Raw genomic sequence first — 41,527 nt, 5'->3', positions numbered from 1 at the left:
TCGGTACCGGTTGTGGGATCTGTGGTGGGTGACGGACGGGATGGGTGTGTCGAACTCGTTGGCGGGAACGGCCGTGGCGGGTGTGGTGGTGCAGGCGGGCAGCATCGGACAGGTGGTGCTTCCGACGCCACGGGGTCCGGTACCTCGGCAATTGCCAGCTGGCGTCCGGGACTTCACCGGCCGGGCCGTCGAGCTCGCGGCGGTGGACAGCGCGCTGGGCGGGTCGTCGGATGAGCCGAATGGTCCGTCGGTGGTGGTGTTGGAGGGGATGGGTGGGGTCGGGAAGACGTCGTTGGCGGTGCGGTGGGCGCGAGGTGCCGAGTCGCGGTTTCCCGACGGGACGTTGTTCGCCGATCTGCGGGGTTACGGGCCGAGTGCGCCGTTGGCGCCATCGGCGGTGTTGGCAGGGTTTCTTCAAGGGTTGGGGGTTTCGGCGGAGGCTGTGCCCGCGGCTGAGGAGGCGCAGGTCGGGTTGTATCGGTCGTTGACTGCGTCGCGGCGGGTGTTGGTGGTGTTGGACAACGCTGTGTCGGCGGACCAGGTGAGGCCGTTGCTGCCTGTGGGGTCATGGTGTGTGACGGTGGTGACCGGGCGTGCGGCGTTGACGGGGTTGGCGGTCTCCGACGGTGCGGTACGGCTGCCGGTGGGGGTGCTGCCCGCTCAGGATGCGGTGGCGTTGGTGGAGGGTGTGATCGGTCAGGAGCGTGCTCGGGTGGAGTCGGAGGCGATCGCGTCGTTGGTTTCGTTGTGTGGCGGGTTGCCGTTGGCGTTGCGGGTGGCGGCGTGTCGGGTCGCGGGGCGTAGGCATGGCGGTGTGGCGGGGTTGGTGGCCGAGATCGCCGGGCAGAGGGGCAGGGTGGAGGGGTTGAGCGTGTCGGGGGATGATTCGACTGCGGTGCGGGCGGTGTTCGACGCGTCGTATGCACGGTTGTCACCGGAGCAGGCTCGCCTGTTCCGGTTGCTGGGCCTGCATCCCACAGTCGAACTGAGCGAGGGTGCGGCGGCAGCCTTGTCGGACTGGCCGATGCCGCAGGCCCGTCGGCTGTTGGAGGACTTGGCCGATCTGAATCTGGTGGAGCCGGTCGGGGTGGGGCGGTACCGGCTGCACGACTTGGCGCACGCCTACGCGGCGGGGCGGGCAGATGCCGACGATTCCGGGCCGGAGCGGCGACAGGCTGTGGAACGGGTGATCGGCTGGTACGCGACAGTCGCCGATGTGGCAGACCGGGTCGTGTTTCCCGGCAATTCGCCCTTGGCGCTGCGAGGCAGGGCTCGTGGGGTGCCGGAGTTCGACCGCGCGGCGGCGATGGAGTGGTTGATCTCGGAGTTGCCTACGATGATGTCGGCGGTGCGCATCGCCCACCAGGACCGGTTGTGGGAAGAGACGATCCTGCTGGCTGGCGCGTACCGGTTCGTGACGTTGCGTCCGCAGTCGTGGTGGCCGTTGCGGCTGGAGGCGGAGACGCTGGGATTGTCGGCCGCACAGGCAACTGGCGACGATGCCTCGGAGTTGTCGTTGCTGATCCGCCGCGGCAACACCCATCATGATATGGGACTGTGGGCGCAGGCCGAAGCCGATTTTATGCAGGTGTTGGAGGTCTCGCGCCGGGTGGGCGATACGGTCCGTGAGTTGGATGCGTGGTGTGGCTTGGGCTATCTGCACAGGGCGCACGAACGCTACGGGCAGGCATTGGCCTGCTACACCGAAGCCCTACCGCTGGCGCGCCAGGCGGGGGAAGTGCGCACCGAGGCAGTGGTAGAGGGCAACCTGGGGGCGATCCACACCGCCGCCGGACGGCCACGGGAAGGACTAGTACACGCGGAGCGCGAGCTGGTATTGCGTCGCGCGGCCGATCCCGCGAGCGAGGCACACGCCCTGCAGGCGATGGCGGTCGCCTGGCAGCAATTGGGTGAACATCGCCGTGTGTTGGAGCTGTGCGAGCAGGCATTGCAGTCGTGCCGGGAGGTAGGAGGGATGGAGTACCTGGTCGCGCCACTGTGCGAGACCGCAGCCACCTCTCACGAGTACCTCCGGCAACCAGCGCAAGCCCGGCAGAAGCTGGAGGAGGCGATAGCGGTGCTGACCACTTTGATGGATCCGCAGGCGGAGCAGGTGCTGCTCCGGCTTCGCGCGCTGGAAGCCGGAGCAGCGGATCAGAGCAGCCCGTAACAGGTCGGGCAGTCGGGCCGGGGTGAATCCAACCCGACCGTGTGTTCGCGCAGGGTTATTAGGTTCAGCCCGTATTCCCGGTTGACCGACAGTGCGGGCGCGCCGGTGATCAGGCTGGTGACCGCGTGGGCCGCCAATAATCCGGTCATCCCTGCGGTCACCGCGTTCGCCGCGTGCGGAGGCGTCTGACTGCGGGCCGGTGTCCATGAGGTCAGCGGAGGCAACCTGGCATCACGCTCCAACCGGGCGGTGCGGCCGCAGTCTGCGCACGGCCCGCTTCCTGGCCGGTACAGTCCGATATGGACCTGCGGGCCAAAGTAGCCGCCGTGCACCCACGCCGTCCCGGTCACCAAACATGCCCGGTTGGCCCATGACCGGATCTCACCTGGCGTGTCCGCGGCGAGCAGCAGCACATCGCAATCCGCCGCCAGGGCCTCCAACTGCTGCGAGCCGTTGATCATCAGGTGCTCACCGGTGACCACGACCTCGCCGTTGTGCTGCCGCAGCCGTTCCACCGCAGCATCGACCTTCGACCGCCCCAGATCGTGCTCGGTGTAGAGGACCTGCCGATTGAGGTTGGACCGCTCCACTACGTCCCCGTCCACGCAGTGCACCTTCCCGACACCGGAAGCGACCAACGCCCACGCCGCCTCGGCACCGACACCACCGACCCCGACCACGGTGACCCGCGCCTGGTGCAGCAGCAACTGCGCGTCCCAGGCGCTGCGGCCGGGAGTGCGGTCCATCCACCGCAACAGCATCATTCCCCGGTCGTACCGATCCAACCCCGTGCCGATCACCCGCTCTGGTGGAGGTGCGGCGGCGTCGTAGACGTACCCTGTCGTGACCAGGTCGTCCACCGCCTGCCGCATTTGCTCCTGCGACCGGTCGGGGTAGCGGTGGACCAGGTCGGCGACGACCTGGTCCACCGTGCGCGTGCCGTCGAGGGTGTTGAGCAACGTCCACACCCACCCTTCCGGGTCACTGATCTCCGAGGCGACACCGACCACGTCGCCCCCGATCCTGATCCGGTCCTCGCCGTAGCGGACGGGCCGGTGTTCGAACTTGATTCGTGGACGAAACATCAACACCCTCCTTCTGATCAACCGCCGGACTGAGCGCCGCTGAACGACTCCTGCCACACCACATCCTCGAACTCGATCACCACAGCCACCTCCCTCCCCGCCCAAGGAGCCGGCACCACGCCGCGCACACCCTCCCGGAGTAAGACCCGGCAGTGGAATTGCTCCGCCTGGTACGCATCCGGTAGGTGATGGCCGTAGCCACCCAAGCCGCTCATGACGTCGATCTCCGATTCCGACCTCGCATCCCGTGTGCCGGGACTGGAATCAGCATCGGCGAACGCACGCGACAGATCCCCGGACGGCGTCCGCGACACCGGGACGGACATCGCTACCCCAAATGGGTGGGAATCGTGTCCGCCGTGGTGTCCGCAGTTGTCGGACACCACTCGGTTGAACCCGAAGTGTGAAACCGCCACGCACCGTCGACGGCTCCTGCCCCATCCGGGTGGACCCGCGTTACGGACGAGTGCAGCACCGTCGTATCGGCTGGACGGCGGTGCGAATCTCGACAGACTGCGCTCCCAAGAAGGGGCTACAGCCGGGGGGACGGGTGGAGATCCGGATACTGGGCAACGTCGAGATCCACAACGACCACGACGTCATCACGTTGACCAGGTCGGCGGAGCGGTGTCTGTTGGGCCTGTTGGCCGTCGACGTCGGCCGACCCGTACCCGTCACGACCCTGCTCGACCGAATCTGGAGCGAGGAAGGCCGCAGCGAGCCCAAGGCGGAAACCCTTACTCGCTACGTCACCTACATTCGCGATGCCATGGAAGAAGCGGGTGGTGAGCGGGCGTGGCTACGCCATGAGCCCGGTGCCAACGCCTACCTGCTCGACATTGACCCAGACACGATCGACTACCACCGCTTCCTCCGCGCGGCCCATGTTGCAGGTGCGCGTCGCGATCCCGACCGGCTCCACGAGGCCCTCGGGCTGTGGCGCGGGACTCCGCTGGAGGACGTGCGTCGTCGGTGGGTGGACACCTTCCGCCACCACGCCTACGCACACCGCCGCACCGCCCTGGTCACCTTTTGGGAGCTGCTGCTCGAACGCGACCGACACCAGGAGATCCCACCCCAGCTCGGTTCCCTGGAGACCGACATCGTCCACGACGAACGGCTCCTGCTCCTCGGCGCGGAGGCACTTGCCCGCACCGGACGACACATCGACATCACCATCTGGGCGGACCACATCGTCACCCGCATGCGCGAGCTTAGCGGCGGCACCGGACTTTCGGCCACCACTCAGACCCGACTCCACCACCTTGCCGCCTATCCACCCGGCCCCAGCATACCAACCCTGCACAGCACGTCCCCAGACCCCGACGACGCATCCGACGATCCCGGTACCGCAGGCAAGACCCTTGGGGTCGGTCGCGACCGTGCCGATCAGGCTGGTGATCGCAGCACGACCATCCACGGCGGGGTCAACGGTGCGGCGTGGGGTATCACCATCGGCGCCGCCACAGGCGACCACCTCACCATCCACCCACCACACACCTCACCACCGAGGGAGTCAGGAGACCCTCGGTAGCCGACCCGGATTCCGGGCACACCGCGTCGGCGCCCAGCCCACCCCACCTCGACATGGCGCCAGCCGTCGGAACCGTGATGACGACAGGAACTCACGGTGGCATCACCGCTACCGATAACGGCGCCGCCGTCGGCGTGGTGCACGGCAACGTGCACCTGCACGCCGCACCACCGCAGCTAGTTCCGGTGGTGCCGCGGCAGCTGCCTGCCGCACCGGGACTGTTCGCTGGCCGGACCACGGAACTGGCCCGGTTGGATCATGTCCTCACCCGTACCGCCGCGCCGGACGGACCGCACGCCCGCGCGGCGGGACCGGCACCCGCTGGCCGGCCAACTGGTCCCCTTGTCGCGGGGGCGACGGTGCTGGTGTCGGCGATCGGCGGGGCTGGTGGCATCGGCAAGACCTGGCTCGCGCTGGCCTGGGCACACCGCAACCTCGACCAGTTCCCTGACGGCCAGCTGTTCGTGGACCTACATGGTTTCAGTGCTGCGGGCGATCCGGTGAAGCCAGCGGCGGCGGTGCGTGGGTTCCTCAACGCTTTGGGGGTCGACCCTGGCCGTATCCCAACTGACCTCGACGCGCAGGCTGCTCTGTACCGCAGCCTGGTCGCGGGGCGTCGAATGCTGATCGTGTTGGACAACGCCGCCACCGGTGACCAGGTCGTTCCCCTGCTGCCCGGCTCACCCACCTGCACGGTGCTGGTCACCGGCCGCCACCGGCTCGCCTCGCTGATCGACCGGCACGGCGCCCGCCACCTGCCTCTCGGCGTCCTCACCTGCGGCGAGGCCCGTGCCCTGCTGGCTGATCGACTTGGCCACGACCGCGTCGCCGCCGCACCCGAGGCCGTGGACGAGTTGATCGGGCTGTGCGGTGGCCACCCGCTGGCCCTGTCGATCACCGCCCGCACCGCCGACAGCCGCCACGACACCCCGCTGGCCGAGGTCGCCGCCGAACTGCGTGAACTCGGGCTGGAGATGCTCGACCACGACACCGACCCGGCCGCGAGTCTGCCCACTGTGCTGTCCTGGTCCCTGCGCCGGCTCACCGAACAGCAGCGCACCGTGTTCGCCCTACTCGGGATCGCCCCTGGTCCCGATATCACCCCATCCGCCACCGCCGCTCTTACCGGCCTACCCGACGGCCCCGCCCGCAGGACGCTGGCGGCGCTGGAGGACGCGTCGCTGCTCGAACGGCGACCGGGCGGCAGGTACGCGATGCACGACCTAGTCCGCGCCTACGCCGCCACCACCGCTCCTAGCTACCTCCCGGAGTCCGTGCGATGGGCGGCACTGGAGCGCGCGATGGACTTCTACCTGCACACTGCCTACACGGCCCACCACCTAGTCAATCCCTATGGCGCGTCGATCCGGCCAGAGCCGCCTACCGCTGGCGTGGTGCCGCAGTCGCTGCCCGACGAGTCGGCGGCGATGGCCTGGTTGGAGGCCGAACATCTCCAACTGATCGCGGCCCAGCGCACCGCCGCCTCCTATCACCGCCACCACACCGCCTGGCACTTCGCCTGGAATGTGGCAGTCCTGCACCAGCGGCGGGCCTACTTCCACGACGACCTGACCATGTGGCGAACGGCGCTGGACGCTGCCCAACACCTATCCGACCCTGCCGCCCGCATCCGCGCACACCGCTACCTTGGCCACGCCCATGCCGCCCTAGGCCGGTTCGACGAGGCCAGCGACCACCTGCATCAGGCGCTCACCCTGGCCACGCACCACGACGACACGCTCCAACGGGCAGGCACACACCATGCCCTCGCATCAATGTGGGCACAACGCGGAGCGGACGGGAAGGCGCTGCGCCACGCCCGACACGCCCTGGACCTGTACCGCACCTGCGGTACCCCGGTATGGGTAGCTGCGGCACTCAACGCAGTGGGCTGGTTCTCCGCCCATTTGGGCGATCACGATACCGCCCGCGAGTACTGTCAGGAGGCCCTGGCCCTGCACCGACACCTCCTGGACCCCGGTGGCGAGGCTACAACTCTGGATAGCCTCGGCTACATCGACCATCGCACCGGCCGTCACCATCAAGCCGTGCATCACTACCAGTCGGCACTCACGCTCTACCGCGCTACGGAAAACCTCTATCAGGTCGCCGACACCCTCGACCGAATCGGCCACCCATGTGTCACCCTCGGACAACATGACCAGGCTCGCACGGCCTGGCTAGAGGCACTGACGCTGTACCGGGAACAAGGTCGCAGTACTGATGCTGCACGCGTTCAGCAGCAACTCGACGATCTCGATGGCGTCACCGGCGTCAATCGGGACAGCGCCTGAGCGTGTGGCAGCACACGGGTTGAACCGCCCCGGGTTCGATAGAGACTCGTTCAGTTGACTGCTCCAGCCGGGGTTGGCTGGCGTTGACGGTAGTAGACGGCCTCGATTTCAGCGGGTGCCAGGTGCCCGATGCTGCTGTGCAGCCGCCGGTTGTTGTACCAGTCGATGTATTCCAGGGTGGCGTATTCGACCTGGTCACGGGTGCGCCAGGAGCCTCGCCGGTTGATCAGTTCGGTCTTGTAGAGCCCGATGGTCGACTCGGCCAGGGCGTTGTCGTAGGCATCGCCGACGGAGCCGATCGAGGCGTCGATCCCGGCCGCGAGAAGGTGGTCGGTGAAGGCGAAAGACGTATATTGACTGCCCGCGTCGGAGTGGTGGATCAACCCCGCCGCGATCGGGTGACCTGTGTGCCCGCGGGCCCACAACGCCATCTCCAGCGCGTCGAGCACCAGCCCGGTGCGCATGGAGGTGTCGGCCTTCCAGCCCACGATCCGACGGGAGAATACGTCGATCATGAACGCGACGTAAACGGTGCCCGACCACGTCGACACGTAGGTGAAGTCCGCCACCCACAACGCGTTCGGCCGCCCGGCGGTGAAATCCCGGTCGACCAGGTCGCCGGCGCGGCGCCCGTCCCTGGCGGGGATCGTGGTGCGGCGGGGACGGCCGCGCACCACGCCGGTGATGCCCAGTTCGCGCATCAGCCGCTCCACCGTGCACCGGGCGACCGTGATTCCTTTGTGCCGCAATGCGATCCAGATCTTCTGCGCTCCGTAGACCTGGTAGTTCTCCCGCCACACGGACAGGATCTCCTCGCGCAGTTCCCCGTCGCGGACGGCCCGCGCCGAGGCGGAGCGAGTTCTGGCGGCGTAGTAGGCGGACGGGGCGATCGCCACGCCTGCCTGACGGAGGACGCGACAGATCGGCTCGACCCCGAACCGGTCCCTGTGCTCGTCGATGTAGGCGATCACCGTTGCGTGGGGCGGTCGAGCTCCGCCGCGAAGAAAGTCGCCGCCGACCGGAGAATCTCGTTGGCGCGCTTGAGTTCCGCCACCTCACGCTTGAGACGCTTGAGCTCCGCAGACTCCTCCGTCGTGGTCCCGGGACGGGTGCCGTAGTCGACCTCGGCCTGCCTGATCCACTTGCGCAGCGTCTCCGGAGTCACCCCGAACTTTGGCGCGATCGAGCACACCGCCGCCCACCACGACGGATACTCCTCCCGGTGCTCCTCCACCAGCCGCACCGCCCGCTGACGCACCTCGGCCGAGTGCCGTGACGTTCCTGCCATGACTCCATCCTCCACAAGCAATGGAGTCCCCACCAAAGCCGGGGCGGTTCAGTCCGGCCTCGTAGCTTTGTGGTGTCTTGTCGTAGCGGGTGGCCAGGCCGCGCCATGTCTTGATCTTCTGGAAGCAGCGTTCGACGGTGTTGCGCCGCCGGTAGCGCGCGGGATCGAACGACACCGGCCGCCCTCCGGCCGAGCCTTTGTTCTTGCGGTTGGCCTGCTGGTCGGTCTTCTCCGGGATCACGGCGGTGATCCGGCGGCGGCGCAGGTAGGCCCGGTTGGCCTTGGAGGAGTACGCCTTGTCGGCGGCCACCGCGTCCGGGCGGGTGCGGGGTCGGCCAGTCGGGCCGGGAACCCGGATCCGGTCCAGCACGGTCTGGAACTGTGGGCCGTCCGCGGCCTGGCCGGGTGTGAGCACGAACGCCAACGGCAGCCCGGCGGCGTCGACCGCGGTGTGGATTTTGCTGCTCAGCCCGCCTCGGGACCGGCCGAGCCCGGCCGCCGCAGCCCGCGCCTTGCGACGCCGCCGGAGGGCGGCACGGTCCCGACCGGCAGACGTGCCCGCGCCGGACGCGTCAGGCGCGGACCGCGACGCACTACCCGCAGCACGCTGTGTTGGGTGGGCAGCGGAGCCCCTTTTTCCTCGGTCAGCGCCTGCTCCAGCGCGTCGAGGGTCTCCCCGGCGACCGCGAGTCCGGCCGATTCGTGATGCGCCCGCACGATCGTGGAGTCCACGCTCACCAGTTCCAACCCGACCTGCCCGCGGGAGGCGGCCTCGGCAATCAGCGCGTCCATCAACCTCTGGAACACCCCCGCCCTGGCCCAGGCGTTGAACCGGGAGTAGACGGTCGACCAGGGCCCGTACCGTTCCGGGACGTCACGCCAACCCGACCCGGTGCGGAACCGCCACAGGATCCCGTTGAACTGATCCCGCACCCGACGCGGCAACGGCCCCGTAGCAGCCACCGGCACATGCGGCTCGATCAACGCCCACTCGGCATCGGCCAGATCAAAACGCGCCACACCCGTGTTCTACCAGCCCTACCAGCACACCACCCGGCCTGACCTAGATCCGAACCCCAAACAGCTCCTAGCCGACGCGGACCACGGGCACACCGCGTCGGCGGCCGACCCGCCTCACCCCGACACCACCCCGGACGCCAGCACCGCGGTGACAACGAGTATCCACGGTGACCTGGTCGCCACCGATCACGGTGCCGCCGTCGGTGTGGTGCACGGCAACCTGAATCTGCACCCGCCACCACCGCGGCCCGCGCCGGTCATTCCGCGGCAGTTGCCCGCCGCACCGGGACTGTTCACCGGCCGGACCGCGGAGCTGGCCCGTCTGGATCGCGCCCTGACCCACGCCGCTACACCGCAGGAACCAGGCACCGACGCGTGGGAACCGACCACCGCAGCCCTAACCACCGGCCTGGCGGGTGCGGGGCAGGGCGCGACGGTGCTGGTCTCGGCGATCGGCGGAGCCGGGGGCATCGGCAAGACCTGGCTCGCCCTGGCGTGGGCATATCGGCACCTGAAGCGGTTTCCCGACGGGCAGTTGTTCGTGGACCTGCACGGCTTCAGCCCCACAGGCGAGCCGACCGAGCTGGCAGTGGCGGTACGCGGGTTCCTCGACGCCCTGGGCGTCGACCCCGACCGCATCCCCGCCGACCTCGACGCCCAGGCCGCGTTGTACCGCAGCCTGGTGGCCGGGCGGCGGATGCTGATCGTGCTGGACAACGCCGCCACCAGCGACCAGGTCACCCCCCTGCTGCCCGGCTCGCCGTCCTGCACCGTGCTGGTTACCGGCCGTCACCGGCTGGCCTCGCTGATCGACCGGCACGGCGCCCGCCACCTGCCCTTGGACGTCCTGGACCGCGACGAGGCCCGCGGCCTGCTGGCCGCCCGCCTGGGCGCCGACCGCGTCGCAGCCGAACCCGAGGCCGTGGACGAGCTGATCGGGCTGTGCGGGGGCCACCCGCTGGCGTTGTCGATCACCGCGCGCACCGCCGGGCCCCACCCCGACGTGGCGTTGGCCGAGGTCGCCGCCGAACTGCGCGACCTCGGGCTGGAGGCGCTCGACCACGACAGCGACCCGGCCGCCAGCCTGCCCACGGTGCTGTCCTGGTCCCTGCGCCACCTCACCGACACCCAGCGCACTCTGTTCGCGCTGCTGGGCATCGCCCCCGGCCCGGACACCACCCCGCCTGCCACCGCCGCCCTCACCGGTCTGCCCGACCGCTCCGTCCGCAGGACGCTGAGCGGGCTGGAGAACGCCTCGCTGCTGGAACGACGACCCGGTGGCCGGTACGCCATGCACGACCTGGTCCGTCGCTACGCCGCGGACACCGCCCACACCGCCCTGCCCGACGACGTGCGGGACACGGCCCTGACCCGGGTGGTGGACTTCCACCTGCACACCGCCCACGCCGCCGACAGCCTCCTGGACCCCCACCGCCCTCTTGTGTCGCCCGAGCCGCCCGCGCCCGGCGTGCACCCACACCCGCTGCCCGACACCGCCACGGCGCTGGCCTGGCTGCAGGCCGAGCACGCCACCCTGCTGGCCACCCAGCGCACCGCCGCCACCCTCGGCCACCACCACACCGTCTGGCACCTGGCCTGGAACCTGCACACCTTCCACCTCCGACGAGGACACCGGCGCGACGCGGTCACCACGTGGCAGGCCGCACTGGACGCCGCCGACCACCTGCCCGACCCCACCACCCGCAGCCGCACCCACCGGCAACTCGGCCTCGCCTGCTCCCTGCTGGGCCTGCACGAACAAGCCACCACCCACCTGGAACAGGCCCTCGCCCTGGCCCTACGCCACCACGACCCCACCGAACAGGCCCTCACCCGCCAGGTGCTCGCGGTCGCCTGGGAACGACGGGGAGACGACCGGCAGGCCCTCGAGCACACCCACCACGCCCTCGACCTCTACCGCGCCCTCGACCAGCCGGTGCGGGAAGCCAACGCGCTCAACTCGGTGGGCTGGTACGCCGCGCGGCTGGGCCGGTTCGATGCCGCCCGCGAGCACTGCCAGGCCGCCCTCACCCTGCACCGACACCACCACAACCCCACAGGCGAAGCGGCCACCCTGGACAGCCTGGGCTACATCGCCCACCACACCGGCGACCACCACCAGGCCCTCGACCACTACCACCACGCCCTCACCCTGAACCGCGACCTCGGCAACACCTACGAGGTCGCGAACAACCTCGACCGCGTGGGCCACCCCCACGCCGCCCTCGGACAACACGAGCAGGCCCGCACCGTGTGGGAGGAGGCACTGGAGCTGTACCGGGACCAAGGCCGCGACGCCGACGCCGAACGCGTCCAACAGCAGCTCGACGAGCTCGACCACTTCACCAGCGCCAACCCGGACAGCGGTTGAGCAGTCGACCTGGGGTAGGTCGGCGTCGGTGCGCGAGAGACTGAAGCCGACGTCAAGCCTGCGGCAACGCGGTTCCGCGCTATCGAGCAGCGACTTGCCGTGGGTATCGACGCCACCAGGCGGTCAGATACGCGTATGCCGCAGCTGTTCAGACAAGCACAGGCGGCTCGGGCTGCTCCGATTGGGCGTATATCTGGAGTTCCTTGTCATCGTGGCGAAGGCGCCTCGTCACCTCGGCGTCCAACCCCCGTTCCGATGTCGAGGACCGCGCCATGTCGGTGTCCGCACTGTCCCGTCCGACCACGCTTGCCGAGTGGATCGCCGCCACGGTCCCGCCGGGCATCCCGGCCATGGATGCGACTCCTGTCGGCAGTTTGCGGTTTCTGTTCTACGGTCGGGCTTCCACTCGTGAGCACCAGGACCCGCGCACGTCGCGGGCGTGGCAGCTGGATGTGTCCCGTAGGCTGACCGGCGGGCACGGTGTGATCGTAGGGGAGTACTTCGAGGTCGGGTGTTCCCGTCAGGTGCCGTGGCATCTACGGCCTCGGGCGGCGGCGATGCTGCGCTACATCGCGGCCAACGCCGACCAGGTCGACGCGGTGGTGGTCGGAGAGTACGAGCGTGCGTTCCTCGACGGCGCTCAGGTGCGGGAGCTGCGGGCGGTGTTGGAGCGGTACGGGGTGCAGTTGTGGCTGCCGGAGGCCGAGGGGCCGGTGGACTTCGACAATCCCGCGCACGAGGCGCTGCTGGCGCTGCTGGCGAAGCGCTCGCTCACGGAGGTGCTGCGTTCCCGCCACAGGGTCGTCACCGCCATGCGGATGCAGACCGTCGAGCAGGGCCGCTACCTCGGCGGCAGGCCGCCCTACGGCTACTGTCTCGTCGACGCTGGCCCGCACCCGAATCGAGCGTTGGCGCGGCGCGGTGTGCGGCAGCAGCGGCTCGTGCCCAATCCGGTCACGGCGCCTGTGGTTCAGCTGATCTTCTCCTTACGTCTGTCCGGACACAGTGCCGCAGGTATCGCCCGCCACCTCAACGAGCAGGCCGTGCCCAGCCCGTCGAGCGCCGACGCGGAACGCGACCGGCCTCGAGTCGAACCCGGCTGGTCGCTGCGTACGGTGATGGAGATCCTGGGCAATCCGCGCTACACCGGTCGTCAGGTGTGGAATCGCACCAGCGCCGACCGTGCCACCCGCTCGCCGAGCGGTCGACGCACCAGCGTCCGCAACGAGCAGCACGCCTGGGCGATCTCGACGTGCATCGCCCACACCCCGCTGGTGTCCGAGCAGGACTTCGTCACCGCCCAGACCATCCAGGCCGCCAGGAACAGCACCCGGCAGGCCGACGCTGACCGAGGCGAGTGCGTCTACCTGTTGGCGGGCAGGCTCCAGTGCGGGTTCTGCGGGCGGAAGATGGACTCGCACCGTTCCCACGGTCGTGCCGCGTACCGTTGCCGTCATGGTCACACCAGCGCCCGTACCCGACCGGAGGGGGCGCCGGGCAACCTCTATTTGCGCGAGGATCACCTGCTCGGCCGCATCGCCGCACACCTCACCGCCGTGGGCATTGCCGACAACCCCGGCCCGGAGCACACCGCACGGCTGGTCGACGAACTCGGACTCGTCCTCCGCTGCGACACCGTCGGGGTCGCTCTGCTCGACCGCGGTACCACCGGGCGAGCACGCACACCACGCAGGCGCGTGGCACCGCAGCTTGTCCATGGCAGGTTCGCGACCGGAGATCGTGGAGAGGCAGGTGAACAACACCTGCTGGCCTTGAGTTGTGCGGCGGTCTCGGCGGCGGATCAACCCGACGCGCCCGCCGCGAAGGTCAATGCACCGGCTCACAGAGCTCGCCCCACACGCCAGCCTCTACAGCGACCGATCCGCCCGGCAGTGCCCCAGCGTCGGCGCCGGCAGATTGGGTTCCAATTCGCCCTCCGCACCACCCGCTCGCGGGACGCATCCCGGGCCGGGGGAGTTGAGTACCCGCCGCCGGGCGAGCACGGCGGCGACCGCGGTCGACAGGTCGTGGGACGAGCTGGCCGTAGCCCACTGCTCCTGCCATCGCGCCAGCAGACACGCTACGAGCAGCGGCCATCAGGTAAAGTCGAAGCCGCATCGGGAAGCAATTTGCCCCACGAGCATCCCAGGTGACCTGGAAATATCTCGCGGGGCAAATTATGTGTCCGAGAGGTTTGCCCGAACACGCATCCGTGGGGAATTTCCCACTCCTCTCGAAGGGGAGTGGCTCATAAGTCCAGCCTAGCAGGGGTCTGGGGCGTCTTTGCAAGAGTGGGGAATTCCCCACGTCGGTTTTCGTCCAGTGGAAGCGGCCGCTGCCCCGCTGGGTACTCTCGGTGACAGCCTATAGGTTCTGCGGCACTCCTCTTGGAGCGGTTGAGAGATGTGCAAAGCTTGGACGTCATATTCTATGACGATATTCTGTTTTCAGAACCGCTGAATAAACAATCGCCACCTAATCCAGAGTTCGCGCCTCCATCGCGGCCATAGGTGAACGCGGTTCTCCATCTCCTCCACATACTCTTCCGACTGTGCGAACACCTTCTTCGCGTCGTCGATGAGGTGTTGCAGTGCCTTGCTGCCGAGCATCTCCAGTGGTGAGACGTCGTCTGTGCTGTACAGCAGCGTCTGCATGCACAGTTCGAGGGATGCCAGCGCCCAGGTCGCCGGCTCGGCCAGGCCGGACAGCATCGGTCCGGTCTGTCTGTGGAGGACGTCTCCGCGTTCGACGACGTTGAGTTGGTCGCCTCTGGCGTCGGCGTGGATCTCGTGGCTGGCCCAGTAGTAGTGGCCGCGCAGGTGGGCGACCTTGACCAACTTCTCCAGCTGGGCGAAGTTCGGGCGCCGCAGCCCGTCCACACCCGAGGCCCAGCCGTAGGAATCCTTGTAGTCGGTGCCGAACCTGTCGAGGAGCTCCTGCCGGGCTTGCTCCAGCTCGGCGATCTCCTCGTCGGCCAGCGGCTCGCCACCGAGCACTTCACAGTGGTCCTGGTAGGTCTTGGCGTCCTTGGCGGTCAGTACTCGTTCGTGGAGGTAGAACCGCTCTGCCAGGTCCGCATGTTCCGTCGTCTCGCCGAATTCGGTCAGCACGAGCATGATCACGGCGATCTCGTGCAATGTGCGGCAGCGGGCCAGTGCCGCCATCGGGTAGCCGCCTGCGAGGGCGTGATGGATCTCCAGCGCGGTGCGACAGGCGCGGGCGTAGAGGCCGGTCAGGACCTCGAAGTGGTAGTCCTGCCGTTCTTCGGCCTCGGCGGCCAGGCGGTCGTCGAACCGTTTGCCCGCGTCGTGGGCGTTGACGCAGATGGCCAGGTAGAGGTCGAGCGGTCGACCCCAGTACATCCTGAGAGCCCGCCGGAAGGGCGTGTGGCTGCGACGGCGATGTCGCACGGTCGTCGGTGCACTGCGCCGCATCATCGACGCCACCGCGGGTGCGTGTTTGTCCGCGGCCTGCGTCCAGGCGTTGACGACGCGTTCGTGTGCTTCGTCGTCGCTGAGGCCGTCGGCCGTGAGCTTGTTGATCCGCTCGACCATCGCCGTGAACACGTTGTGGTCGAAGTCTTCGTGGACACGGCGTCCGGGGAACTTCATGGCGGGATGCTACGAGTGCGTCGCGCCTCAACGAAGTAGCCATGCCGCTGGTCGTGATGTTGTATCGCGATCTGGTCGGGCATGCCGAGTGGAACGTGCGCGAGGTGCTCGACCGACTCTGTCGGTCGAGTGCGTCCGTTTCAGGGCAGTTCGACGTAGGGCAGGCCGACTGCGGACAGCTTGGTTTGCAGGTTGATGTCGCTGGTGGCGACGTAGAGCGCAGAGCCGGGGTGCCGCGATTGCAGCAGGAGGCTGGAGGCGATGAACTGGTCGTCGGGCACGGAGAGGTCCAGCCAGGACGGCAGGTCGTCGCCGCGGGGTTCGATGTGCTCGAAGACGGCGGAGACGTCGCCGGCGACCCGGACGCCTGTGCGTGGGTCGCCGTTGGTGCGTAGTCCTTTGAGGCGCCGGTCGGCTCGTTGGGCGGCGTCGCGGAGGTCCTGGTTCCGTCCGGCACATTTGGCGTCGTCGATCTCTCGGAGCACGACCGGTAGCAGGTGCGCCATGTACTTGCCGCCGAGCGTGGGGACGTGTGCGGCCAGGTCCGGATTGTCGAGCAGCGTGTTGGTGTCGACCACGAGCCGGACGGCATAGTCGTCGCCGGTGAGGAGGCCCGTCATCGAGCGCAGCTCGGCCAGATCGAAATTGATCATGCTGGTGGCTGCGGCGACGGTGTCGGGGATGCCACAGGCGCGGCCTGGGCGGACGAGCCAGTCCTCCAGGCGGCCCAGGTGCGTGTCCAAGCGCTTGGTCACCGCGGGGGTGGGGTGGGGGAACAGCAGTCGGTAGCGGGGCTCCCAGTCGCGTATCTGGGCCAGGAGTTTCATGCGTGCCGCTTCCAGCGGGGCATCGCTGGAAGCCCAGCCCCAGCTGGCGAAACCGATAAAGACCATATCTCCGCGGCCATGCCGGTTGGGGTCGATGTTGATGATGCCGGAGGCTGCCAGGACTTCCTGGTAGGCCGTGTGGATGTTGTCCAGTTCGGCCATTAGGCGCTCGACGTAGGAAGGCGGCTTCGGCGCAGCTGATCGTTTGGCCACTGCGCTACCTCCTTCGCCCTGTGAGTTCGAAGGCGCCGAAGTGGCACTTCGAGTTCGAAGCTCTGGCCGGGCGTGAGCATAGCCAGCAGTACCTCACTGCGACCATGGCCGTCGGACGATACGGGTAATCGGTCTTGCCGAGCGTGGACGGGCGCGTTCCGGGTGCTTCAGGGTAGGGGCGCGGTCGACTCGACCTCGATGGGGAACTTGGTTCGGTTCGGCGAGCTGGTTCGTGCCGGCCAAGGCTGTGGGCGGCGCCAGGTCAGTGTTATCGGGGCGTTCATCGATCCGCTCATGGGCAAGCCGGGTCACAGCTCTCCGGGCATTCCGCCGGTGGGTTGATCGAGGTGGCCAGGATCGCGGCTTGCTCGACCCTGCGCGCTCATCACCACGGACATGTCCGGGTCGTCGTAGAGCAGGACATCGCCGGTGCGGTGTGATACGAGCTGGGTGATCGCCGCTGCCTGCGGGGCGCTGCCAAGGGCTGAGCCAGTGGGAACAGTAGGGGCCAACCTCTCGACCTTACGGCAAGCGTGCCTCACGCTTTTTCCGTGACCGACCCATTCGATGGACCCGCTGCGGCTTGGCCCAACTCGCAGGCAGATCTTCTTGCCGGTAACGACGACTGGTGGTTCGTCGCCTGCATGGATTGGCCCCGGGACCAGTGGCTTGGCTACATCGAGGGCTACCGGAAGGCGGCCGGGCTGATCCTGGCGCAGGTTGCGGTCACCGGTCACAACCAGGACTACTTGGTCTATCCCTTCCTGATGTGTTGGCGTCAGCACGTTGAGCTGCAGCTCAAAAACTTGATCATTCAATGCCTGCGTTGCAAGAGAGAGGAAGTCGACTTTCCCCATACGCACAAGCTGGAACTGCTGTGGCGACAGGCCCGGAAGCTTCTGACAGAGGTCTATCCCGATGATGATACGGCCGCGGTTGATAACGTCGAGCGGGTGTTGATGCAGTTGCAGAGCTTCGACCCGACCTCGGAGCACTTCAGGTACCCCGTCGTCAAGGACGGCTCACCCACGCTCGCAGCGCTTCCCCGGGTTCACATGCGGCTGTTCCATGAAACGATGGAAGGAGTGGCGAACTACCTCGACGGCACTGACACCGGCCTTCGCGAGAAGATCGACGCCGAAAACGAGGCCCGTGCCGCGATGTACGACATGTTCGGCCCCTGGCCGGGCTTGACCGCTTCGCCGATCTGACGCATCGCTGGAGGTAAGACGTGGCGTGGGAGTGGCTGGCCCCGGTCGGAACAGTGGTCGGCTCAATGATCACCGCTGGGGTCGGTGCCTATTTCGGCAGCAAGAAGACCCAGGAGCGGCAGCACAAGTTCGAACACGAGAACGCGGTCCTGGAACGCGGCCGAGAGAAGGCGGATCAGGCAATCGAGGCCCTACGCACGTTGCAGAAGGACTCCGAGTTGGCCGCCCTCCTGGACAGTCCGAACGAAGTCGCTGCACTACAGCCCGCTCAACGCGCCCGCGCCCTGGAGCTCGGTAGGCACCTCGATCAACTGGGGCGGGCAATCGAGTACCTCACGGACCCGATGGTGCGTGCGGAAATCGACCTTGTCCATGACGCCATTCGCGAGTCGGGCATCTTGCTCATGTTCGGGGAAGGCGAGGACACGACCGCGCAGCCTCTGGTCTGGTGCGCGTGCCGTGAAGGGCTCGCCGTGCTCGGTCGCTACGTGCGCAACGAGCCTCCGCAGCCCTCTTCGGCGTACATGAAGGCACTGCGGGTGAGGCGGGACACCGGCGAGGCTGAACTTGAGCGCCAGATCGAAGAGTCGAGGTGTCGACCCGACGAGCAGCGCCGCATCACCGCTGCCGAATGAGGCTCTCCGTCCGGTGATCGGGAAGGCGCATGATGAACGGCCAGCGAAGTCGTCGGTCACGCCGAGGCGGCGGATGCAGTCATCAGTGCAGGATACGCTCGACCACCGCCCTGTGCATCCTCATGTCGGTATTGGGCGTGACGCCAGCGAAGCGCGTAGATGCTGCAAGGGTGCTGGCAGTAGGGACAAGCTTGATCACCGTACGAAATCATTGGTGAAGAAGGGTGGCACAACATGGGTGTTGACATCGACGAGTACGCAACTGCACTTCTGGAATTCCTGTATGATTCGCCCGACGAGGGTGTCTCGTCGTACCTGTCGACCCACAGCCTCGACGCCGAGACGGGCGGGAAGCTGGTCACCTTCCTTGGCAACAGGGGTCTGGTCGACGACCTTACGACACATGAGGGCCCGGACGCGTCGATCAACGCCGAGGGGGTGGTAGCGGTCCAAAAGATTCGGCGCGAGCGCATGAAGCCTGCTCGACGGTTGGGCGTCCTACGTTCGCGTATGCTGACCTGGCTAGATGGTCACGATCGACAGACCGGATCCCGCCCGTGGTCTGAATTTCTCGCCGGTCCTGACATCGGGTATTACGGCAATAACTTCACGGAGAAAGAAGTGTTGCGCGAGGCCGATTATCTCCATGAGCGTGGCCTGATAAAGACGCTGTCCACCGCGAGCAGGAGTCCGGGGGTGGCGAGGTCGACTATCACGTCTAACGGTCGGGATTGTCTTGTCGACTTCGATGGCAACGTCTCCGAATACTTGAACCGAGGGCAACAGTCGAATACCACGACCAACATCATGATGACCGGCAGCACTGGCAACATCACCGTCGCGAGTGACAATGTCGTACAGAACGTGAACGCGGGCCTGAGCACCACCGAGGTGCTCAAGTTCGCCGGTTTCGTCCGTCAGAGTCTGCCTGTCCTCGGGGTCGAGCAGAGTGCGCACGAGGCACTCGACGCCCAGGCGGAGGAGCTGCATCAGGAAGCGAGTTCGGCTGCTCCGGACCGGGGCAGGCTGCGCGGACTGCTCGACGCAGTTCTCGACGGGTTGCGCATGGCTGCGCCCACGGTGGTTCGGTCGACCGCCATCGGGTTGGGTGAGAAGGCCCTCAAGTCAGTGACCGGCGCGTAGACGGGACCGCGCTCGGCGGCGGGCGCGAACGACCATGCGATCGTCGGTGCCGCGTCCCAGGCGCGCTTGTTCTGCCTCTGGCTGGCGACGCTATTGAGCATCGCGACCTGCGGCGTCGATGGTTGAGTTGGGCGTCCAGAGTTGCAGCCCGGTCTCGTGGGAGCGGGCTGTCAGCCGCCGAGAGCCTGAATCGCCTGCATGCCCAGACCAGTGATCATCTCCAGGGCGATGGTCGGCACGGCCGTCTGCAACGTTTGCATGATGCTGTCGGTCAAGGCTCGCATCCGACCGCGGTCCGGAGTCGCGGCACTCGCCTGCTGGTGAAGTTCCTCGGCTTGGGCGTCGGCGGCTTGCCGGGCTTCCTCGTCCAGTCCGAGCACGGGCAGAGTCTGTCGAACGGCGCCGGCGAACTTGAGCACCTCGGTGGTGTCGAGCCCGGAGTTGACGTTCTGCTGGACGTTGGAGCTGGCGTTGGTGATGTTGCCGACGCTGTCGGTCATCGTGATCGTCGTGTTGTTGTGGGTCGTGTGGCTTGTGGTGGAGCGCCCACCACGGTTGAGGTATTGGTTCACGTCTCCCTCGAAATGGATCAGACAGTCGCGGCCTGCGGTGGTGATGCCGGGGCGGAGGGTGCCATCCTCGGCCTCGTCGACGCGCGCAGCGGTGATCAGACCGTGCCCGTAGAGGTAGGCGGCCTCCTTCTCCACCTCGGCTTTGGTGAAGTCGCCGCCGGGGTAACGCATGCCGTCGCCAGCGAGAAATCCGCTCCAGTCCGACACCCCGCGGTTGTCCTCCAACCAGCGCAGCATCCTGGTCCACAGCGTGCCCAGGCGGCGGACCGGGCTGTTCCGCTCGGCGATTAACTGCTGGGCCTTGGCCAGACCACTGCCGGTGAGACGACAGTCGGGACCACCGAAGGTGGAGCAGTCTCTGGCCAATCCCGTGCCGACGAGATACTCGACGACCAAGTGACCGTTCTGGATGTCGATCTCGTTCTCTCGGAGGTAGTCGGCGACCTCGTTCTCGCCGCTCTGCCCCAGGTGCTCCAGCAGCCCTCGGGCGTGGTGCTCGATGTCGATCCTCATGTGATCAGGCCTTCGTGTGAGCGTGCAGCCACGGGGATGACGCTGTCCCTGTAGCCTGCGGAAACAGGTTGTGACCGTAGACATTATCGAACACCCGTTCCCGTTTCGTCTCGACAGGCGCGCCTGTCGTCACCAGGGTCTGCAGGCGCGGGCGGGCGGCTGGTGAGGACCTCGGAGTGGTGGCCGGGTCGTTTCTCGGCCTCGGTGGCCAAGCGGCGGTCGGACCGTTGGCTGGCCTCGCGGATGCCGATGCAGATGGCCGGGTAGTGATCCAGCGGCTGATCACATAGGCTTCGAGGTTTTCTGGAACGGCCGGTAGACGCGGTGGCGATGGCGCAGCGTCCTCGGCGCGGATCGTCGCATCGTGGCCGCCACCGCAGGCGCTTGCTGGTCCGAGGATTGAACCCAGGCGTCGACCGCGAGCACGCGCTTTGTCCTGTCGAGTCCGCCGGCGGTGAGCTGTCCATCCCCGACGGTCGTCGCGAAGGCATCGTGGTTGAAGTCGCCGTGATGCCGACGTCTTGGGGAATCTCATCGCAGCGGGAGAAGTGCACGGGAAGTTCCGGGTGACGTGTCCGCCACCCGGATCCGTCGTCGCGGCGGGTCGGTCACAACGGGCAGGTCCGCTGGTCGATGCCGAACAGGTCCCACGGCTCTACGTGCTGGGTGATCTCGTCCGGTGCGATCGTGCAGATGTCGGGTGCCCAGGCGAGGAACCGCTCGCCTTGCGGGGCGGCGATGTCGAACCGTCGTGCCTCGGGACCGTGTTCGGGTGCCGGTCCGAGGTCGCGGGTGGAAGCGCGAGGGTGCCACACGACGAAGGCGGGCATCGGGACCTCAACTCCCGCCAACGTCATCGTCTGCGGTTCGTTCCGGATGAGGCAGCTGTGTTCGCCGGTGGGCAGTTCGCCGCGGGGGTCGATTCGTGGGCCGATAGAGCGGGCGAGTTCGGCGACTCGTCCTTCGTGGAGTCGTCGCGCGACCCGAAGCAGGACGCGTTCTTGATAGCCGACAGCGGTAGGGCGGCCCAGGCTTCGGCCGGTGAGGGCTCCGATGGCCAAGACGTCTTCGAGCGTGTCGATGACCACCCGGAGTTGTTCGGTGTCCTCGGCGGTGAGGTCGGTGGTGGTGAAGGTCAAGTGCGGTTCCTCGTCGTGTTCGCCGAAGAACGCCAGGGTGTGCGCCTCGCCCGTCCGCAGTTGGAAGCGGCACAGCGCCAGATGGGCCGTGTTGCTGTCGGTTGCGCTGACCAGCTTCATCGACGGTGGACCCGGCTGTCCGTCGGCCACCGGGAACCGTAGACGGCACACCACTCCGCCGGCGATCAGGACGTCGGCGCCCTGCCGATCCTCCGCATCGGCGGGGCGGGGCACGATGGCGGTGTCGTAGGCGGCCACCAGGGTTCCGTCGGCACGGTTGAGCATCACTCGCAGTCGTGTCGCCGAGCCCTGTCGGAGTGCCTCGACGGCGGTGAGATCACGCCAGGCTTCCCCGGGTTGCTCGCCGAAGTCCGCCGTAGTCGCCCCGGTCCCGGCGGGCGCGACGCGGATGATGCCCTCCTCGACGATCTCCGAGCCCACGACGACGTCGCGTTCCCAGTCGGCGGCGTCGAGCACGACCACGCCGGCGTCGCGCAGCTTCTCCACGTAGCGCAACGTCCGTACTACCAGCTCGGCGATCCGGCAGTAGTAGCGCACCGCGGCCAGGTAGCGCTGCCGCATCGGGTAGTCCAGGGCGTTACGTCTGCGCTGGTCGGGATCGACGTGCACGAGGTCGATGTACATCCATGCCTCGGCCAGGAGCACGTTGGACACCGGGGTGAGTGTGTCGGGAACCTCGGTTCCCCTCCATTGGACCAGCCCGTAGGTCTTGCCGGTCGTGGTCGTCTTCCACGCTTCGCGCAGCTCGTTCAACTCTTCACGGTACTGCTCGACGTCAGGGGCCGGACTCGTGTCGAGCAGGCGCCTCAACGCCTTGGTGACCTTGAAGTGGTGGACCGACTCGTCCCCGAGGAGCAGCGGGCGGACCCGCGTGGCCAAGGATTCGAAGACCTCCTCGTCGGGAGGAAGGCGATGGCGGATCCGACTTGTTCCGTCCGGGCGCAGGTGTACGTCGAACCGTTCCTGGGCGAGATCGGAGAGGATGGTGGGGTCCTGGACGAGCGAGTGGGCCTGGATGCGCCGGGCGCGGACGATGAAGGCGCCGACGACTTCGTGGTGACTCGGTGACACCCGGTCCATCATGCCGTGGCCCGTCCGCGAACGATGCGGCCGCGGTGATTGGTCTCGTCGTACTGCATGGAACGACCCACGTGGCGTCCCGTCGGTAACCGGTGGGTGGTGACGACGCAGCATCCTCGGCGCCGCCTTCCGCATCGTCGATGCCACCGCGCACGTGGTGGTCCGCTGCTTGGACCCAGGCGTTGACGGCGCGCTCGCGCGCCTCGTCCTCGTCGCGTCTTGCGGTTGTGAGCTCTACAAGCACCACCGCTCGGTGGTTGACGAGCTCGCCATGACCAGGCCGATGGACGGGAACGCATCGGACCGGGCTCCATGGCACATCGACGACGAGCCGTCGATGTCGGTAACGGTCAGTCCTGGCACGGTACTGCTGGTCCAACAGCCGGTCCCGCCGCTGGATCTTCCAGACGGAACCTACCGCGAGGGTGAATACCGGCCGTGCGAGTGCGGTAGCGGGTTGAAGTGGAAATTTTGCTGCAAAGACCTTGATATACCGCAGTAGTCGTTCGCCGTGAACGATGAGGTCGTGGGCGACGTCGATGCGGGCGCTGCCCTCGAAGAACGGTCCGGCGTGACAGGCGGCGAGCTTGGTCTTGCGACGTAGGCAGGACAGGTCGTAGTGCTTTAGCGAGGCCGTGTTGGTCAGAACGTTAGCGACGAGATCCCGTCTTCGCGACAGAATGCGTTCATTGTTAGGTCGCATCCGTACCGCGACAGGAGTCGTCTGACGACAGGTGCTGCGCAGTTCGTGCGATCGGAAATCGTTCACTCCGTCGGGTGGGTGCCCGAAGGTTGGGCCTTCCACCGGCACGATGGGATGATACTGGAGCAGACCGTTGAAGTGCTGGTCGAATTGGGGACCGGCCGGCGCCGGGCGATCGCGGGATGCGCTCGGGATTAGTGGAAGCGCCGTAGACACCCGTCGGTGACGCCGCAGCACCATGCGCGGACGGTGCGGGTGATCACGGACCAGTGGTAGGACGTTTTCTTTGGCAGAGGGTTGGTTGATGCCCTCCTGCGGCTGGAGCACGCTGTCGTGGTGATTGTTGAGGCTGCGGTGCCTTCGGTGCTACCAGATCGCTTGAAGGGGTTACTGGAGTTCGGCGAGGAACGTGCTGATGGGCGGCTCGAACGCGATGGCGAGGTCCTCTGCGGTGCGGAGGTTGTCCGACATGCCGGTGGTGGCGAGTCTGCCGTGGGGCAGTGTCGCGGCTACGGCTTCGGCGATCGCCGTGGGGTGGCGTTGGTCGATGCCGGGGATCACCAGTGTCGGTGTGGTGGTGTGGGCCAGTTCGGTGAGGGAGCGGAGCAGGCGGTCGTGGCCGATGGCGGCGGCCGCGGCGACGCTGTCGGGGTCCGAGCGGGGGATGGCGTCGGCGACCAGGGTGCTGATCACGGGCGTGAGGGTGGGGAGGATCGGGGCCCATGCCGCCTGGATGCCCTCGGTGCGTACTCGTGCGGCGAAGGCGTCGAGGAACTCGACCTCCGCTGCCTTGGCGTGGTCGTCTTCGATGTCCTCGACGCTGATCAGCACGGCGGCGCGGACGCGCGAGGGGTGTCGGAGGCAGGTGCGCAGGGTGATGCTGGAACCGAGGCCGGTGCCGCCCAGGACGGTGGTCTCGACGTCGAGGTGGTCTAGCAGGGCGGTGACGTCGTCGGCGTAGTTGTTCCAGGTGTGCCTGCCGGGGTCGGTGCAGATCGATCGGCCGTAGCCGCGCACGTCGGGTAGGACCACGGTGTACCGGTCGGCCAGGGATCCGGCCAGTGGTAGGAGGCTGTGGTGGTCGGGCCCGCCGCCGTGCAGGAGTACGACGGGTGGGCCGTCACCGAGGGAGGCGGCGTGCAGTGCGCAGCCGTCCCGACCGCGGTAGGTGAAGTGTTCGGGTGGGTGGGTCATCGGCTCAGTGGTGGTAGGCGTGCACGACGGCGTGGCCGCTGCCGCGTCCGATGAGCCACTTGTTCACCGGCACGGTGACCACGAAGGCGACCGCGAGGGCGAAGGCGAGCGCTCCCCAGAACAGCCACGACGCCACGCCTGCCTCCATCACGCCGGGGACGGTGAGCATCACGGCGTTGTCGACGATCTCCATGACGGCGATGGAGATGGTGTCGGCGGCCAGGGCCACCTTCAGCGCGCGGCGGAAGCCGACACCGGCCTTGAGGACTCCGCGCATGGTCAGGGCGTAGCCGAAGACGAACGCCAGTCCGACCGCCAGTACGACGGTGGCGAGGTTGTTCCAGCCCAGCGACGTGCCGATGATCATGCCCAGGACTTCGCCGATGGCGCAGCCGGTGAGGCAGTGCAGAGTGGCCGAGGCTGCCATGCCCCACCCCGCGCGGGGTGGGTGTCCTTGGTGGGTGTTGTGCTCTTGGTGGTGTCCGGCATGTTCTGTGTTCATACGTCGACCCCTCTCTGTGTCCTGGGATTGTCTCGTCAGCCGGTCGAGGCGGCCTCCTCCGACTGGAAACCGGTCTTCGCGTGGGTGCCGTCGCAGAACGGCTTCGTCGCGGATCTGCCGCATCTGCAGAGCAGGACGCTGCGGCGCGCGGGGACGTCGAACGCGTTGCCGGCGTGGTCCACCAGTCTCATCGGTCCTTTCACCTGATAGGGGCCCGAGTTCACGACTTTGATCACTACTTCTGGCTGTTCCTGGTCCACGTCGGCCTCCCTCGCAGTCAGGAGGTCTGCGGCGCACCAGGCGAGGTGCGCCGCAGACCGTCATATCAGGACGCGATCTTGTAGCCGGCCTCCTCGACCGCGGACTTCACGTTCGTCAGGTCGACCTGATCGCCGATGACGGTCACCTTTCCGGTGGCGATGTCGATGTCGACGTCCTCGACTCCGGGGACCGACGAGACCGCCGCGGTGACCTTGCCGACGCACGAGTTGCAGGTCATGCCGCTGACGTTGATCGAGTTGTTCTGCATCGGTGCTCCATGGCGGGAAGGTGGGGTGGACGCTGGCAGCGGAAACGTTCGTCGAACGCGGCCAGTATGGGGTACCCCCGTACCGTATACCGGACGGTTGGTGACCGGCAACTCCACGAGGCGACTGCTGGCGGGCAGTAGTCCTGAGGTGCGCAGGCGGCCATGTTCACGGAGCCGTTGCTCGTCGACCTCTCGCGAGGTCATCGGCGGCGTCGGGCGTGCTCACCGGTGCGACGCGACGGTGGCGGCGCAGAGGATGTGCCGCGCACCTGCCAGTGGGAAGGGTGCACCGGGTTGCGGCAACCGGGATGGGAATCGAAGTCGGTTCCGAGGCTGCGGGTCGCGCTGGAGACAGCCTCCCCCGAGCACCGCGGTGCGGTCTGTGCGGCAGGCTGGTGGTGTCGGGCGTGGATGCTCCGCGCGCCGGTTCCGGCGCGGCCACGCGCAGGTCGGTCATGAGATGACGAAGTAGGTTGCAAGCACCCGGAGTTGTTCTACGTCGTCCGGTACGACACGAGTACCGGCCGACGGACCGCGTGCCCGGCACGACGTCTGCGTTCAGGGATGTCTGGAGCGATCCTCGCCGCTCCGGGCATCACCTGGAGTCTTGTGTTGCACTTCCGTGTGGAGTGCTCACCCTTCGATGCGTCGGATGGTGTTGATCGGCCCGATCGAGTCGATGTCGGCGATCTTCACCGGGACACCCTCGGTGGAGGCGTGCACCGCGCGGACGCTGTCGACCGCCATGGCGACGTGGTGCTGGTCGGCGTAGTAGATGATCAGGTCGCCCGCCTTGACCTCGCCGCGGGAGACCGGGCGTCCGATGCCGGCCTGGCCGTAGGTGGTGCGGGGGATCGAGATGCCGGCGGCGCGGTAGGACTGTTGCATGAGGCTGGAGCAGTCCCACTGGTCGGGGCCGTTGGCGCCGAAGACGTAGTCGTCGCCGCGCTGGGCCAGGGCGTACTCGAGCGCCTTTCCGGCGGTGCCGGCGGGGACGGGGATGCGGGTGGTGTCGCCTGGACTGGCGAGCGTCGCCTTGTCGGCCGAACTCAGCCGGTCGTACTGGGCGCGCGCGTCGGCGACCTGCTTGTCCAGGTCGGATTTGCGCTGGGCGATGTCGTCCAGGATCTTGGTGGCCGCATTGGCGGCGTCGGTGGCCCGGCGTTGGGCGTCGTCGGCGTCGGTGACCGCCTTGGACAGCCCTGCCAGGGCCTCCGCGTTGTCGTCGGCCAGGATGCCGAGCGCGGACATCCGGTTCAGGTAGTCCTGCTGAGAGTTGCTGACCAGCAGCGCGGAGAGCTGGTTGAACCGGGCACCTTCGAAGGAGGCCTCGGTCAGCAGGTCGACCTGGCCGCGCAGTTGCTCCTCTGCCTGGCGCGCACCGGTGAGGTCGCCGTTGGCCTTGTCCAGCTCGCCCTGTTTGGCTTTGAGGTCGTCCTGTGCCCGCAGGTGCTCCTCGTTGAGCTTCTCGGCTTGGCCGGCCAGTTCGGTGTACTTCTTCAGCGCCTCGGAGGCGTTGGACGGCACCGCTGGGTCGGCTGCGGCTTGTGGTGCGGCGATACCGGCTGTGAGCACCGCGGCGGCGGTGGCCGCCAGCGCGGCCCGGACAGTGCGCTGAGCGGGTGGGGACGCCACGATCGCGCAAGCCTCCTTCGTGCGGTAGGTAATCCGAATGGGTGACCCCGGATCGGGTCTCGGACAGGCTACGGAAGGACGCGGCGTTCGTCCACTATCACGGATAGTAAGATCGACTGCGATGAGGCACATGAGGAAGCGGTGGACCGTTTTCCGGTCGACGCCGGGAGCACGTGCCATCGCCTCGTCGAGCCCGGGTCATGGCACGGACCTCCCGGCTCCGACTGTCCGTCACCCGAGGGAGGCAAGAAGTTCCCGGCACGCCTGTTCGCAGTGTCGGCAGGCTTCGGCGCAGATCCGGCAGTGGTCGTGCATCCCGGAGTGTTGGCCGCACTCGTCACCGCACGACTTGCAAGCCGCTGCGCACGCTTCGAGCACGGCGCGGGCGAGGTTGGCGTCGTAGCCGGTGTGCCGGGACAGGACCCGACCGGTGGTGGCGCAGATGTCCGCGCGGTCCAGGTTGGTTCGGATGCACTTGACCGGCTCTGCGACTCCGGCCTCGCTCAGGCAGGCGTCCGCGCAGGCGGTGCACGCCTGTGCGCATTCGAAACACGCCTGGATGCACTTCGCGAGGGCCTCTCGGTCCACCTTGCCGAGGTCGGCAGGGTAGGCGCGGAGCATCTCCTGTGTCGTGGTCGCGACGACCTCCTGATTGTCGTAGTGGGCGAGTCCTGCGTACCGGTACGGGGAGGGGGTTGACGGTGCCCGCCGGATCACTTGACAGAGGTACCCCCCGGGGGTATCTTTTCGTTTGTGAGCAGGGCGCCCGCCCCGAGGGTCTACTCGCGAGTAGTTTGAGGTTCGTCGGGCGGATGAAGGAGCGGACATGCGGGGATACACGAGCGGCAAGGACGACTTGCTCAAGCGGTTGCGTCGGGTCGAGGGCCAGGTTCGCGGGTTGCAGCGGATGGTCGAGAACGACGAGTACTGCATCGACGTGCTCACGCAGATCGCCGCGGCGACGAAGGCGCTGCAGGCGGTGTCCCTGGGCCTGCTCGACGACCACATCCGGCATTGCGTCGCCGATGCGCTGAACGCGGGCGGCGAGAGCGCCGAGGAGAAGGTGCGCGAGGCCAGCGAGGCGATCGCCCGCTTGGTGCGTTCCTGACAACGAACAGGAGTTACCGGTGATCGAGAGCAGTTACACCGTCGTCGGCATGACCTGCGGCCACTGCGTGGCGTCGGTGACCGAGGAGGTGTCGCAGATCCCCGGCGTGACGAACGTGGATGTCGACCTGCCGACCGGCGCGGTCAAGGTGACCAGTGCGACCCCGGTCGAAGAAGCGGACGTCAAGGCCGCGGTCGAGGAAGCGGGCTACGCGCTCGCCGGCTGAATGCCGATCCACCCGGAGCCCGCCCGCGCGGCGGGCTCCCCAGCTCAAGGATTGAGATGAACACAGCAGCGAAGCTCTCCGCCTACGGTGCGGTACTCGCCCTGGTCGCCGGTGGCGCCTGGGCGGCCGGAAGCGCTGTCGGTCCCTTCACCGTCGAAGCCGCCCCGAGCGGTCACGACGGCGAGTCCGGTGCCGAGGGCACCGGCCACGGGGACGACCACAGCGGCACCGTCGCGGAGACCGCGCAGGACCAGCCCGCGGGGCTGGCGTCGTCCAGGGGCGGTTACACCCTCGCGCCCACCGACACGACGCTGACCACGGGGAACAACTCCTTCTCCTTTCGTGTCCTGGGCCCCGGCGGCACGGCCGTCACCGCCTTCGACGTCGAGCACGACAAGCGGATGCACCTCATCGCGGTCCGTCGCGACACCTCCCACTTCCGGCACGTCCACCCCGAGATGGCCCCGGACGGCACGTGGACCGTGCCCTTCGACGTCCCGGAGGCCGGGAGCTACCGCGTCTTCGCCGACTTCAAGCCCACGGGTGCCGAGGTGACCACGCTCGGTGTCGACGTCAACGCGGCGGGTGCGTTCGAACCGCGCGCCCACGAGCCTTCCCGCGTCGCCGAGGTCGACGGTTACCGCGTGCAACTGGACGGCGACCTCGTCCCAGGCACGGCTTCCCCGATCCGCCTGACCGTCACCAAGGACGGCGCACCGGTCACCGACTTGCAGCCCTACCTGGCGGCGTATGGTCACTTGGTGGCGTTGCGCGAGGGCGACTTGGCCTACCTGCACGTACACCCGGAGGGCGCACCCGGTGACGGGAAGACGCCCGCCGGTCCGAGCATCGCGTTCGTGGCCGAGGTGCCGTCCGCCGGTGGCTACCGGCTGTTCCTGGACTTCCAGCACGACGGCGTCGTGCGCACCGCCGAGTTCACCGTGGACACCACCGGTGTCGAGCGGCCGGCGCAGACAACCACCACGGCATCCACGCCCACCGCGGGCGGTCAGGTGGAAGAGGAGGAGCACGGTCATGGCTGACATCGAACTGGCGATCACCGGCATGACCTGCGCCTCGTGCGCGGCCCGGATCGAGCGCAAGCTGAACAAGCTTGACGGTGTGACCGCGACGGTCAACTACGCGACCGAGAAGGCGCGCGTCACCTTCCCCGAGGACGTCGACCCGCAGACCCTCGTGGCCCAGGTCGAGGCGGCCGGCTACCAGGCCGCACTCCCCGCCGCCGAACCCGAGCGAGCCGACGCGATCGAGGTCGATCCGACCACGGCCCTGCGGCAACGGCTGATCGTCTCCACCCTGCTGGCGGTGCCCGTGATCCTGCTCGCGATGATCCCGGCTCTGCAGTTCACCTACTGGCAGTGGATCTCGCTCACGCTGGCGGCTCCGGTGCTGGTGTGGGGCGCGTGGCCGTTCCACCGGGCGGCGTGGACGAACCTGCGGCACGGCGCGGCGACGATGGACACGCTGATCTCGATGGGCACGATCGCGGCGTTCGCGTGGTCGCTGTACGCGCTGCTGTTCGGCACCGCCGGCACACCCGGCATGACGCACCCGTTCGAGCTGACCGTGCAGCGCACCGACGGCGCTGGCGCGATCTACCTCGAAGTGGCCGCGGGCGTGACGGTGTTCATCCTGGCCGGCCGGTACTTCGAGGCTCGGTCGAAGCGGCGGGCGGGTGCGGCGCTGCGGGCATTGCTGGAGTTGGGGTCGAAGGACGTCGCCGTGCTGAGGGACGGCCGCGAGGTCCGGATCCCGATCGGCGACCTCACCGCGGGCGACCGGTTCGTGGTCCGGCCGGGCGAGAAGATCGCCACCGACGGCGTGGTGGTCGAGGGCAGCTCGGCGGTCGACGCGAGCATGCTGACCGGCGAGTCGGTGCCGGTCGAGGTCGGCCCGGGTGACGCGGTCGTCGGCGCGACCGTCAACGCCGGTGGACGTCTCGTCGTCACCGCCACGCGGGTCGGGTCCGACACGCAGCTGGCGCAGATGGCCAGGCTGGTGGAGGACGCGCAGAACGGCAAGGCCGAGGCGCAGCGCCTCGCCGACCGGATCTCGGCGGTGTTCGTCCCGGTCGTGATCGCGCTGTCGGTGGGCACGCTGGCGTTCTGGCTCGGTGCGGGCGGGGGAGTGTCGGCGGCGTTCACGGCGGCGGTCGCGGTGCTGATCATCGCGTGCCCGTGCGCCCTGGGCCTGGCCACGCCGACCGCGCTGCTGGTCGGTACCGGGCGCGGCGCGCAGCTCGGCATCCTGATCAAGGGGCCGGAGGTGCTGGAGTCGACCCGACGGGTCGACACCGTGGTCTTGGACAAGACCGGCACCGTCACCACCGGCCGGATGAGCCTGGTCTCCCTGCACACGGCGTCCGGCGTCGAGGAGGATGAGGTGCTGAGGCTGGCCGGTGCGCTCGAGCATGCCTCGGAGCACCCGATCGCCAAGGCCGTTGCCACCGGTGCTGCCGAGCGGGTGGGCGACCTGCCCGAGGTCGAAGGGTTCCAGAACCTGGAGGGCCTGGGGGTGCAGGGCGTGGTCGATGGTCACGCGGTCATCGTCGGCCGTGAGCGGCTGCTGGCCGAGTGGGGCGTGCACTTGGACGACGACCTGGCCGAGGCCAAGCGTGCCGCCGAGGCCAAGGGCCGCACCGCGGTCCTGGTCGCGTGGGACGGCGAGGCGCGAGCCGTCCTGGTCGTCGCCGACACCGTCAAGGCCACCTCCGCCGAGGCCGTCCGGCAGCTGCGCGCGCTCGGGCTGACGCCCGTCCTGCTGACCGGTGACAACGAAGCCGCCGCGCGGGCCGTCGCGGCCGAGGTCGGCATCACCGAGGTCATCGCCGAGGTGCTGCCGAAGGACAAGGTCGACGTCATCACGCGCCTGCAGTCCGAGGGCAAGGTCGTCGCGATGGTCGGCGACGGCGTGAACGACGCCGCCGCCCTCGCCAAGGCCGACCTGGGCCTGGCCATGGGCACCGGCACCGACGCGGCGATCGAGGCCAGCGACCTGACCCTCGTGCGAGGCGACCTGCGTGCCGCCGTGGACGCGATCCGCCTGTCCCGCCGCACGCTGGCCACGATCAAGGGCAACCTGTTCTGGGCGTTCGCCTACAACGTCGCCGCACTGCCCCTGGCGGCGGCCGGCCTGCTCAACCCGATGATCGCGGGTGCCGCGATGGCGTTCTCCAGCGTGTTCGTGGTGTCGAACAGCCTGCGCCTGCGCGGCTTTCGCACCACCGCTACGGACACTGGGACCCCGTCGGTCCAGGTGAAGGCGGAAGAGCGGGAGTTGGCCGAAGCAGTGTGACCCACCTGGCGTCCGGAGCGGTCTGCACGACCGTTCCGGACGCCTTGCATCACGTGCCGAGAAGTGCGAGCAGAGGACCGGTCAGCAGCCCCAGCAAGACGGACACGGTGGCCGTCACGTAGGCGGTGCGCACCGCCCAGCGGCTGATCTCGGGTGCGGCCGACTCCTCACCCCGAAACGCCGGGCCGATCCAACTCAGGTAGTAGAAGACGCTGGCGACCGTGTTGATGGCGGCCACGACGACGAGCCACACGAGGTCGGCTTCGAAGGCGGCGGTGAACACGGTGAGCTTGCCCGCGAAGACGACGGTCGGCGGTGTGCCGACGAGGCCGAGCAGCAGCACGACGAGGCTGACCGCGAGCCATCGGTGGCGGCGGATCAGACCCCGGTAGTCGGTGAGGACCGTTGCGCGGGGTAGTGCGCACACCACGGCGAACGCGCCCAGGTTGGTCACGGCGTATCCGCCGAGGTAGAGCAACACGCTCGGCAGCGCGAGTTCGCTGCGGTCGACCGCGGCGACGCCGACGAGCAGGTAGCCGACCTGGCTGATCGTGGAGTACGCCAGCAATCGGCGGACGTTGTCCTGGAAGAACGCTGCCAGGTTGCCCAGCGTCATCGTCACGGCGGCGATGACCGCGACCAGAAGCGCCCAGTCCACCCGCGTCTGGCCCAGCGGCACGGCGACGAACCGGTAGATCGCGACCACCGCGCCGATCTTGGGCACCGTCGTGATGAACGCCGCGACCACGGGCTTGGCTCCCTCGGTCACGTCGGGCACCCAGAAGTGGGCCGGCACCGCGCCGGCTTTGAACAGCAACCCGGCCAGCACCGCGATCGCACCCACAGCCAAGGCCGCAACGGGTGCGTCCGCAAGCCCGCTGCTCAACGCGGTGTACTCGGTCGCACCGCCCACGCCGAAGAGCACCACGAGCCCGGCCAGCATCGTGACCCCGAGCAGGGCTCCCATCAGGTAGAACTTGAGCGCCGCCTCGGTGCCGGGCGCGTCCTTCGCGAAGCCCGCCAACGCGTAGAGGGGGATGCTGGCCAGCAAGTAGCCGGCAGCCAGCAGCATGAGGTCGCTCGACCCGGCCAGGAGCACGCTGCCCAACGCGGCGAGCAACAGCAGCACGACGAACTCGCTCTCCCGCATCGCACCGCGGACCGAGGCCCCCGCCAAACCCAGGACCAGCAGCACGGACACCAGCACGGCGACCCGCGTGGCGTTGGTCGCGACGTCCACCACGTAGGTCTCACCGAACACCGCCATCGGCTCGCCGTTCCACACCGAGGCCGTCACGACCAGACCGGCCCCGCAGGCGAGCGCGGCCAGCAGCCGCACCAGCCACTGCCGGTGTTTCGGCAGGTAGGAGCCGAGGAGCAGGCCGAGCACGGCGGCGACGGCGAGCAGGATCTCGGGCAGCAGGGCGAGGGGGTTCTCGTCCATCATCTCCACGACGGTGTCACCCACCGAGGATCGAGGTCAGCACCCGCGAGGCGGGCTCGATGAGGTCCAGCAGGAAGCGCGGGAACAGCCCGATGACGACCGCGAGCACGATGAGCGGTGCGATGGAGACCGCCTCCGGGGCGGTCAGATCCCGGAACGGGCCGTTGGGGGAGCGGAACGATCCCATCAGCAACTGCTGCAGGGCGCGGAGGAACAGCGCGGCCGTGATCAGGATGCCCAGGAAGGCCACGGCCGTGGATATCGGTGCGCCGCCGAGCGAGCCGGTGAAGATCTGGAACTCCGCGATGAACCCGGAGAAGCCCGGCAGCCCCAACGAGGCGAACGCGGCCAGACCGGTCAATCCGGCGAAACGCGGCGCCTGCGCCGCCAACCCGCTGTAGCGGTCCATCTCGTAGGTGCCGCCGCGTTCGTAGAGCACGCCGGCCAACAGGAACAGCGCACCGGTGATCAGGCCGTGGCTCACCATCTGGGTGACCGCGCCGGTCACCGCCAGTTCACGGGCCTGCGCGTCGGACGACGAGACCACCCCGGCAGCGCCGACGGCGAGGATGACGTACCCCATGTGGTTGACCGACGTGTAGGCGATCATCCGCTTGAAGTCGCGCTGTGCCAACGCCACCAACGCCCCGTACACGACGCTCACCACCCCGATGACCACGAAGACCATCGCGTAACTCCGCCAGGTTCCGGGCAGCGCGGGCATGGCGATGCGCACGAAACCGTAGGTGCCCATCTTCAACAGCACACCGGCGAGGATCGCCGATCCGGCCGCCGGTGCTTCGGTGTGCGCGGGCGGTAGCCACGTGTGGAACGGAATGGTCGGCGTCTTGATCATCAGCCCGAGAGCCAGCGCCGCCAGCACCAGGGCCGCCACGGTGCCCTTGCCCGCCAGCGGGTCCTGGCGGATCAGTTCGACGATGTCGAAGGTGTGTGGCGTGGCCGCGAGGTACAGGCCGATGAACCCCAGCAGCAGCGCCAACGAGCCGAGGAACGTGTAGAGGAAGAACTTCAGCGCCGCACGGGCCGCGTCCCGATGGCCCCAGCCGGCGATCACGAAGTACATGCCCACGATGGACAGGTCGAAGAAGACGAAGAACAGGATGAGGTCGAGCGAGACGAACAGCCCGAGGCACACCGTTTCCAGGAACAGGAACAGCGCCGCGTACGACCGGACCCGTCGCGTCTCCCGCGCCGAGTAGATCGCGCAGGCCAGGAACAGCACAGTCGTGAGCGCCACCAGCGGCAGGCTCAGCCCGTCGACGCCGACGTGGTAGCCGGAGTCCACGCTCGGGATCCACCGCCGGTCGACCTCGTAGGCGAACCCGGATTCCCCAGGTCGGTAGCCGATCCACAACGCGACGACGAGCAGCACGTCCAGCGCGCTCACCGCGATCCAGACCGACCGCACGACCCGGTCTCCGATCCGGGGCAGCGCGAGCAGCGCCACCGCCACCGCGACCGGTAGGAAGACCACGATGCTGAGCACGTTCACCTCATCCTCGTCCGACGACGATCGCCAGCAACGCGAGCACCACGAGGGCGACCACGGCTTGGGCGTAGTAGTGGTGCAGCTGGCCGGTCTGCGGCCGCCTGGCCACACGGCCGAGGCCACGTGCGACGCTCGCGATCCATCGCACCAATCGGTCCACCGACCAGTCGACCTTCGCGTCGGCGACACGCGCCACCGCGCCGCTCAATCCGGCCGTCACGCGCACGCCGCCGTCCACGACCCGGTCGTCGAATCGGGCGAGCAACCCGGCGAGCACGATCACGGGCGTGCCGAAGCCCCGGCGCACCCCGGCGTCCAGCACCCGGTCGTCGAAGCGGGCCAGCAATCCGGCGAGCCCGACCACCGGCGTGCCCACGCCCCTGCTCACCAGGGTGTTCATGTACAGCCATGTCGACAGTGCGCGCGACCGACCACCGAGAACATCCGATCCGTCACGGGTCGACGACGCCGCCGACCCGACCGCGACCAAGGCGATCACCGCGGACAGCACGGTCTCCCACCACCGGGAATCGCCCAAGCCGAACACGGCACCCAGTCCCACCGCACCGACCGCCAACACGGGCAGCGGCCACTGCTGAAGGCGTGTCACCACCCTTGTGCCGCGTTCCTCGGTGTCGAACTCGGGGTTCACCGCCGGCGGTCCCCACAGCAGGAACAACGCCCGGCCCGCGTACAAGCCGCTCGCCACCGCCGCGGCGAGTCCGACCACGTACAGCGCGATAGAAGAGTGCAGCGCCGAGCTCAGCACAGCGTCCTTGGTGAACCAGATCGACAACGGCGGCACGCCGGCCAGTGCGGCCGCTCCGACGCCGAAGCTGACCCCGACCACCGGATAACGCCGCCCGACGCCCCGCAACGCGTGCAAATCCTTGGTGCCCAATGCTGAGAGCCAGGCACCCGCACACAGGAACAACAGGCTTTTCGTCGCCGCGTGCGCGACCAGTTGTCCGGTCCCGGCCGCCACGCCACCCGCTCCTGCGGCGAGCACCATGAACCCGACCTGGGAGCACGTCGAAGCGGCCAGCAACTGCTTGAGATCCCGCTGCACCACGGCCACCGCGCCGAGCACCAACGCCGTCAGCGCGCCGACCCACGCGACCACCGCGGCCGCCCAACCGGTCGCACCGAGCAGCGGCTGCACCCGGAGCAGCAGGTACGCGCCCGCCGCCACCATCGTGGCCGAGTGCAGCAGCGCGGACACCGGGCTCGGGCCGGCCATCGCACGGGACAACCAGAAGCTGAACGGCAACTGCGCCGACTTGCCGAGAGCCGCGACGACCACACCCGTCGCCGCCACGTCCCGCCACCCCGGCTCGATCCCCGGCAGGTCGGCCAGCACAAGTCCGCCGGAACCACCGGCCAGCATCGCACCGGCGGCCAGGTAGAGGCCGAGGTCGGCGGTCCGCGTGGTCAGGAACGCAACGCTGCCCGACGCGACCCGGTTCTCGTCACGCCACCAGAAGCCGATGAGCGCGTAGGAAGTCGCACCCATCACCTCCCACGACATCAGCAGCGCCGTCATCGTCGTCGCGGTGACGGTCACCAGCATCGCGCCCGCGAACAGCAGCACCAACCCGAAGAACCGGGCGCGAGCGTCATTGATCTCGCCGGCCGAGAAAACCAGCACAGCCAGCAGCACGGCGGCCACGGTCAGCACCATCACCGCGGACAGCCCGTCCACCGCCAGCCCGACCGGAAGACCGTCGAGCAGCGGTGCGGACGCCGCCGGTCGAGAGACCGAGGCCCACACCGCCAGCGCGAGCACTATGACACCGGTACCCACGGCGGCAGCTGGAGCCAGCCGATCCGCTCGTCGCCCGACGACGGCCAGTGCCGAGCCGATCAAGACCGGCACGCCAACGAGCATCCACAGCAGCACGCCGTCAGCCCTTCAGGTCCGCGGCCATGTCGGTCATGTCGACGTCCCGGCTGCGGAAGATCGCGGTGGTGACGGCGAAACCGACCGCCATCTCGATGGCCATCGCGGTCACGGCCAGCAGCACGATCACCTGCCCGTCGCCGCGGTCGGGCGAGGTGTGGAACCAGAACGCGGCGGCGCCCACGATGACCGCGTTCACCATCAGCTCCAACCCCATCATGATCATCACGATGGACTGCTGGGACAACGCGCCGTACAGCCCGACGCTGAACAGCGCGGATGCGAGCAGCAGGAAAGCCTGGAGGCTCATCGGCCCAGACCTCCCCGGATCGGGTCGTGCGGGCGTTTGCGCTCCAGCCGGTCGCCGTAGCGGTCGTAGCGGCCCCGGTGCGTGGCCAGGACGACCGTGCACACCATGGTCGCGAACAACGCCAGGCCGAGCACGATCATGACCAGCATCTTCGAGCCCATCAGGGCCTCGCCGAGCTGCATCGTCGGGTCCTCCGGCCGCGGAGCGGACGATGTCGGCCACGGTGTGAGCAGCACACCTGACGCGAGCAGGACGAACGTGCCGATAGCGATCGTCAGCGAGCCTTTCTGGTTGTGCACCATGGTCATCGGCATCAGTCCCGCCGGGTTCATCATGTACATGATCATGAAGACCGCCATGACGACCATCTCCATGATCATCATCAGGATGACCAGCACACCGAGGTAAGGCAGGTCCAACAGCAGCACGGTGCCCGCCGCGAAGATGAACGACGCCAGCAACGCGAACGTCGCGCGGGCCATCGAGTCCACCCGGAACACGGCGATCCCGGTCGCCACGGCGAGCACCGAGCACACCCAGAACAGCACGTCACGCCACACCGGAGATCACCCCCACACGACCACGACGGACACGAACAACGCCTGCAGCAGGGCTGCCGGGATCAGGACCATCCACGCGACCTCCTGGAACCTGTCCACCCGGATGGTGGGGAGCCGGCGCCCGACCCACACCAGCAGCGCCAGCACGGCGGCGGTCTTGACCACCGACCACAGCCAGCCGGGCAGCAGTGGCCCGTGCCCGCCGCCCAGGAACAGCGGCACCGCCATCGCCGCGCCGGACGTGAGCAGCAGCCACCGGCCGGCGACGAACACCAGTCGGTCGACGCCGGACAGCTCGGCCAGCGCACCACCCGCGACGTCGACGCCGGTGGCCTGGTCGAACGGCCGGAAGAACGCCATGGCCGGCACCGACACCAGGTAGACGACGAACGCGATCGGCATCCACACCACGAACCACAGGTCGTCCTGCGCCGCCACGATGTCGCCCACTCGCAGAGACCCCGCGCCGAGCGCCGCCGTGATCAGCGCGAACATGTGCGGCAACTCGTAAGCCAAGCCCTGGGCGACGAACCGGTAGCCGGCCACCAGGCCGAACGCCGAGTTCGCGCCCCAGCCCACCAACCACACCGCCGCCCAGGCGACGACCTCCATCGCGTTGAACCACACGACACCAACCGACAGGTCGCCGACCACCCAGTCACCCAGCGGTGTGGCGGCCGACGCCAAGACCGCCGCTACCAGCAGCACAACCCCGCCCGTTCGCCACAGCGTGGAGTCGGCGGCGAGCGTGCCGCGGCGTTGCTGCACCAGGAGCCCGGCTGTGGCACGGAGTGGTCGGGCGAGGTCGAGCGGCGCACCCGAGGCCTTCGACGCCAGCGCGGAGTCCAGCGAGGCAGCTGCCAGCGCGAAGGCGATCAGGACCAGCGGCAACAGCAGGCCGCCCCACCACGCTGTCTCCTCAACCATGCGCGTGCACCCGCCGGCCGAGGTCCAGGCCTACGCTGGCCACGATCAATCGCGCGGCGGACAACTCCGTACCGACCAGCAGGTGCGGGAGGACGTCCGACGAGAGCGTTTCGTCTTCTCCCTCGATCCAGCGGTAGAGGCGACCAAGGGCATCGCTGCCCTCGCACTCGCCGACACCCGCCAGCGACCACCGCAGCGTCCGGGAACGCCGCACCCGCCTGGCCCATCGGTCCAGTCGGGGCTCGGGTGTCCACCCGGCCAAGATGTCGTCTCGCAGGCGTCGTGCGGTGGTGGCCGCGTCCTGCCAGCCGGCGACGGACAGCAACCTGGCCGCGCTGTCGAGCCGGTGGACGAGCGCAGGGTCGGCAACCTCCTGGCGCCACGACGTGTGATGCGCACCGGCGAGCAGTTCGACCTGTGCCTCTTGGACCACGTCTCCTTGCAAGACCGTGTGAACGATGAGACCTTCCGGCCAGTCCGGCAGGGCCGGGCCCAGCGGAACGTGCAGCACATCGAGCATCAGACCGTCGCGGTCGGTCGCGCGGTCCGCCATGGGCACCCTGCCGGGCATCTCCATGCCGGACATGTCGTGTCCGTGGTGCATGTCCTGGCTGTGGTGACCGCTGTGCGTTGGATCGGGTTCCTGCCCGCTGTGATGCTCTCGAGTATTGTGCTGGTGATCCGCCTCGTGCTGGTGGCCACCGTGGTCCATCCCCGGCGTGGCGGACCCGCAGGACATGCCTGAGCCGCAGGACATCTCGTGCACGTCCTCAGGAAGCTCCGCCGGTTGATGAGCGGCTTCGTCGCGTTGGCGCACCCGGTCGTGCAGCCGAGCGGCTGCGGCGTCCAGTGCGGTCGGCGCTTCTGTTGCGGCGGTGACGTGGGTGCGTGTCCGTGGAAGGGGCATGGCGTTCCACACGCGGTCGATGGAGGCGTCCAGTCCGGATGCGGGCGGGCCGGCGACGACCAACACGTTTCCCTCGGCGGGACTGCTCGCGGTCGACCAGCCGCGCTCGCGGACAACCCGTTCCACGGCGAAGCGAGCGAGGGTTCCGCCGGGGGTGGCGATGACGAAGGGCCGCGGGGGAGTGCGCCTGAGGAACCACTCGATCAGGTCCATCGGAACACGCCTTCCCGCCAGGCGTACCAGACCCCGGCCATCAACACCGCGAGGAAGAGGAACATCTCGACCACTGCGGGCGTGCCCAGCTCCGCCACGACGAGCGTCCACGGGTACATGAAGACCATCTCCATGTCGAACGCGAGGAACACCATCGTGATGGTGTACCAACGCACGTGATAGCGGGAGACCGCGTGCTCGCTCGGCACGTGCCCGGACAGGAACGGCGACGCCTCGACCATCGCCGCGCTCAGGCGGAACAACGTGGCCGCGCCGTACAGCGCCGCCACCGAGGCGGTGGTCACCGCCAGCAGTGTCACGAGGCCGGTCATGTTCCCCGACTATCCACGGTCGTAGATTTTAGGGGTCGGACGATCGACTCGCGACCGATGCGATTGGCAACGTCAATGGCAGGCGACCAGGATGACGGCCAGCAGTCCGGTGAACGCGGCGATCACCGGGATCACCATGGCCGCAACGCAGGCCGTTCCGTAGACCAGCAGGCTACGAGCCGAATCAGGTCGGCGACGCGGGCCGGCCAGGAGTTCGAGCCTCACGTCGACCGAGTCCCGGCCCATCGCGAGCGCCGAGCCCGGTGCGCCGTTGCCCGACACGCCCAGCAGGGCTGCCCGGACGGCGTCGACCCCGCAGGCGCGGACGGCGGCGGCGTCGGCGGCGAGTTCGACCAGTTCCCGCACGACGGCGGGCGCGCGGCGGAACAGGGGGAGGAATGGCAGCACGGTCGCCAGCGCGTCACCGGTGGCCACGAGGGGGTGGTGCCTGCCTCGCAGGTGGGCGCGCTCGTGGGCGAGCACGGCGTCGACCTGTTCGGGCGTGAGTCGGCGGCGGAGGCCTTCGGTGGCGACGACGACGCCCGGCGTGCCGGCCAGGCTGAAGGCCAGCGGCTCGTCGTGGTCGAGCCAGAGCGTCGTCGGTGAGCCGGGTTCGCGACGGGCGGCGACGCGGAGCGTCGCCAGGTGGTCCCGGCGCCTGCCTGCCCGCCGGCGTGCGCCTCTCATGCTCACGACGGTCAGCCTGCTCAGGAGTGCGACCAGCAGCACCAGGCCGATGACGCCGCCGGCTGCCTCGATGCGTGGCGTCATGCCATGGGCCAGCGACGACCAGCACTCGTGCGCCAAGGCCAGCGCGTGGGAACCGTGGTCGGGCAGGAGGAGCAGCGTCACGGCCAGGGCGGCGGTGGTCACGACGCTCACGGCGCAAGCCAGCCATGCGAGCAGCGGGACGAGCGGGTCGGTGCCACACGCGACCAGGCGCACCAACTGACGGGGTGCGAGCACGCCCATCAGCCCTGCCGTGACCAGCAACGCGGCGGCCACGGTCATTTCTTGCACGGCTTCCTCGGCAGCGCCTTGCGGAGCAGTTCGGTCTCGTGCTCCGACGCGGAGCGCGCGAAGTGCAGCAGCGCGCCGTCCGGGTCGCCGGAGGCGTTGACCAGCTCGCGCACGGCGTTCGCCGCGGCTTCGGCACGGCTCGTCATCGGCTCGTAGTGGTAGGCCTTGCCGACAAGTTCGCGCTGGACCCAGCCCTTGCGGTGCAGGTTGTCCAGCACGGTCAGGACCGTCGTGTAGGCGAGCTGCCTGCCGGTGTCGAGGTCGTCGAGGACGTCACGGACCTTCATCGGCTCGGACGCGCGCCACAGCACGTCCATCACCGCTTCTTCCAACTCGCCCAGCCCGTGCATCATGCCCCCTTCGACCACGACATGTTACGTGGTCGAAGGGGCCCTCAGAAGACGCGACCTCTACTAGTCGATATAGTAGGAAAGGGTCCGCGCTGCCCGCGCGGCCCGTGTCCGT

The 41,527-nt window shown here is 68.3% G+C and carries 35 protein-coding genes, 1 pseudogene and 1 other annotated feature; of the genes and pseudogenes, 12 read left to right on the top strand and 24 right to left on the bottom strand.

Annotation, left to right across the window (positions count from 1 at the left end):
* Window positions 1-2,170 (top strand): ATP-binding protein (locus ACR807_RS23280; RefSeq protein WP_438923504.1); only part of this gene is annotated, 2,170 nt, incomplete at its 5' end.
* On the opposite strand, the gene ACR807_RS23275 is transcribed toward ACR807_RS23280, so the two are convergent.
* A complete protein-coding gene (locus ACR807_RS23275; protein ID WP_438923503.1) occupies window positions 2,155-3,255 on the bottom strand; it encodes a HesA/MoeB/ThiF family protein in 1,101 nt (366 codons plus the stop codon). The genes ACR807_RS23280 and ACR807_RS23275 overlap by 16 nt on opposite strands.
* Before the next feature lie 17 nt (window positions 3,256-3,272).
* Window positions 3,273-3,581, bottom strand: coding sequence for a hypothetical protein (locus ACR807_RS23270; protein ID WP_438923502.1), 309 nt, complete (start codon window positions 3,579-3,581; stop codon window positions 3,273-3,275).
* 224 nt (window positions 3,582-3,805) lie between these two features.
* Between ACR807_RS23270 and ACR807_RS23265 the strand changes: the two genes are divergently transcribed.
* Both ACR807_RS23265 and ACR807_RS23260 read left to right on the top strand, forming a co-directional pair.
* Complete coding sequence (locus ACR807_RS23265; RefSeq protein WP_438923501.1) at window positions 3,806-4,789, top strand: AfsR/SARP family transcriptional regulator; 984 nt, start codon at window positions 3,806-3,808, stop codon at window positions 4,787-4,789.
* Window positions 4,790-4,842: 53 nt separating this feature from the next.
* Window positions 4,843-7,083 carry an ATP-binding protein gene (locus ACR807_RS23260; RefSeq protein WP_438923500.1) on the top strand — a complete coding sequence of 747 codons (2,241 nt, stop codon included), beginning with the start codon at window positions 4,843-4,845 and terminating at the stop codon, window positions 7,081-7,083.
* A gap of 50 nt (window positions 7,084-7,133) precedes the next feature.
* On the opposite strand, the gene ACR807_RS23255 is transcribed toward ACR807_RS23260, so the two are convergent.
* Window positions 7,134-8,371, bottom strand: a protein-coding gene (locus ACR807_RS23255) for an IS3 family transposase (RefSeq protein WP_438923508.1) whose coding sequence is annotated in 2 segments (ribosomal slippage) — window positions 7,134-8,092 and window positions 8,092-8,371 — 1,239 coding nt in all. Because the reading frame shifts where the segments join, the coding sequence is not laid out codon by codon here.
* Window positions 7,965-8,096: a sequence feature (AL1L pseudoknot), on the bottom strand. Its footprint overlaps the gene before it by 132 nt.
* 46 nt (window positions 8,372-8,417) lie before the next feature.
* Window positions 8,418-9,391, bottom strand: a pseudogene (locus ACR807_RS23250) (IS5 family transposase); the annotation flags it as partial.
* 271 nt (window positions 9,392-9,662) lie between these two features.
* On the opposite strand from ACR807_RS23250, the gene ACR807_RS23245 reads away from it, so the two are divergent.
* Complete coding sequence (locus tag ACR807_RS23245) at window positions 9,663-11,762, top strand: ATP-binding protein (RefSeq protein WP_438923499.1); 2,100 nt, start codon at window positions 9,663-9,665, stop codon at window positions 11,760-11,762.
* A gap of 272 nt (window positions 11,763-12,034) precedes the next feature.
* Window positions 12,035-13,915, top strand: a complete 1,881-nt coding sequence (locus ACR807_RS23240) for a recombinase family protein (protein WP_438923498.1) — start codon at window positions 12,035-12,037, stop codon at window positions 13,913-13,915.
* 294 nt (window positions 13,916-14,209) lie between these two features.
* Here the strand turns inward: ACR807_RS23240 and ACR807_RS23235 are convergent, their stop codons facing one another.
* Both ACR807_RS23235 and ACR807_RS23230 read right to left on the bottom strand, forming a co-directional pair.
* Window positions 14,210-15,373, bottom strand: coding sequence for a DUF5677 domain-containing protein (locus tag ACR807_RS23235; protein ID WP_438923497.1), 1,164 nt, complete (start codon window positions 15,371-15,373; stop codon window positions 14,210-14,212).
* Window positions 15,374-15,513: 140 nt separating this feature from the next.
* Complete coding sequence (locus tag ACR807_RS23230) at window positions 15,514-16,362, bottom strand: PIN domain-containing protein (protein WP_438923496.1); 849 nt, start codon at window positions 16,360-16,362, stop codon at window positions 15,514-15,516.
* A 602-nt stretch (window positions 16,363-16,964) separates the two neighbouring features.
* Between ACR807_RS23230 and ACR807_RS23225 the strand changes: the two genes are divergently transcribed.
* From ACR807_RS23225 to ACR807_RS23215, 3 genes are all read left to right on the top strand, one after another.
* Entirely contained in the window at window positions 16,965-17,624 is a 660-nt protein-coding gene (locus ACR807_RS23225) for a hypothetical protein (RefSeq protein ID WP_438923495.1), read from the top strand.
* A 20-nt stretch (window positions 17,625-17,644) separates the two neighbouring features.
* On the top strand, window positions 17,645-18,259 hold the full coding sequence (locus ACR807_RS23220; protein WP_438923494.1) for a PilN family protein: 615 nt from the start codon (window positions 17,645-17,647) through the stop codon (window positions 18,257-18,259).
* A gap of 234 nt (window positions 18,260-18,493) precedes the next feature.
* A complete protein-coding gene (locus ACR807_RS23215; protein ID WP_438923493.1) occupies window positions 18,494-19,402 on the top strand; it encodes a hypothetical protein in 909 nt (302 codons plus the stop codon).
* A 170-nt stretch (window positions 19,403-19,572) separates the two neighbouring features.
* Here the strand turns inward: ACR807_RS23215 and ACR807_RS23210 are convergent, their stop codons facing one another.
* The 8 genes from ACR807_RS23210 to ACR807_RS23175 form a co-directional block, all read right to left on the bottom strand.
* Window positions 19,573-20,487, bottom strand: coding sequence for a hypothetical protein (locus ACR807_RS23210; RefSeq protein WP_438923492.1), 915 nt, complete (start codon window positions 20,485-20,487; stop codon window positions 19,573-19,575).
* Window positions 20,488-21,095: 608 nt separating this feature from the next.
* The gene (locus ACR807_RS23205; RefSeq protein ID WP_438923491.1) at window positions 21,096-22,730 is read right to left on the bottom strand and encodes a hypothetical protein; all 1,635 of its coding nucleotides are present in this window, start codon (window positions 22,728-22,730) and stop codon (window positions 21,096-21,098) included.
* 1,087 nt (window positions 22,731-23,817) lie between these two features.
* A complete protein-coding gene (locus ACR807_RS23200) occupies window positions 23,818-24,624 on the bottom strand; it encodes an alpha/beta fold hydrolase (RefSeq protein WP_438923490.1) in 807 nt (268 codons plus the stop codon).
* A 4-nt stretch (window positions 24,625-24,628) separates the two neighbouring features.
* Window positions 24,629-25,051, bottom strand: coding sequence for a DUF4396 domain-containing protein (locus ACR807_RS23195; RefSeq protein ID WP_438923489.1), 423 nt, complete (start codon window positions 25,049-25,051; stop codon window positions 24,629-24,631).
* A 110-nt stretch (window positions 25,052-25,161) separates the two neighbouring features.
* Window positions 25,162-25,386 (bottom strand): CDGSH iron-sulfur domain-containing protein, encoded by a 225-nt coding sequence (locus tag ACR807_RS23190; RefSeq protein ID WP_438923488.1) that lies wholly within the window; start codon window positions 25,384-25,386, stop codon window positions 25,162-25,164.
* A 65-nt stretch (window positions 25,387-25,451) separates the two neighbouring features.
* Window positions 25,452-25,655 (bottom strand): heavy-metal-associated domain-containing protein, encoded by a 204-nt coding sequence (locus ACR807_RS23185; protein WP_438923487.1) that lies wholly within the window; start codon window positions 25,653-25,655, stop codon window positions 25,452-25,454.
* Window positions 25,656-26,288: 633 nt separating this feature from the next.
* Window positions 26,289-27,290, bottom strand: coding sequence for a C40 family peptidase (locus tag ACR807_RS23180; RefSeq protein WP_438923486.1), 1,002 nt, complete (start codon window positions 27,288-27,290; stop codon window positions 26,289-26,291).
* Between the two features lie 231 nt (window positions 27,291-27,521).
* A complete protein-coding gene (locus ACR807_RS23175; protein WP_438923485.1) occupies window positions 27,522-27,911 on the bottom strand; it encodes a four-helix bundle copper-binding protein in 390 nt (129 codons plus the stop codon).
* 205 nt (window positions 27,912-28,116) lie between these two features.
* On the opposite strand from ACR807_RS23175, the gene ACR807_RS23170 reads away from it, so the two are divergent.
* The 4 genes from ACR807_RS23170 to ACR807_RS23155 are packed head-to-tail and all read left to right on the top strand — an operon-like array spanning window position 28,117 to window position 31,939.
* Complete coding sequence (locus ACR807_RS23170) at window positions 28,117-28,398, top strand: metal-sensitive transcriptional regulator (protein ID WP_438923484.1); 282 nt, start codon at window positions 28,117-28,119, stop codon at window positions 28,396-28,398.
* Between the two features lie 19 nt (window positions 28,399-28,417).
* The gene (locus ACR807_RS23165; protein ID WP_438923483.1) at window positions 28,418-28,624 is read left to right on the top strand and encodes a heavy-metal-associated domain-containing protein; all 207 of its coding nucleotides are present in this window, start codon (window positions 28,418-28,420) and stop codon (window positions 28,622-28,624) included.
* 56 nt (window positions 28,625-28,680) lie between these two features.
* A complete protein-coding gene (locus ACR807_RS23160) occupies window positions 28,681-29,667 on the top strand; it encodes a DUF8832 domain-containing protein (protein WP_438923482.1) in 987 nt (328 codons plus the stop codon).
* On the top strand, window positions 29,660-31,939 hold the full coding sequence (locus ACR807_RS23155) for a heavy metal translocating P-type ATPase (RefSeq protein WP_438923481.1): 2,280 nt from the start codon (window positions 29,660-29,662) through the stop codon (window positions 31,937-31,939). The genes ACR807_RS23160 and ACR807_RS23155 overlap by 8 nt, the downstream gene beginning before the upstream one ends.
* Before the next feature lie 49 nt (window positions 31,940-31,988).
* Here the strand turns inward: ACR807_RS23155 and ACR807_RS23150 are convergent, their stop codons facing one another.
* The 10 genes from ACR807_RS23150 to ACR807_RS23105 form a co-directional block, all read right to left on the bottom strand.
* Window positions 31,989-33,407: an NADH-quinone oxidoreductase subunit N gene (locus ACR807_RS23150; RefSeq protein ID WP_438923480.1), complete on the bottom strand. Its 1,419-nt coding sequence runs from the start codon at window positions 33,405-33,407 to the stop codon at window positions 31,989-31,991.
* The gene (locus ACR807_RS23145; RefSeq protein ID WP_438923507.1) at window positions 33,400-34,890 is read right to left on the bottom strand and encodes a complex I subunit 4 family protein; all 1,491 of its coding nucleotides are present in this window, start codon (window positions 34,888-34,890) and stop codon (window positions 33,400-33,402) included. Before ACR807_RS23145 ends, ACR807_RS23150 begins: the two co-directional genes overlap by 8 nt.
* Before the next feature lie 7 nt (window positions 34,891-34,897).
* Window positions 34,898-36,793 (bottom strand): NADH-quinone oxidoreductase subunit 5 family protein, encoded by a 1,896-nt coding sequence (locus ACR807_RS23140; protein WP_438923479.1) that lies wholly within the window; start codon window positions 36,791-36,793, stop codon window positions 34,898-34,900.
* 4 nt (window positions 36,794-36,797) lie between these two features.
* Window positions 36,798-37,103 (bottom strand): NADH-quinone oxidoreductase subunit NuoK, encoded by a 306-nt coding sequence (gene nuoK, locus ACR807_RS23135; protein WP_438923478.1) that lies wholly within the window; start codon window positions 37,101-37,103, stop codon window positions 36,798-36,800.
* The gene (locus ACR807_RS23130) at window positions 37,100-37,663 is read right to left on the bottom strand and encodes an NADH-quinone oxidoreductase subunit J (protein WP_438923477.1); all 564 of its coding nucleotides are present in this window, start codon (window positions 37,661-37,663) and stop codon (window positions 37,100-37,102) included. Before ACR807_RS23130 ends, nuoK begins: the two co-directional genes overlap by 4 nt.
* 6 nt (window positions 37,664-37,669) lie before the next feature.
* Window positions 37,670-38,590, bottom strand: a complete 921-nt coding sequence (locus tag ACR807_RS23125; protein WP_438923476.1) for an NADH-quinone oxidoreductase subunit H — start codon at window positions 38,588-38,590, stop codon at window positions 37,670-37,672.
* Window positions 38,583-39,710 carry a hypothetical protein gene (locus tag ACR807_RS23120; RefSeq protein WP_438923475.1) on the bottom strand — a complete coding sequence of 376 codons (1,128 nt, stop codon included), beginning with the start codon at window positions 39,708-39,710 and terminating at the stop codon, window positions 38,583-38,585. Before ACR807_RS23120 ends, ACR807_RS23125 begins: the two co-directional genes overlap by 8 nt.
* A complete protein-coding gene (locus ACR807_RS23115) occupies window positions 39,701-40,042 on the bottom strand; it encodes an NADH-quinone oxidoreductase subunit A (RefSeq protein ID WP_438923474.1) in 342 nt (113 codons plus the stop codon). Before ACR807_RS23115 ends, ACR807_RS23120 begins: the two co-directional genes overlap by 10 nt.
* Before the next feature lie 72 nt (window positions 40,043-40,114).
* Window positions 40,115-41,053: a M56 family metallopeptidase gene (locus ACR807_RS23110; RefSeq protein ID WP_438923506.1), complete on the bottom strand. Its 939-nt coding sequence runs from the start codon at window positions 41,051-41,053 to the stop codon at window positions 40,115-40,117.
* Complete coding sequence (locus ACR807_RS23105) at window positions 41,050-41,412, bottom strand: BlaI/MecI/CopY family transcriptional regulator (RefSeq protein ID WP_438923505.1); 363 nt, start codon at window positions 41,410-41,412, stop codon at window positions 41,050-41,052. Before ACR807_RS23105 ends, ACR807_RS23110 begins: the two co-directional genes overlap by 4 nt.
* Window positions 41,413-41,527 lie beyond the last annotated feature (115 nt).

The organism is Saccharothrix sabaoui, assembly GCF_051756985.1.
In the GTDB taxonomy this organism is placed as follows: domain Bacteria; phylum Actinomycetota; class Actinomycetes; order Mycobacteriales; family Pseudonocardiaceae; genus Actinosynnema.
This window is presented reverse-complemented; position numbering and strand designations above follow the sequence as displayed.

Coding starts and splice junctions, on each gene's coding strand:
- ACR807_RS23260 (WP_438923500.1), top strand. CDS start 4,843: ATGGCGCCAGCCGTCGGAACCGTGATGACGACAGGAACTCACGGTGGC.
- ACR807_RS23175 (WP_438923485.1), bottom strand. CDS start 27,911: ATGCTCCGCGCCTACCCTGCCGACCTCGGCAAGGTGGACCGAGAGGCC.
- ACR807_RS23155 (WP_438923481.1), top strand. CDS start 29,660: ATGGCTGACATCGAACTGGCGATCACCGGCATGACCTGCGCCTCGTGC.
- ACR807_RS23210 (WP_438923492.1), bottom strand. CDS start 20,487: ATGAGGATCGACATCGAGCACCACGCCCGAGGGCTGCTGGAGCACCTG.
- ACR807_RS23125 (WP_438923476.1), bottom strand. CDS start 38,590: ATGGTTGAGGAGACAGCGTGGTGGGGCGGCCTGCTGTTGCCGCTGGTC.
- ACR807_RS23240 (WP_438923498.1), top strand. CDS start 12,035: ATGTCGGTGTCCGCACTGTCCCGTCCGACCACGCTTGCCGAGTGGATC.
- ACR807_RS23170 (WP_438923484.1), top strand. CDS start 28,117: ATGCGGGGATACACGAGCGGCAAGGACGACTTGCTCAAGCGGTTGCGT.
- ACR807_RS23120 (WP_438923475.1), bottom strand. CDS start 39,710: ATGGACCTGATCGAGTGGTTCCTCAGGCGCACTCCCCCGCGGCCCTTC.
- ACR807_RS23215 (WP_438923493.1), top strand. CDS start 18,494: ATGGGTGTTGACATCGACGAGTACGCAACTGCACTTCTGGAATTCCTG.
- ACR807_RS23110 (WP_438923506.1), bottom strand. CDS start 41,053: ATGACCGTGGCCGCCGCGTTGCTGGTCACGGCAGGGCTGATGGGCGTG.
- ACR807_RS23235 (WP_438923497.1), bottom strand. CDS start 15,373: ATGAAGTTCCCCGGACGCCGTGTCCACGAAGACTTCGACCACAACGTG.
- ACR807_RS23195 (WP_438923489.1), bottom strand. CDS start 25,051: ATGGCAGCCTCGGCCACTCTGCACTGCCTCACCGGCTGCGCCATCGGC.
- nuoK (WP_438923478.1), bottom strand. CDS start 37,103: ATGAGCCTCCAGGCTTTCCTGCTGCTCGCATCCGCGCTGTTCAGCGTC.
- ACR807_RS23200 (WP_438923490.1), bottom strand. CDS start 24,624: ATGACCCACCCACCCGAACACTTCACCTACCGCGGTCGGGACGGCTGC.
- ACR807_RS23270 (WP_438923502.1), bottom strand. CDS start 3,581: ATGTCCGTCCCGGTGTCGCGGACGCCGTCCGGGGATCTGTCGCGTGCG.
- ACR807_RS23205 (WP_438923491.1), bottom strand. CDS start 22,730: ATGATGGACCGGGTGTCACCGAGTCACCACGAAGTCGTCGGCGCCTTC.
- ACR807_RS23185 (WP_438923487.1), bottom strand. CDS start 25,655: ATGCAGAACAACTCGATCAACGTCAGCGGCATGACCTGCAACTCGTGC.
- ACR807_RS23105 (WP_438923505.1), bottom strand. CDS start 41,412: ATGCACGGGCTGGGCGAGTTGGAAGAAGCGGTGATGGACGTGCTGTGG.
- ACR807_RS23275 (WP_438923503.1), bottom strand. CDS start 3,255: ATGTTTCGTCCACGAATCAAGTTCGAACACCGGCCCGTCCGCTACGGC.
- ACR807_RS23160 (WP_438923482.1), top strand. CDS start 28,681: ATGAACACAGCAGCGAAGCTCTCCGCCTACGGTGCGGTACTCGCCCTG.
- ACR807_RS23230 (WP_438923496.1), bottom strand. CDS start 16,362: ATGGCCGAACTGGACAACATCCACACGGCCTACCAGGAAGTCCTGGCA.
- ACR807_RS23115 (WP_438923474.1), bottom strand. CDS start 40,042: ATGACCGGCCTCGTGACACTGCTGGCGGTGACCACCGCCTCGGTGGCG.